The organism is Salegentibacter agarivorans (genome assembly GCF_900113135.1).
Classification (GTDB): Bacteria; Bacteroidota; Bacteroidia; order Flavobacteriales; family Flavobacteriaceae; genus Salegentibacter; species Salegentibacter agarivorans.
Window position 1 is genome coordinate 1 of sequence record NZ_FOOH01000025.1, and the last position, 57,671, is coordinate 57,671.

The 57,671-nt window shown below is 36.0% G+C and carries 56 protein-coding genes (1 of these 56 running past the window's edge); 29 read left to right on the plus strand and 27 right to left on the minus strand.

Annotation, left to right across the window (positions count from 1 at the left end; genetic code table 11):
• The coding region (locus BM084_RS15355; RefSeq protein WP_143083673.1) for a transposase at nucleotides 1-268 on the minus strand (268 nt) is incomplete at its 3' end.
• Nucleotides 269-416: 148 nt separating this feature from the next.
• Here BM084_RS15355 and BM084_RS15360 point away from each other — a divergent pair.
• Nucleotides 417-1,085: a M48 family metalloprotease gene (locus tag BM084_RS15360; protein WP_394333653.1), complete on the plus strand. Its 669-nt coding sequence runs from the start codon at nucleotides 417-419 to the stop codon at nucleotides 1,083-1,085.
• On the opposite strand, the gene BM084_RS15365 is transcribed toward BM084_RS15360, so the two are convergent.
• Complete coding sequence (locus tag BM084_RS15365; protein ID WP_093305863.1) at nucleotides 1,082-2,608, minus strand: GH3 family acyl-acid amido synthetase; 1,527 nt, start codon at nucleotides 2,606-2,608, stop codon at nucleotides 1,082-1,084. The two genes, BM084_RS15360 and BM084_RS15365, sit on opposite strands and share 4 nt — an antisense overlap.
• A 107-nt stretch (nucleotides 2,609-2,715) precedes the next feature.
• Nucleotides 2,716-4,275, minus strand: coding sequence for an NAD(P)/FAD-dependent oxidoreductase (locus BM084_RS15370; RefSeq protein ID WP_093305866.1), 1,560 nt, complete (start codon nucleotides 4,273-4,275; stop codon nucleotides 2,716-2,718).
• A gap of 170 nt (nucleotides 4,276-4,445) precedes the next feature.
• Between BM084_RS15370 and BM084_RS15375 the strand changes: the two genes are divergently transcribed.
• The 6 genes from BM084_RS15375 to yidC all read left to right on the plus strand — a co-directional run bounded on the left by BM084_RS15375 (nucleotide 4,446) and on the right by yidC (nucleotide 10,218).
• Entirely contained in the window at nucleotides 4,446-5,018 is a 573-nt protein-coding gene (locus BM084_RS15375) for a carboxymuconolactone decarboxylase family protein (RefSeq protein WP_093305868.1), read from the plus strand.
• 11 nt (nucleotides 5,019-5,029) lie between these two features.
• Nucleotides 5,030-5,896 carry a histidine kinase gene (locus BM084_RS15380; RefSeq protein WP_093305870.1) on the plus strand — a complete coding sequence of 289 codons (867 nt, stop codon included), beginning with the start codon at nucleotides 5,030-5,032 and terminating at the stop codon, nucleotides 5,894-5,896.
• Nucleotides 5,893-6,261: a response regulator gene (locus tag BM084_RS15385; protein ID WP_093305872.1), complete on the plus strand. Its 369-nt coding sequence runs from the start codon at nucleotides 5,893-5,895 to the stop codon at nucleotides 6,259-6,261. Before BM084_RS15380 ends, BM084_RS15385 begins: the two co-directional genes overlap by 4 nt.
• A 45-nt stretch (nucleotides 6,262-6,306) precedes the next feature.
• Nucleotides 6,307-6,543, plus strand: a complete 237-nt coding sequence (locus tag BM084_RS15390) for a DUF3820 family protein (RefSeq protein ID WP_093305874.1) — start codon at nucleotides 6,307-6,309, stop codon at nucleotides 6,541-6,543.
• A 122-nt stretch (nucleotides 6,544-6,665) separates the two neighbouring features.
• Nucleotides 6,666-8,306, plus strand: coding sequence for a CTP synthase (locus tag BM084_RS15395; protein ID WP_093305876.1), 1,641 nt, complete (start codon nucleotides 6,666-6,668; stop codon nucleotides 8,304-8,306).
• 46 nt (nucleotides 8,307-8,352) lie between these two features.
• The gene (yidC, locus tag BM084_RS15400; RefSeq protein WP_093305878.1) at nucleotides 8,353-10,218 is read left to right on the plus strand and encodes a membrane protein insertase YidC; all 1,866 of its coding nucleotides are present in this window, start codon (nucleotides 8,353-8,355) and stop codon (nucleotides 10,216-10,218) included.
• A 174-nt stretch (nucleotides 10,219-10,392) separates the two neighbouring features.
• Here yidC and BM084_RS15405 read toward each other — a convergent pair whose 3' ends face one another.
• A complete protein-coding gene (locus BM084_RS15405) occupies nucleotides 10,393-11,034 on the minus strand; it encodes a protein-L-isoaspartate(D-aspartate) O-methyltransferase (protein ID WP_075327996.1) in 642 nt (213 codons plus the stop codon).
• A 135-nt stretch (nucleotides 11,035-11,169) separates the two neighbouring features.
• On the opposite strand from BM084_RS15405, the gene BM084_RS15410 reads away from it, so the two are divergent.
• From BM084_RS15410 to miaA, 7 genes are all read left to right on the plus strand, one after another.
• A complete protein-coding gene (locus tag BM084_RS15410) occupies nucleotides 11,170-12,135 on the plus strand; it encodes a Gfo/Idh/MocA family protein (RefSeq protein ID WP_093305952.1) in 966 nt (321 codons plus the stop codon).
• A gap of 56 nt (nucleotides 12,136-12,191) precedes the next feature.
• Complete coding sequence (locus tag BM084_RS15415) at nucleotides 12,192-13,079, plus strand: 3-hydroxyacyl-CoA dehydrogenase family protein (protein ID WP_093305881.1); 888 nt, start codon at nucleotides 12,192-12,194, stop codon at nucleotides 13,077-13,079.
• An 18-nt stretch (nucleotides 13,080-13,097) separates the two neighbouring features.
• The gene (locus tag BM084_RS15420) at nucleotides 13,098-14,342 is read left to right on the plus strand and encodes a DUF1015 domain-containing protein (RefSeq protein ID WP_093305883.1); all 1,245 of its coding nucleotides are present in this window, start codon (nucleotides 13,098-13,100) and stop codon (nucleotides 14,340-14,342) included.
• 11 nt (nucleotides 14,343-14,353) lie between these two features.
• Nucleotides 14,354-15,010, plus strand: coding sequence for a YggS family pyridoxal phosphate-dependent enzyme (locus tag BM084_RS15425; RefSeq protein ID WP_093305886.1), 657 nt, complete (start codon nucleotides 14,354-14,356; stop codon nucleotides 15,008-15,010).
• Between the two features lie 17 nt (nucleotides 15,011-15,027).
• The gene (locus tag BM084_RS15430) at nucleotides 15,028-16,398 is read left to right on the plus strand and encodes an exonuclease domain-containing protein (RefSeq protein WP_093305889.1); all 1,371 of its coding nucleotides are present in this window, start codon (nucleotides 15,028-15,030) and stop codon (nucleotides 16,396-16,398) included.
• Between the two features lie 69 nt (nucleotides 16,399-16,467).
• Nucleotides 16,468-17,301, plus strand: a complete 834-nt coding sequence (locus BM084_RS15435) for an ion transporter (protein ID WP_093305891.1) — start codon at nucleotides 16,468-16,470, stop codon at nucleotides 17,299-17,301.
• A complete protein-coding gene (gene miaA, locus BM084_RS15440) occupies nucleotides 17,291-18,211 on the plus strand; it encodes a tRNA (adenosine(37)-N6)-dimethylallyltransferase MiaA (RefSeq protein WP_093305893.1) in 921 nt (306 codons plus the stop codon). The genes BM084_RS15435 and miaA overlap by 11 nt, the downstream gene beginning before the upstream one ends.
• A gap of 81 nt (nucleotides 18,212-18,292) precedes the next feature.
• Here miaA and BM084_RS15445 read toward each other — a convergent pair whose 3' ends face one another.
• The gene (locus BM084_RS15445; protein WP_093305895.1) at nucleotides 18,293-18,868 is read right to left on the minus strand and encodes a DJ-1/PfpI family protein; all 576 of its coding nucleotides are present in this window, start codon (nucleotides 18,866-18,868) and stop codon (nucleotides 18,293-18,295) included.
• 149 nt (nucleotides 18,869-19,017) lie between these two features.
• On the opposite strand from BM084_RS15445, the gene BM084_RS15450 reads away from it, so the two are divergent.
• Nucleotides 19,018-20,100: a Gfo/Idh/MocA family protein gene (locus BM084_RS15450; protein ID WP_093305897.1), complete on the plus strand. Its 1,083-nt coding sequence runs from the start codon at nucleotides 19,018-19,020 to the stop codon at nucleotides 20,098-20,100.
• Here the strand turns inward: BM084_RS15450 and BM084_RS15455 are convergent, their stop codons facing one another.
• From BM084_RS15455 to BM084_RS15465, 3 genes are all read right to left on the minus strand, one after another.
• Nucleotides 20,101-21,207: a sensor histidine kinase gene (locus BM084_RS15455; RefSeq protein ID WP_093305899.1), complete on the minus strand. Its 1,107-nt coding sequence runs from the start codon at nucleotides 21,205-21,207 to the stop codon at nucleotides 20,101-20,103.
• 11 nt (nucleotides 21,208-21,218) lie between these two features.
• Nucleotides 21,219-21,983, minus strand: coding sequence for a LytR/AlgR family response regulator transcription factor (locus BM084_RS15460; protein WP_093305902.1), 765 nt, complete (start codon nucleotides 21,981-21,983; stop codon nucleotides 21,219-21,221).
• Nucleotides 21,984-22,236: 253 nt separating this feature from the next.
• Nucleotides 22,237-22,791, minus strand: coding sequence for a hypothetical protein (locus tag BM084_RS15465; RefSeq protein ID WP_093305904.1), 555 nt, complete (start codon nucleotides 22,789-22,791; stop codon nucleotides 22,237-22,239).
• Between the two features lie 310 nt (nucleotides 22,792-23,101).
• On the opposite strand from BM084_RS15465, the gene BM084_RS15470 reads away from it, so the two are divergent.
• Entirely contained in the window at nucleotides 23,102-24,220 is a 1,119-nt protein-coding gene (locus tag BM084_RS15470; protein WP_218152256.1) for a GAF domain-containing sensor histidine kinase, read from the plus strand.
• A gap of 610 nt (nucleotides 24,221-24,830) precedes the next feature.
• On the opposite strand, the gene BM084_RS15475 is transcribed toward BM084_RS15470, so the two are convergent.
• Nucleotides 24,831-25,034 carry a dodecin family protein gene (locus BM084_RS15475; protein ID WP_075327335.1) on the minus strand — a complete coding sequence of 68 codons (204 nt, stop codon included), beginning with the start codon at nucleotides 25,032-25,034 and terminating at the stop codon, nucleotides 24,831-24,833.
• A gap of 269 nt (nucleotides 25,035-25,303) precedes the next feature.
• Nucleotides 25,304-25,744 carry a universal stress protein gene (locus tag BM084_RS15480; protein WP_075327336.1) on the minus strand — a complete coding sequence of 147 codons (441 nt, stop codon included), beginning with the start codon at nucleotides 25,742-25,744 and terminating at the stop codon, nucleotides 25,304-25,306.
• Nucleotides 25,745-26,165: 421 nt separating this feature from the next.
• On the opposite strand from BM084_RS15480, the gene BM084_RS15485 reads away from it, so the two are divergent.
• Complete coding sequence (locus BM084_RS15485; protein WP_093305909.1) at nucleotides 26,166-28,238, plus strand: amino acid carrier protein; 2,073 nt, start codon at nucleotides 26,166-26,168, stop codon at nucleotides 28,236-28,238.
• Between the two features lie 100 nt (nucleotides 28,239-28,338).
• Here the strand turns inward: BM084_RS15485 and BM084_RS15490 are convergent, their stop codons facing one another.
• The 6 genes from BM084_RS15490 to BM084_RS15515 all read right to left on the minus strand — a co-directional run bounded on the left by BM084_RS15490 (nucleotide 28,339) and on the right by BM084_RS15515 (nucleotide 33,837).
• Nucleotides 28,339-30,024 (minus strand): formate--tetrahydrofolate ligase, encoded by a 1,686-nt coding sequence (locus tag BM084_RS15490; RefSeq protein WP_245764392.1) that lies wholly within the window; start codon nucleotides 30,022-30,024, stop codon nucleotides 28,339-28,341.
• Nucleotides 30,025-30,194: 170 nt separating this feature from the next.
• On the minus strand, nucleotides 30,195-31,028 hold the full coding sequence (gene ygiD, locus BM084_RS15495) for a 4,5-DOPA-extradiol-dioxygenase (protein ID WP_093305913.1): 834 nt from the start codon (nucleotides 31,026-31,028) through the stop codon (nucleotides 30,195-30,197).
• A gap of 67 nt (nucleotides 31,029-31,095) precedes the next feature.
• Nucleotides 31,096-31,668: a YceI family protein gene (locus BM084_RS15500; protein ID WP_075327340.1), complete on the minus strand. Its 573-nt coding sequence runs from the start codon at nucleotides 31,666-31,668 to the stop codon at nucleotides 31,096-31,098.
• 37 nt (nucleotides 31,669-31,705) lie between these two features.
• Complete coding sequence (locus BM084_RS15505) at nucleotides 31,706-32,356, minus strand: NAD(P)-dependent oxidoreductase (RefSeq protein WP_075327341.1); 651 nt, start codon at nucleotides 32,354-32,356, stop codon at nucleotides 31,706-31,708.
• A gap of 11 nt (nucleotides 32,357-32,367) precedes the next feature.
• Nucleotides 32,368-33,069 (minus strand): DsbA family oxidoreductase, encoded by a 702-nt coding sequence (locus tag BM084_RS15510; protein ID WP_075327342.1) that lies wholly within the window; start codon nucleotides 33,067-33,069, stop codon nucleotides 32,368-32,370.
• Between the two features lie 189 nt (nucleotides 33,070-33,258).
• On the minus strand, nucleotides 33,259-33,837 hold the full coding sequence (locus BM084_RS15515) for a Crp/Fnr family transcriptional regulator (RefSeq protein WP_075327343.1): 579 nt from the start codon (nucleotides 33,835-33,837) through the stop codon (nucleotides 33,259-33,261).
• Nucleotides 33,838-34,303: 466 nt separating this feature from the next.
• Between BM084_RS15515 and BM084_RS19560 the strand changes: the two genes are divergently transcribed.
• Together BM084_RS19560 and BM084_RS15520 are read left to right on the plus strand one after the other, a co-directional pair.
• Complete coding sequence (locus BM084_RS19560) at nucleotides 34,304-34,426, plus strand: hypothetical protein (protein WP_262506683.1); 123 nt, start codon at nucleotides 34,304-34,306, stop codon at nucleotides 34,424-34,426.
• Nucleotides 34,427-34,554: 128 nt separating this feature from the next.
• The gene (locus BM084_RS15520) at nucleotides 34,555-35,037 is read left to right on the plus strand and encodes a PAS domain-containing protein (RefSeq protein ID WP_093305915.1); all 483 of its coding nucleotides are present in this window, start codon (nucleotides 34,555-34,557) and stop codon (nucleotides 35,035-35,037) included.
• 33 nt (nucleotides 35,038-35,070) lie between these two features.
• Here the strand turns inward: BM084_RS15520 and BM084_RS15525 are convergent, their stop codons facing one another.
• Nucleotides 35,071-35,862, minus strand: a complete 792-nt coding sequence (locus BM084_RS15525) for a universal stress protein (RefSeq protein WP_075327345.1) — start codon at nucleotides 35,860-35,862, stop codon at nucleotides 35,071-35,073.
• A gap of 190 nt (nucleotides 35,863-36,052) precedes the next feature.
• On the minus strand, nucleotides 36,053-36,658 hold the full coding sequence (locus BM084_RS15530) for a phosphatase PAP2 family protein (protein ID WP_245764393.1): 606 nt from the start codon (nucleotides 36,656-36,658) through the stop codon (nucleotides 36,053-36,055).
• A gap of 626 nt (nucleotides 36,659-37,284) precedes the next feature.
• Between BM084_RS15530 and BM084_RS15535 the strand changes: the two genes are divergently transcribed.
• Nucleotides 37,285-38,739 (plus strand): peroxidase family protein, encoded by a 1,455-nt coding sequence (locus BM084_RS15535; protein ID WP_083634196.1) that lies wholly within the window; start codon nucleotides 37,285-37,287, stop codon nucleotides 38,737-38,739.
• Nucleotides 38,740-38,909: 170 nt separating this feature from the next.
• On the opposite strand, the gene BM084_RS15540 is transcribed toward BM084_RS15535, so the two are convergent.
• Together BM084_RS15540 and BM084_RS15545 are read right to left on the minus strand one after the other, a co-directional pair.
• Complete coding sequence (locus tag BM084_RS15540) at nucleotides 38,910-41,009, minus strand: tetratricopeptide repeat protein (RefSeq protein WP_093305917.1); 2,100 nt, start codon at nucleotides 41,007-41,009, stop codon at nucleotides 38,910-38,912.
• A gap of 14 nt (nucleotides 41,010-41,023) precedes the next feature.
• On the minus strand, nucleotides 41,024-41,788 hold the full coding sequence (locus BM084_RS15545; RefSeq protein ID WP_093305920.1) for a LytR/AlgR family response regulator transcription factor: 765 nt from the start codon (nucleotides 41,786-41,788) through the stop codon (nucleotides 41,024-41,026).
• Between the two features lie 312 nt (nucleotides 41,789-42,100).
• Here BM084_RS15545 and BM084_RS15550 point away from each other — a divergent pair, with 312 nt between their 5' ends.
• From BM084_RS15550 to BM084_RS15560, 3 genes are read left to right on the plus strand one after another with little or no spacing between them, the layout of a single operon-like run.
• Nucleotides 42,101-42,601 carry an outer membrane protein gene (locus tag BM084_RS15550; protein WP_093305922.1) on the plus strand — a complete coding sequence of 167 codons (501 nt, stop codon included), beginning with the start codon at nucleotides 42,101-42,103 and terminating at the stop codon, nucleotides 42,599-42,601.
• Between the two features lie 23 nt (nucleotides 42,602-42,624).
• Nucleotides 42,625-42,975 carry a DUF4870 domain-containing protein gene (locus tag BM084_RS15555; RefSeq protein ID WP_075327349.1) on the plus strand — a complete coding sequence of 117 codons (351 nt, stop codon included), beginning with the start codon at nucleotides 42,625-42,627 and terminating at the stop codon, nucleotides 42,973-42,975.
• A 31-nt stretch (nucleotides 42,976-43,006) separates the two neighbouring features.
• Complete coding sequence (locus BM084_RS15560) at nucleotides 43,007-43,336, plus strand: hypothetical protein (RefSeq protein ID WP_075327350.1); 330 nt, start codon at nucleotides 43,007-43,009, stop codon at nucleotides 43,334-43,336.
• A 1,437-nt stretch (nucleotides 43,337-44,773) separates the two neighbouring features.
• Here BM084_RS15560 and BM084_RS15570 read toward each other — a convergent pair.
• Nucleotides 44,774-45,391, minus strand: coding sequence for a hypothetical protein (locus BM084_RS15570; protein ID WP_093305924.1), 618 nt, complete (start codon nucleotides 45,389-45,391; stop codon nucleotides 44,774-44,776).
• Nucleotides 45,392-45,740: 349 nt separating this feature from the next.
• Between BM084_RS15570 and BM084_RS19215 the strand changes: the two genes are divergently transcribed.
• From BM084_RS19215 to tnpC, 5 genes are all read left to right on the plus strand, one after another.
• Nucleotides 45,741-46,367, plus strand: coding sequence for a putative quinol monooxygenase (locus BM084_RS19215; protein WP_177195722.1), 627 nt, complete (start codon nucleotides 45,741-45,743; stop codon nucleotides 46,365-46,367).
• A gap of 74 nt (nucleotides 46,368-46,441) precedes the next feature.
• Nucleotides 46,442-47,305, plus strand: coding sequence for a helix-turn-helix domain-containing protein (locus BM084_RS15580; RefSeq protein ID WP_093305926.1), 864 nt, complete (start codon nucleotides 46,442-46,444; stop codon nucleotides 47,303-47,305).
• Between the two features lie 706 nt (nucleotides 47,306-48,011).
• Nucleotides 48,012-48,176: an IS66 family insertion sequence element accessory protein TnpA gene (gene tnpA, locus BM084_RS19705; RefSeq protein WP_394333654.1), complete on the plus strand. Its 165-nt coding sequence runs from the start codon at nucleotides 48,012-48,014 to the stop codon at nucleotides 48,174-48,176.
• A gap of 125 nt (nucleotides 48,177-48,301) precedes the next feature.
• Nucleotides 48,302-48,676: an IS66 family insertion sequence element accessory protein TnpB gene (gene tnpB, locus BM084_RS15590; RefSeq protein ID WP_093305928.1), complete on the plus strand. Its 375-nt coding sequence runs from the start codon at nucleotides 48,302-48,304 to the stop codon at nucleotides 48,674-48,676.
• A gap of 38 nt (nucleotides 48,677-48,714) precedes the next feature.
• Nucleotides 48,715-50,364, plus strand: a complete 1,650-nt coding sequence (gene tnpC, locus BM084_RS15595; RefSeq protein WP_093305930.1) for an IS66 family transposase — start codon at nucleotides 48,715-48,717, stop codon at nucleotides 50,362-50,364.
• 387 nt (nucleotides 50,365-50,751) lie between these two features.
• Here the strand turns inward: tnpC and BM084_RS15600 are convergent, their stop codons facing one another.
• The 5 genes from BM084_RS15600 to BM084_RS15620 all read right to left on the minus strand — a co-directional run bounded on the left by BM084_RS15600 (nucleotide 50,752) and on the right by BM084_RS15620 (nucleotide 54,956).
• A complete protein-coding gene (locus BM084_RS15600) occupies nucleotides 50,752-51,180 on the minus strand; it encodes a DUF3995 domain-containing protein (protein ID WP_093305934.1) in 429 nt (142 codons plus the stop codon).
• Nucleotides 51,177-52,310, minus strand: coding sequence for an FAD-dependent monooxygenase (locus BM084_RS15605; RefSeq protein WP_093305936.1), 1,134 nt, complete (start codon nucleotides 52,308-52,310; stop codon nucleotides 51,177-51,179). Before BM084_RS15605 ends, BM084_RS15600 begins: the two co-directional genes overlap by 4 nt.
• Nucleotides 52,311-52,454: 144 nt before the next feature.
• On the minus strand, nucleotides 52,455-53,225 hold the full coding sequence (locus BM084_RS15610) for a transglutaminase-like domain-containing protein (RefSeq protein ID WP_245764394.1): 771 nt from the start codon (nucleotides 53,223-53,225) through the stop codon (nucleotides 52,455-52,457).
• Between the two features lie 60 nt (nucleotides 53,226-53,285).
• Nucleotides 53,286-54,017 (minus strand): helix-turn-helix domain-containing protein, encoded by a 732-nt coding sequence (locus BM084_RS15615; protein ID WP_093305940.1) that lies wholly within the window; start codon nucleotides 54,015-54,017, stop codon nucleotides 53,286-53,288.
• A gap of 147 nt (nucleotides 54,018-54,164) precedes the next feature.
• Complete coding sequence (locus tag BM084_RS15620; protein ID WP_037320346.1) at nucleotides 54,165-54,956, minus strand: class I SAM-dependent methyltransferase; 792 nt, start codon at nucleotides 54,954-54,956, stop codon at nucleotides 54,165-54,167.
• Nucleotides 54,957-56,188: 1,232 nt separating this feature from the next.
• On the opposite strand from BM084_RS15620, the gene ltrA reads away from it, so the two are divergent.
• A complete protein-coding gene (gene ltrA / locus BM084_RS15630; protein WP_093305944.1) occupies nucleotides 56,189-57,451 on the plus strand; it encodes a group II intron reverse transcriptase/maturase in 1,263 nt (420 codons plus the stop codon).
• 219 nt (nucleotides 57,452-57,670) lie between these two features.
• On the opposite strand, the gene BM084_RS15635 is transcribed toward ltrA, so the two are convergent.
• A protein-coding gene (locus BM084_RS15635; RefSeq protein WP_085766191.1) for a GDCCVxC domain-containing (seleno)protein crosses the window boundary here: on the minus strand, nucleotide 57,671 shows a 1-nt sliver of it. It continues 206 nt past the right edge of the window; just 1 of its 207 coding nucleotides falls inside the window; its start codon lies off the right edge, out of view; the stop codon is cut by the window's right edge — 1 of its three bases falls inside, at nucleotide 57,671.

Below are 57,671 nucleotides of genomic sequence, written 5' to 3' on the forward strand. Positions count from 1 at the left end.
TGTTCTCCAGAAGAGCCTGTTCTATCTTACGAGAGGAATACATATTGCGCAGGTACGCATAGATGATCACCTTAAGAAGCATCCGGGGATGGTAACTGGAAGTACCACCTCCTTTGTAACTTCGCTCCAGGTCAGCGATGTCGATTTGATCAATAATCGTATTGACGATTCTAACGGGATGATTTACAGGAACCAAATCATCATAACTGGGAGGTAAAAGACTTAACTGCGACTGGTTATAGGTCTTAAATACAACTTTAGCTTTCATTACATGAAAATAATAAAAACCTCAAAATAATCCAACAAGAAAGGCTGCCTTTTCAGACAGCCTCATTTTTATGTTTATTTTATAAGAACTTTCTTGGCGAAACCAGCAGGTTTACTATATTTTTAGCTCTATACAGAAACAGTCCAAATTGAATTCTATACTTAAAACATATTTTTTATTAATCACAGCAATTCTATTTTGCCAATGGAATTGGAGTGCGATTTATGCCCAGGAACAAATGAAACAAAAAGATACTTTAAAGTTTGAAAATAAAATTGTACCCGATGAAATTTGGAGGGAAACTTATGTAGCACTTTCTCACTACCCCGAGCTAAGAGATACCCCAATTGAATTCAAATTTAAAAAGAAGATTCAGAAATCTTTTATGCAAGCGCAGCCCAAAGTTTCGGGATTATTAAAGAATAAAAAGAATCGATCTTACTTTGTAATGATAAGCGAACACATTAAAATTGAAGATGAAGTCTTTGATGTAAAAAATGTTCCGTCAGAAGTTCTTATTGGCTGGATTGGCCACGAGCTGGGGCACATTATGGATTATCGTGAACGTAGTGCAGCGAATATGGTATGGTTTGGAATTAAATACCTTACTTCAAAAAGATATATTCAGGAAGCTGAAAGAGCCGCAGATACCTATGCAGTAAACCACGGACTTGGAAAATATATTATAGCCACTAAAGATTTTATTTTAAACCACACCCACCTTGCTGATGCCTATAAGGCAAGAATCAAAAAACTTTACCTCTCACAGGAAGAAATTATGGCTTTAATTGATGAAATTGACGAAGACGACGATTAGGCTTTTTGTTCTTTTACAAACTTTTCCCACTTTGCAAATTTCTCCTCGTCCATAACTTTTTCCATTTTCACCTGCCCGCCTTTTTTCTTATTAGCGGCATTCCATTCAGGGAACATATCGGGATGTACTTTAGTTACTTTCACGCCTTTTAAAGCTTTAGAACGCGCAACTTTATAATTCTTATTAGCATTTTTCAGCGATTCATCTAAAGCCTCTTTAAGTTTTTCTTCTGGAGTATCGCCTTCGGTTCCCAAATACCAGTGGTGATGAAACTCACCATCAATTCTTACCGCAGACAGGGTGAACTCAGGAATTTTAATATCAAATTTATCTTCGAGTTCCTGTACGGCATCATTCATTTTATTTACTGAAAGTTGAGAACCAACCACATTTAAAAAGAATTTTGTTCTCCCGGTGATGCGAATTTCTTTACGTTTAACATCGGTAAATTTAATAGTATCCCCAATTAAATATCTCCAGGCACCAGAAACGGTACTGATAAGCAGTACGTAATCTTTTTCTTCTTCAACTTCATCTAAAGAAATTACCGGGGCATCTCCAACAATAGAACCATCCTGGTTAATATATTCAGCCTTAAAAGGAACAAATTCAAAATAAATTCCGTTATCCAGAATAAGTTTCATAGCATTGGTATCAGGTCTTGCCTGTACTGCCAAAAATCCTTCGGAAGCCAAATATGTATCAATAACCGTAATTGGGTGGCCCAATAAAGCATTAAAACTCTTTTCGTAAGGCTCAAATGCAACTCCGCCAGAAGCGTAAACTCTTAGGTTTGGCCAGATATCATGAATGTTATCAAGATTATTATATTCAATAACCTTTTTCATCATAAGTTCTAACCAGGAGGGGATTCCACTTAGGGCTCCAATATCCCAGTTCTTAGCGTTTTCGGCAATACGTTGAACTCGCTCATCCCATTCTTCGATTTTTGAAATTTCTTCCCCGGGTTTATAATAACCGCGAAACCAAAAAGGAATATTACTTGCGCTAATTCCGCTAATTTCACCTTCTTTATGGTCTCCTTCTTTCTCCAAATCGGTAGAGCTTCCCAGCATCATAATCTCCTTTTCAAAGAAATCTGGCGGAAGATCAAAATTACTTAGCGCACTAACCTGTTTGATTCCTGCTTTTCTAATAGACTCCAGCATTTCATCGGTAACCGGGATTCGCTTACTGCTTGTTCCGGTAGTACCCGAACTCACTGCAAAATATGGAGGTCTTCCCGGCCAGGTTACGTCTTTTTCACCATCGTGTAATTTATGCCACCATTCCTTCTCCAATTTGTTATAATCAAAATAAGGCACCTTTTCAGCAAAGGTTTTTTGAATATCATCAGATTTTAAAATTGATTCAAAATCGTAATGTTTTCCAAACTGGGTGTCTTTAGCTTTTTTAAGCAGTTTTGTAAGTACCTCTTTTTGGGCTTCTTCTGCTTCCGGTTCAGAAACAATAGTATCACGAAGATCTATAAGACTTTTTATTAAGGAACCTACTATGGGCATAATCTTGATTTTTAATGGTGGTTGTTTTCAAAAAATGAAGATAAAAAAAACCAAAATCAACACTATTAATGTCTTGACAATTATCAATAATTTAACCTTTCAAAATACTAAGAATTCTGTAAACTCTCCACGCATTTTTCGGCACATCTCTCCCCGTCTATTGCTGCAGAAATTATTCCGCCGGCGTAACCGGCGCCTTCCCCGCAGGGGTAAAGCCCCCTTATTTGTACATGCTCAAAACTATAAGGATCTCTCGGGATTCTTACCGGGGAGGAAGTCCTGGATTCTGGCGCGTGAACTACGGCTTCATTGGTTAAAAAACCTCGCATACTTTTGTTGAATTCTTTAAAACCTTCCTGTAAAGTTTTATGAATAAAATCTGGGAAAACTTCACTTAAATCGGTTGAAGTAATGCCGGGTTTATAAGAAGTCACCGGCAAATTTGTAGAAATTTTCCCTTGAGTAAAATCTACTAAGCGTTGAGCCGGCACTTTTTGGGTGCTTCCGCCTTCTAACCAGGCTTTTTGTTCTATTTGCTTCTGGAATTCCATTGCTGCCAGGGGATTCTTTTCGGCATTTTTAAAATCTGATAATCTCAATTCTATAACAATACCCGAATTTGCGGTTGGTTGATCGCGTTTACTGGGAGACCAACCGTTGGTAACTACTTCACCGGGTGCGGTAGCGCAGGGAGCTATAATTCCGCCGGGGCACATACAAAAGGAGTACATTCCTCTACCTCCTATTTGTTTTACGATGCTATATGGTGAAGGTGGAAGAAATTCTCCCCTGGAATCACATTTATACTGAATTTTATCTATTAATTCCTGTGGGTGTTCTACCCTAACGCCAAGCGCAAAGGCTTTGGCTTCAATTTTTATATTTTTTCTATGTAAAAGTTCAAAAATATCCCTGGCCGAATGTCCTGTGGCAAGGATAACTTTTTTAGAATTAATTGTTTCACCTTTTAAGGTTTTAATTCCGGTAACTTTATTATTCGCTACCAGAATATCGGTCACCCGGGTTTCAAAAAGAACTTCTCCGCCACAATTAATAATTAGTTCCCTAATATCTGCTATTATCGCCGGAAGTTTATTCGTGCCAATATGCGGGTGTGCCTCTACCATAATCTCTGGGGTAGCGCCAAAACCTACAAGTAATTTCAAAATTCTATCTACATCACCCCGTTTTTTAGATCGGGTGTATAATTTGCCATCGCTATAAGTACCGGCACCACCTTCACCAAAACAGTAATTAGAATCTTCATTTACAATATGCTCAATATTTAAAGCTTTTAGATCGCGCCTACGGGTTCTAACATCCTTTCCACGTTCAATAATAATAGGTTTAAATCCTAATTCAATACATCGCAAGGCCGCAAACAGGCCTGCGGGACCAGCACCAACAATTATAATTTCCTCTTTGTTTGCTACATTCTGGTAATCTGGGAGATAAATTTTATCTTCTGTAAATGCTTCTTTTACATAAACATCAACTTTTAAATTGATCTTTATGGCCTTTTGCCGGGCATCTATAGATCGCTTTAAGATATTTACAAAAGTAATGTCTTTTAGAGCTATGCCTCCGTGGCGGGAAACCGCTTGCGTAAGTTTATGCTGATTTGCAGCCTCTTCTGGGCTTACTCTTATTTGGTACTGGTACTTCATTTTTTAAAATCTATCACAAAAATATACTTTTCAAATTTGTTGATTTAAAATTATAAAACCAGCCTGTTGTTAAAAGCCCATTACCACCAAATTAATTTAGGACGTTTTAAAATATTGACTTATTTTGGACAACCTTAAAAAACCCTAATCTATTATAAACAATTACCAGAATGAATTCTACAGCACGCTACCCTATGGTTTCCTATGATGAAGCCTCTCCTGAAGTTCAGGAAATTTATGATGATACCAAGAAAACTCTTCAACTTCCCTTTGTTTTAAACTGGTTTAAATGCCAGGGCACCAATGCTACTTTATTAAAAGGTAACTGGAGTAAATTAAAGAATACTTTAATGGAAGGAGAAGTTCCAAATGTGCTTAAACAACTTATTATCTACAATGTATCTAAAGAACGGGGTTGCAATTATTGCTCGCATGCTCACGGGATTTTCGCTGATAGTATGAGCGCTATGATCTCTGAAGATGAAGGTTTTAAAGCTACAGAAAATATAGATTCTCCTTCTATGCCGGCCAGTTTTAAAACTGCCGTTAAAATTGTAACTAATGCGGCGCTAAATCATAGCGAAGTTTCAGATGAAGATTTTGAGGAACTGGAAAAAGCAGGTTTTTCTCAAAAGGAAATCCAGGAATTAATGGCCCAGGCCGATTTAGTAAATATGTTGAATACTATTGCTGATGTATCAGGGATTAAAATAGACAACGAATTGCTGGAAACTCCGGAATAAGTCCGAAGATTATGGAATCCCTACAAGACAGAACTTCCCGGGTTTATAGAATTACCTATGAAACTTTTTCTAAATTCAGCAACAATTTAAATCGTTGTAAGAGTTTGGAGGAAGTTTCGCAGGTTTCAGTGCGTTTTTTAAAATATCTGCTTAATTTTCATCTTTTTAGAATTAGTATAAACCAGGCGGGGTCTTACCTGGTCTATTGCCAGTGTAATTCGCAAGGTGAATTTGAACTTATTTCAAAAGAAAATTTACTTTCGCACGAATTGCAGATTCTAGAAAATAATATTCCGGTTAAAACTGAAGAAATTCCGTCTCAATTGAGTGAAAAAATTGATTCTACTGCTTTAGAGTCTCCATCTTTATGGTGTTGGAGCTTTAAAAAAATGGATGTAGATTTTACTGTTTCATTAATATCAGATAAGAATAAAGCTTTTGATGTTGGCGATATTGAAATGCTGAAATTAATAAGTGATAGTTTCCAGGCTAAGTTTCAGGAAATTTATTTGAAAGAAGAGCTTTATCATAAAAATCAGTCTCTATTACAGGCATTAGACGTCATTAAAAATCAGAATAAAAAGATCAATCAAATTGTAGAAAATCAAAAACAAACTATTGCCGAACGAACTAAAGAAGTGGTTGAAAAAAATGAGAAATTATTGCATATTTCAGCTTTAAATGCTCATAATGTGAGAGAACCTTTATCGAGAATTCAGGGTATAGTACAACTTTTTGAAGTTTTTGATGATAAAACCTGCAGGGAAGAACTCGTACCAAAACTTAAACAATCATCAGAAGAAATGGATAAGGTTTTAAGAGAAGTTATTGAAATGGCATCTTCGGAATTAACCCAGCTAAAAGCAAAAAAGTTATGAGCACCATTATCCTGGTAGACGACCAGCCCATAGCCAATTTTATTACCCGAAAACTCCTGGAAATAGAAGGTTACGATAAAGATGTTGTGGATTTCACCAATCCCGAAGAAGCCTTGGTTTACCTGGAAGAACGGCAAAACACGCTTATATTTTTAGACCTAAATATGCCCGAAATGAATGGTTGGGAGTTTCTTGATTTATTAAAATCTAAAGGCCATGAACATAGAATAATTATTCTTACCTCCAGCACCAGTGCTGTAGACCGTAATAAAGCGAAAGAATACCCTGCGGTTATAGAATTTATAGAAAAGCCTTTAAACAAAAATAAGTTTGCCCGTCTCCAACCGATTTTGAAACAATCGTGAACTGAAGAGGCATTCATTTCCTAAACCATCCCGATTATTGAGTAAATGAGTTTAAAACCAAACCACAAAGCACTTTTAGAACTTGCACACGCTAAAATGCATTTTGGAAAATACAAAGGCTATTATTTAAGCGACATTCCCGAATATTATTTGGTTTGGTATCGCCAAAAAGGTTTCCCAGAAGGCAAACTTGGCCAGCAAATGAGTGAGGTGTTTGAACTTAAACTCAATGGGATGGAACAATTACTTAGAGATATAAGAAGAAAGTTTCCAAAACCCTGAGTATTCTTCAGTCTAAAACAGAGTTTTAACTTTAAAAATATTAGGTTTAAAATTAACGGCTTTTCTATTCTTCTTTGTAATTTAGCGCCCTGAATCAAACAACGCAACAAACACTTCTTAAGATGGCCGAAACCAAGTATATTTTTGTCACCGGCGGCGTTTCTTCTTCCCTGGGAAAAGGAATTATAGCAGCTTCTCTGGCAAAATTACTGCAAGCGCGTGGATTTAGAACCACTATTCAGAAACTCGACCCCTACATTAACGTAGATCCCGGAACCTTAAATCCTTACGAACATGGCGAATGCTATGTAACTGAAGATGGTGCCGAAACCGATCTTGACCTTGGCCATTACGAACGCTTTTTAAACGTTAATACTTCCCAGGCAAATAATGTAACTACCGGCCGTATTTACCAAAGTGTAATTGAAAAAGAACGCCGTGGGGAATTTTTAGGAAAAACCGTACAGGTGGTTCCACATATTACCAACGAAATTAAAGATCGCATCCAGATACTTGGTCAAAATGGCGATTACGATATTGTAATTACTGAAATTGGAGGAACTGTAGGCGATATTGAATCTTTACCTTATATTGAAGCAGTTCGCCAGTTAAAATGGGAATTAGGCGATGAAAACGCTTTAATTATTCATCTTACCCTTGTTCCCTATCTTGCCGCTGCAGGAGAGCTAAAAACCAAACCAACCCAGCACAGTGTAAAAACTTTGATGGAAAGCGGACTTAAAGCCGATATTTTGGTTTGTAGAACCGAGCACGAACTTTCAGACGATATTCGCCGTAAACTGGCTATTTTCTGTAACGTGAGGCAGGAAGCGGTAATCCAGAGTATTGATGCAGCTACTATTTACGATGTTCCAAATTTAATGCTGAAAGAAGGCCTGGACACCGTAACCTTAAAGAAATTACACTTACCCGATGAAACAACGCCAAATTTAGATCGCTGGAACCAGTTTTTAGATCGACATAAAAATCCTAAAGCCGAAATTACTATTGGCCTAATTGGGAAATATGTTGAGCTTCAGGATTCTTATAAATCTATTTTAGAAGCTTTTATTCACGCAGGAGCAGAAAATGAGGTGAAGGTGAATGTAGAAAGCATTCATTCAGAATTTATAAATGAAAATACTATAGACCATAAATTCGCCAATTTAGACGGAATTTTGGTAGCGCCGGGATTTGGCGAACGTGGTGTAGAGGGTAAAATAGACGCAGTAAAATATGCCCGGGAACGAAATTTACCGTTTTTAGGTATTTGTTTAGGAATGCAAATGGCAGTTATTGAATTTGCCAGAAACGTATTAAAGTTAAAAACTGCCAATTCTACCGAAATGGATCCTAAAACCAAACACCCGGTTATAGATCTTATGGAAGAGCAAAAAGAGGTTACTCATAAAGGCGGAACTATGCGACTTGGTGCCTGGGATTGTAAACTCACCGAAGGTTCTAAAATACAAAAAGCTTACGGCAAAACCGAGATTAAAGAAAGACATCGCCACCGTTACGAATACAATAACAAATACAAGGAAGAACTGGAAAAAGCAGGAATGCTAAGTACGGGGATAAATCCTGAAACCGGCCTGGTAGAAGTTATAGAATTAAAAGAGCATCCCTGGTTTGTGGGAGTTCAATATCACCCGGAATATAAAAGTACCGTTGCGACTCCGCATCCGGTTTTTATCGCCTTTATTAAGGCTGCCTACGATTTTTCGAAAAAAAGAAAAAATGCCAGTCTGGCACAAAAATAAAAGTGGCCGACTTATTGACCAAAAGCAAGTTATAGTTTAGAAAAGCATGGAAGAAAAGAAATTTGATGTTCAGTCCTTAATTGGATTTATACTTATTGGTGGAATTTTACTTTGGATGTTGTATACCAACAGCCCCTCTGAAGCAGAAGTAGAACCACAGCAAGAAACCGAACAGGTTGAAGTACCCGGCAATACCGATGCTAACCAACCTCCACCACAACAAAATCAAACTCCTGGAGCCGATTCTACTGCGCTTGCCCAGGCTCGCGAACGTTTGGGCGCTTTTGGCTATTCGGCAAGTCTTCCATCGGCTACAGAAAATACGACCACCATTTCCAATGATGTTTTAGAACTTAAAATTGACAATAAAGGTGGATATATTTCAGAAGCAAGATTAACCAATTATAAAACCTTCGATTCTATTCCGGTTTATTTAATTAAAGACGGAAATGCTTCTTTCAACATTAATTTTACCACCACAGACGGCAGAACTTTAGACACTGAAAATCTTTATTTTGAACCCGAAGTAACCCAAAATGGAGATAACCAGATTATCTCAATGAAGTTGAAAGTTTCAGAAAACGAATTCCTTGAATATCGTTATGTACTGAAACCAGGTGAATATATGCTGGATTTTAGTATTAGATCTCAGGGCCTAAATAATGTATTTAACAGCTCCAGAGATATTAATATGAACTGGCAGCTAAAAGGTTACCGCCACGCGAAAAGTATTTCTTATGAAAATAGGTACACCGACCTTATTTATGAATACGATGAGGGTGATGATGATTACTTAGGAAGCGGTGATTTTGAAGAACAGGAAGACGAGAATATTACTTATGTTGCTTATAAACAGCATTTCTTTACCTCTATATTATTGACCGACACTCCTTTTAGCCGAGGTAAATTCACTTCTCGAAACCTTGTTGAAGACGAAGAAATAGATACGGTTTATACTAAAGATTTTGCTGCACAGTTGCCTTTAGAATTAAATGGTGGCGAGCTTAATTATAATATGAACTGGTACTACGGACCAACAGACTATAAGATTTTAAACGATTACGACCGTAACCTTGATGAAGTTGTACCATTAGGTTGGGGTATTTTTGGGTGGATCAATAAATATGTATTTATCCCGTTCTTCGCATTTTTAAGCGGAGTACTACCAAGCTACGGTATCGCGATTATTGTAATGACCATTGTAGTGAGAATTGTTCTTTCTCCGGTTACTTACAAATCTTATCTATCCCAAGCTAAAATGAAGGTTTTAAGACCTGAAATTAACGAGCTTAATGAGAAGTATAAGGATAATGCAATGAAAAAGCAGCAGGAAACTATGAAGCTGTATAGCAAAGCAGGAGCCAGCCCAATGAGTGGTTGTTTACCCGCTTTAATGCAAATTCCGGTTTTCTATGCCCTATTCCAGTTCTTCCCAAGTGCTTTCCAGTTAAGACAGAAAGGATTTTTATGGGCAGACGATTTATCAAGTTATGATACTATAGCCGAGTTACCTTTCAACATTCCATTTTATGGAGATCACGTGAGTTTATTCCCAATTTTAGCATCTATCGCAATCTTTATTTATATGATGATGACGACGGGACAAAGTATGCAGCAAGCCCAGCAACCGGGAATGCCTAATATGAAATTTATTATGTACCTGTCTCCGCTAATGATGTTGTTCTTCTTTAACAACTATGCGAGTGGACTTTCATTATACTACTTCACTTCTAACCTAATTACCATTGGTATTATGTTGGTGATTAAATATGTGATTATTGATGAAGATAAAATTCACGCGAAGATCCAGGAGAACAAGAAAAAGCCTAAAAAGCAGAATAAGTTCACCAGGAAAATGCAGGAAATGATGGAGCAGGCAGAACAGCAAAAAAATCAACAGAAGAAAAAATAACCGAATAAAAGCTTATACATAAAAAAGCCGGTTTAAAATATCTTAAACCGGCTTTTTTCTTACGTCATCCTGAACTTGTTTCAGTATCTATTAGGTTGGAAAAAATTAAATCATTTTAGATCCTGAAATGAATTCAGGATGACGATAAATTGAAAAGCTTTTTAAAAACTGCTATTAATTCTTATCCCCTAGTAGAGGCACGAACCTGAATTGTCCAAATTCGGTTTTATCGAATTCTGTTGGAGATTTTCTTATAAAAAGGGTCATAGTTTGCACATCGTCGCCCACGGGAATTACCATCCTGCCTCCAACTTTTAACTGTCCCAAAAGATCTTTAGGAACAAAAGGAGCACCGGCAGTTACAATTATTTTATCAAAAGGTGCATAATCTGGCATTCCTTTGTATCCATCTCCAAAACTAAGATGCTTAGGCCGATAACCTATTTTATTCAAAAACATTTTTGTTTTTCTATAAAGCTCCCGCTGGCGTTCTATGCTGTAAACTTTTGCCCCAAGTTCACATAAAACCGCAGTTTGATAACCGCTACCGGTACCAATTTCTAAAACTTTATCTCCTTTTTCAATCTCCAGTTTTTCGGTTTGAAAAGCTACGGTATAAGGTTGGGAAATAGTTTGATCTGCAGCAATAGGAAAAGCTTTGTCCTGGTAGGCGTGATCTTCAAAACTACTATCCATAAAGAGGTGCCTGGGAATTTTCCCAATTGCACCTAAAACGGCTTTATCGGTAATTCCCTTTTTCTTTACGGTTTTTACCAACTGCTGTCTTTTTCCCTTATGTCTATAGTTATCTTCAATCACTTTTTTACCCTTTAAACTGCAAAAATACTCATTAGAAGTCAAAGATGCCAAGCGAAAACGGGGGAGATTCTCCTCTTTATTGCTAAACTATTTGCAATCAAAATACTATTTTTGTGAAAAATGCTAAATAATATGCTGAAAGTAGGCGTGCTTGGTGCAGGACACTTAGGAAAGATACATTTAAAATTACTCAACCAATCTGAAAAATATGAGCTTGTAGGTTTCTACGATGCCAACTCAGAAAATGCGGAAAAGATTTCTGCGGAATTCGGTTATAAAAAATTCGATACTATAGAAGAACTCATCGGGGCAGTAGACGTGGTAGATGTAGTAACTCCTACCCTTTCGCATTTTGAAGTAGCAAAAAAAACAATTACGGCAGGCAAACATCTTTTTATAGAAAAACCCATTACCAACACATTTGCTGAAGCCGAAGAACTTATCGCTTTAGCAAAAAAACACGGCGTAAAAGGCCAGGTAGGCCACGTAGAGCGCTTTAATCCCGCATTTAGAGCTGTGGCTTCCAGGATTGAGAATCCTATGTTTATAGAAGCGCATCGCCTTGCAGAGTTCAATCCGCGCGGAACAGATGTTCCCGTGGTTCTGGATTTAATGATTCACGATATTGATGCTGTTCTAAGCGTAGTAAAGTCGAAAGTGAAAAACATTAATGCCAGTGGAGTTTCAGTAATTAGTGATACTCCAGATATTGCCAACGCCAGGATTGAATTTGAAAACGGATGCGTGGCCAACTTAACAGCCAGCCGAATTTCAATGAAAAATATGCGTAAATCCAGGTTTTTTCAGCGAGACGCTTATATCTCTGTAGATTTTCTGGAGAAAAAATGCGAGGTGGTAAAAATGAAAGATGCCCCCGAAAAAGAAGATGATTACGCAATGATCTTGCAAAATGCAGAAGGAGTAAAAAAACAAATCTATTTTGATAATCCTAATGTTTCTCCAAACAACGCCATTTTAGACGAGTTAGAAACTTTTGCCGACGCGATAAATAATAATACCACACCAATAGTAACGCTAGAACAGGGCGCTGAAGCCTTGCGTGTTGCCAACGGAGTTATTGAAAGTTTTAGTAAGTAATATAAATACTATTTCAGTCGATTTTAAAGCTGAAATTCATTTAAAAACCACACAAAATGAAAAATATAGCAGTTATAGGAGCAGGAACTATGGGTAACGGAATCGCCCACACTTTTGCTCAATTTGGATACAAAGTAAATCTTATAGACATTTCTGAGGAAAGTCTGGATAAGGGGATGAAAACTATTTCGGGGAATTTAGACCGAATGGTTTCTAAAGAAAAAATAAGTGCGGCAGATAAAGAAGCAACGCTTAACAACATCACCACGTATACCGATATTCCTAAAGGTGTTAAAGAAATTGACCTTGTAGTTGAAGCTGCTACAGAAAATGAGGATTTAAAACTGAATATCTTTAAGCAACTGGACGAAAATTGTTCAGCCGAAACCATTTTGGCGAGTAATACTTCTTCAATTTCTATTACAAAAATCGCTTCAGTAGTTTCCAATCCAGAGCGTGTTATTGGAATGCATTTTATGAACCCGGTGCCAATTATGAAACTGGTAGAAATTATTCGTGGTTACAGCACCAGCAACGAAGTTACCTCGTCTATTATGGAACTTTCAGAAAAACTAAATAAAGTTCCGGTTGAAGCGAATGACTATCCCGGTTTTGTGGCTAACCGAATTTTAATGCCAATGATTAACGAGGCGATTGAAACCTATTATAATGGCGTTGCGGGAGTAAAAGAGATAGATACAGTAATGAAACTCGGAATGGCGCATCCAATGGGTCCGCTTCAATTAGCCGACTTTATTGGTTTAGATGTTTGTCACTCTATCCTTGAGGTGATGTACGACGGTTTTAAAAATCCGAAATACGCACCCTGCCCTCTATTGACTAATATGGTGATGGCCGGGAAACTGGGAATAAAATCTGGAGAAGGTTTTTACGACTATTCTGAAAGTAAAAAAGCCGAAAAGGTTTCAGCACAATTCAGCTAAATAAATGTATAATTAGATTTGACAAAAATACTTCCATTTAGAGCTGTAAGGCCGCAACGGGCCAAAGCCGGACTTGTAGCTACAAAATCTTTTGAAGATTATACTGAAGCTGAAATAAGAGCGATTTTGCAGTATAACCCGTATTCATTTTTACATATTCTGAATCCGGGTTATAAATTTCAGCACGAGATAACTGGTGGGCAGCGCTTCCAGATGGTAAAAAATCGCTACCTGGAATTCAGGGAAGAAAATTCATTTATAAAAGATGAAAAACCGGCCTATTATCTTTATAAAATAGTAAGCAGGGAAACTACTTGTTGTGGTATTATTGCTGCTGCCAGTGCCGAAGATTATGAGAATAACCTCATTAAAAAACATGAAGATACAATTGCAAGCCGTGAAACTTTGTTTAAGGATTATCTTAAAGTAGTGGGCTTTAATACCGAGCCGGTTCTGCTCACCTATCCCGATAATTCTAAGATAAATGAGGTTATTGACCAGGTTATGCAAACTCGCGCCGAATATGAATTTGCCACTGTAAACCGGGAAATTCATTATCTCTGGAAAATAGATCAGGTTGATTTATTAAAGCAAATTCAGGAAGAATTTGAGCAAATGCCTCATTTGTATATCGCAGACGGTCACCATCGAAGTGCTTCCTCCTATTTGTTGGCGCAGGAATCCAGGAAGGCTAACCCAAATCATACCGGGAAAGAACCTTATAACTTTTTTATGAGTTACCTTATTTCAGAAAGTAACCTTAATATTCACGAATACAGCAGACTCATTACCGATTTAAACGGGAATACCAAAGAAGAATTTCTTATCCATCTGGATGAATATTTCAGAATTGAAAACCACGGGATGGAAGTTTATAAACCCCAGCAAAAGCATCATTTTAATATGTATTTAGACGGGGAATTTTATTCGCTTTATTTACGAAAAACAAACTATGAATTTGGAGATTCTTTGACTAAATTAGACCCATATATTCTGTATAAGAAAGTGCTACAGCCAATTTTGGGCATTAAAGACCTTAGAAATGATAAGCGTATTTCTTATATTCACGGTAAAAATGATTTAATTGAGCTTAAAACCCGTATAGATAAAGGTGAATTTGCAGTCGGTTTTGGAATGCTCCCCTTAAGTATTGAAGAAATAAAAGAAACTGCCGACGAAGGTTTAACCATGCCTCCCAAAAGCACCTATATTGAACCCAAACTTTTAAACGGCCTTACCATCTACGAGTTTGAAACCAACTAAAAATTGATTGCATGAGTATTTCTGAAAATATAAAAAAATATAAAACTGAACTGCCTGAAGATGTCACTTTAGTGGCTATTTCTAAAACCAAACCTACAGAAGATCTTTTAGAAGCCTACGAGGCCGGCCAAAGACACTTTGGAGAGAATAAAATTCAGGAAATGACTGATAAATGGGAAGAACTTCCAAAAGATATTAAATGGCATATGGTGGGCCACGTACAGCGAAACAAGGTAAAATATATGGCGCCTTATGTTTTCCTTATTCACGCGGTAGATAGTTTAAAATTATTGAAAGAAATTAATAAAGAAGCCGACAAAAATGACCGGTCTATAGATTGTCTTTTGCAAATTAAAATTGCCGAAGAGGATAGTAAGTATGGTATTTCAGCAGAAGAAGCTAAAGAAATATTAGATTCAGAAAAGTTTAAAAGTTTTGATCGGGTAAAAGTAAAAGGACTTATGGGAATGGCCACTTTTACTGATGATGAAACTCAGGTTAAAAAAGAATTTGAACATCTTAAATCGGTTTTTAACGATTTTAAAGCGACATATTCAAATATGAATATCCTTTCTATGGGAATGAGCGGAGATTATAAAATCGCTTTAGATTGCGGTAGTAATATGGTACGCATAGGAAGTGATATTTTTGGTGAAAGGAATTATTAAGAGATAGAAAATATTTTTTGTACGCAGTAGTAGACATAGAAACCACCGGTGGTAAATATAACGAAGAAGGAATTACAGAAATAGCAATTTATAAATTTGATGGTTTAAAAGTAGTAGACCAGTTTATAAGCCTTGTAAATCCCGAAAAGCCAATTCAACCCTTTGTGGTAAACCTCACGGGAATTAATAACGATATGCTTCGTAATGCTCCCAAATTTTACGAGGTAGCCAGGCGCATTGTAGAAATTACAGAAGATTGTGTACTGGTAGCCCACAATGCTAAATTTGATTATAGAATTCTTAGAACCGAATTTAAAAGACTTGGTTTTGATTTTGAAAGAAGATCGCTATGTACCGTAGAACTTTCTAAAAAACTTATTCCCGGCCAGGCCTCTTATAGTTTAGGAAAACTGGTTAGAGCTCTGGGAATTCCTTTAAGTGACAGGCATCGTGCCAGTGGAGATGCCCAGGCAACTGTAAAGCTTTTTAAAATGCTACTCGCAAAAGATATTGAAAAGAATATTCTAAAAGATGCGGTAAAATTAGAGCCAAAACGCCAAATAGATACACGTCTTGTTTATATCCTTGAAGATTTACCGGGAATTACGGGCGTTTATTACTTTCATAATGAAGAAGGTGAGATTATTTACATTGGAAAAAGCAGGAATATTAAAAAACGGGTTACCCAGCATTTTACCAATGAGCAGCGTAAAGCTCGTGAAATGCAAAAAGAAGTTAGCTCGGTTAGTTTTGAAGCCACAGGAAACGAACTGGCAGCACTTTTAAAAGAAAATCAGGAGATAAAACATAATAAGCCTAAATTCAATAAGGTTTTAGAAAAGAATATATTTAGCCACGCCCTCTATCACTCTACCGATGAAGATGGTTATATTAATTTAAAAATTGGTCGTGCCGGTAAGAAAAATAGTATCACTACTTTTTCTTCTTTAAAGCGAGCTCGCAACGTTTTAGAGATGTGGATAACAAAATATGAACTCTGCCCCAGGCTCTGTAATCTTGAAAAAGGCAATGGAAACTGCTTTAATTATACCATAGAAAAATGCAACGGAGCCTGTATAAAAGAAGAATCGGCTGAAGCTTACAATGAGAAAGTGAGAGCATTAATCAATCAGCATTCTTATAAAACCCAGCATATGCTGGTTATAGATCGTGGTCGTGATATAGACGAAAAAAGTGCATTGCTGGTGGAAGATGGTGAATTTAAGGGGATTGGATATTTCAATTTAAACCACCAGATTAATAATATAGATATTATTAGGTCTATAATTACCCCTATGAAAAACGATCGCGATGCCCAACATATTATTCAAAGCTATTTACGCCGAAATTCGCGGTTAAAAATTATACCATTAGCGCCAGCTACTTAAATAAATTTTAATTTACTTAGATGCTTCAGCAATTTACTTAAATTTGAATAATTCCTAAAAATTCTATTTTTGAGCAGAACGCAACCCAAACCAGGCTGGAAATCTAAAATCCACGAAATAATTTACGAAGCCGATACCCCGGCGGGTAAATTTTTTGACGTTGCTCTACTTGTTGTTATCGCCATAAGTATTATCCTGGTAATGCTGGAAAGCGTAAGCAGCCTTAACTTAAAGTATTACTGGCATTTTTATATTGCTGAATGGATCATTACCATAATTTTCACGATAGAATATATTTTAAGGATTATTGCTATTAAAAAACCTAAAAATTATATTTTTAGTTTCTATGGTATTGTAGATTTACTCTCCACCCTTCCCACCTATCTGGCTTTTCTATTTGGTGGTCATAATTTACTTTTTGCTGTAAGAGCCTTAAGATTGCTTAGAGTATTTAGAATTTTAAAGATTACACGTTATATAGGCGAATCTAACCGACTTTTATTAGCCTTACGTAACAGCCGTCCAAAAATTATTGTTTTCCTCTTTGCCGTGCTTATTATTTGTGTAATTATGGGAACGGTAATGCATTTGGTTGAAGGAGAAGAAGGAGGTTTTGATAATATTCCGCTTAGTATTTATTGGGCTATTGTTACCCTTACTACCGTGGGATTTGGAGATATTCACCCCATCACTCCGCTTGGTAGGTTTATCGCATCATTTATTATGATTGTAGGTTACGGAATTATTGCCGTACCAACCGGTATTGTGACTTCTGAAATTACCCGGGCTCAAAAAAATAAGATTCCTACCAATACCCAGGTTTGCCCGCATTGCAACGAAACCAAACATATGGATGATGCTGAATTTTGCCATAACTGCGGAAAACCACTTCATGAACACTAATTACCTTATTAACATCCTGGGGCCTACCGCCATTGGCAAGACTTCATTAGCCATTAATCTCGCTAAAAAGTTTAATACTGAAATAATTTCAGCAGATTCCCGGCAATTTTATAAAGAAATGCGAATTGGCACCGCCGTCCCTTCAACCGAAGAACTGGAGGCTGCTAAACATCATTTTATTCAACATATTTCTATTGAAGATGCTTATAATGTGGGCGATTTTGAAGCTGAGGCGATTCAGAAATTAGAAGAAATTTTCCAGGATCACGATGTTGTGATAATGGTAGGCGGCAGTGGTTTATACACCAAAAGCGTTCTGCAAGGCCTGGATTATTTTCCCGAAGTTCCTGCAGAAATTAGGAAAAATTTAAACTTAAAGTTTGAGGAAAATGGATTGGTTCCTTTACAAAAGAAACTCCAAAAATACGACCCTGAATATTATAACATAGCCGATGTTGAAAATCCGCAGCGAGTTATAAGAGCGCTTGAAGTTTGCATAACTTCAGGCAAACCATATTCCTCTTTTTTAAATCAGCCTAAAACACAGCGGGATTTTATCCCGATAAGCATAGGTCTTACTGCCGATCGTGAAATAATTTATGAACGTATAAACCGGCGTGTAGATTTAATGATAAATGAAGGATTACTGGAAGAAGCAGAAAAACTTTTTGCTCACAAACATTTAAATGCTTTAAACACCGTAGGCTATAAAGAACTTTTCAGTTACTTGGAAGGAAAAATTTCCCTTGAAACGGCAGTTTCAGAAATTAAGAAAAACACCCGAAGATTCGCAAAAAGACAGCTTACCTGGTTTAGAAAAGACCACGATATACAATGGTTCGATTTTAAAACCCCTCCGGAAGAAATTCAGGAATTTATTGAGGGAAAAATCACTGAATTTGCAAAGTGATAGATAAAAAAACCTCCCCTCCTTTTCAAGGAGGGGAATGAATTCAGCGCAACTGAAGAAAGGGGTGGTTAAGCCCCAATCTTAAATCTCAATTTTTGCCCCGAGTAATTTTACAAATTCTCTAATAAATGCGGCGTGACCCGGCCAGGCTGGTGATGTTACCAGGTTGCCATCTACCACTGCTTCAGTAGGCTTAACTTCTTTATAATTCCCTCCTACCAGTTCTATTTCTGGACCAATTGTGGGGTATGCGGTGAGTGTTCTGCCTTTTAAAACTTTTGCTACGGTAAGAATTTGGATAGCGTGGCAAATAGAAGCCACCGGTTTATCTTTTTCAAAGAAATGCTTAGTGATTTCAATTACTTTTTTATTCAGCCTAAGATATTCTGGTGCCCGGCCGCCGGCCATTACAAATCCGTTATAATCGTCTGCAAATACCTCATCAAAAGAATAATTGAGTTCAAACAAATGACCTGGTTTTTCAGTGTAGGTTTGGTCTCCTTCAAAATCGTGAATTGCAGTTTTTATCTTGTCGCCTTTCTTTTTTCCCGGGCATACCGTATGCACGGTGTAGCCCAACATTTCTAACATCTGGAAAGGAACCATAGTTTCATAATCTTCAGCGAAATCACCGGTTAAAAAAAGTATTTTTTTCATAATTAATCAGGTTTTGATTTGACTTTTAAGTTAAGAAAATTCATACTTAGCACTGGTAATCAGTTTTTAAAAAATAGTTAAATATAATTTTTGACTGCAAATTTTAAAAAAGCTTGAGTAACTTTTGGGTTCAGGCAAAAAACATAATTATGCAAGATCGCAGGACATTTATTAAAAAATCAGGGCTATTTGTGGCCGCTACTACACTTCCAATTCCCAATTTTCTACTTCATAAAAATAAAGAAAAATTAGGCGTAGCTCTGTTAGGCCTTGGAAACTACAGTACCGGGCAACTTGCACCGGCGCTTCAGGAAACCGATTATTGCGAGTTACGAGGTATTGTAACCGGAAGTCCTGAGAAAATACCGGTATGGCAAAAGAAATACGGGATTAAAGATCAAAATGTGTATAATTATGATAATATGGATGAAATTGCCAATAACGATGATATAGATGTGATCTATGTTGTTGTACCCACGGGGCTTCACGCAAAGTATGCAATTAAGGCCGCTAATGCAGGGAAACACGTTTGGTGTGAAAAGCCTATGGCAAAAACCTCGGAAGAATGCCGACAAATAATTGAGGCCTGTAACAAAAATGGGGTAAAACTTTCCATTGGTTATAGAATGCAGCACGAAAAAAATACGCAAACCTTAATGAAATGGGCTGAAACCAAACCTTTTGGTAGTATGAAAAACCTAAAAGCCGAAGCCGGTTATTATGGAAACCCTATGAATCCCTGGAAACTGGAAAAAGAAATGGGTGGCGGTGCTATGTATGATATGGGCGTTTACCCGTTAAATGCAGCGCGCTATACCACTGGCTTAGAACCAATCTCGGTTAGTGCAAAACATATAATTAACAGACCAGAAATTTTTGACGAAGTTGATGAAACTACGGTTTTTGATCTTGAATTTCCTAACGGAATTACTGCCAATTGCAGAACCAGTTTTGGAGAAAGTATGAATAATCTTGAAGTAGATTGCAAAGATGGCTGGTATTATTTAAGACCTTTCCAATCATACTCCGGAGTGAAAGGAAAAGCCAGCGATGGGACTGTTTTAGCTCCATTCGGGAAAAATCAGCAAGCTGTACAAATGGATGATGATGCCCTGGCAATTATCAATGATAAAAAAGTAATGGTTCCCGGGGAAGATGGATTAAAGGATATTATAATCCTGGAAAAAATATATGAATCTGCCAGTAAAAACGGGGAACGTTTAAGCTTATAATCAGGTTTTGGAAAAGGGAATTTTTATTATGGTTTCTACTCCAGCCTCTTTATTGCGTATTTTAAAACTGGCCCCTTTTCCGTAAAGCGTAAGTAAACGATCCCTGATATTAGAAATCCCCACTCCTTTTTCTAATAAAGTTTCTTGTTCTTCGGTAAGTGGTTTTCCATTATTGTATACACTAAGCACCAGGAACCCTCTGGATTTAAAAATATTGATCACAATTTTTAAATGTATATTATGGTAAGAATAACCGTGTTTAACCGAATTTTCTATAATGGGTTGTAATAGCAGTGATGGCACTAAATGATCTAACAGGCTTTCGTCTATATTCTTCTCGATTATCAAATGATCTGAAAACCTAAGAGTGAGAATATTTAAATAATAGTCCAGCATTCGTAATTCCTTTCTCAGGGTAACTTTATAGTTCTCGCTACTGTATAAAATTTCACGAAGCAGGTCGCTTAGATCTGCAATGGTATCCTGGGCTTTTTTAGCATCTATTTCAACTAAAACCGAAATAGAGTTTAAGGTATTGAATAAAAAATGCGGCTGTAGCTGAGAAGATAACATCTTCATACGCGTATTGGTAAGTTGAGATTCCAGTAGCGTCTTTTGCTTCTCGGTCTCTTTTACCTGTTTTAAATAATAATAGGTGTAGATGATAAAAATCATCGCAAAGTAGATCAAAAAATTAAGATCTATTACGAATATCATTCGGTCTATACTGGCTTTTAAACTATAGTCGGCAAAAGTCATGAGCCCGAGTAAAATTCCGTAGAGATCAAAGAAAAAACGAATTACAAACCCTATTAATATTGAAAATAAGGTATGCAGTAAAAAAATTTTTATCCACGAATAGTTTTTATCTAAAAGGCGCTTAGTACTTATCGCAATCAGGCTCATATAAACCACTACAATAATCCAGTCTATAAGCAAGTTATGGATAATAATGTCGTGCCAGGATTCTACGGTTTCCCGGGAAATGAATGCGCGCATATAAGCCAGTTTGCCTAAATATACCAGGTTGAATAACGTGTAGAAGGCCGCCAAAAGCAAAATAAGCTTTACGTCTATATATTTATTTTTTAAGGCTGAAAAGCTCATCTTGAGGTTCTTTAAATTCCGAGTTTATCAAATAATTCCTTTTTATTGGATTTGCTGATGCGTAATAATTTATTATCTCTCATTTTTACATCTACTTCAGAGAAATCTGAATGCACAATTTCTTTAATGTGATTAAGATTAATAATGGCCGATCTATGAATTCTGAAAAAGGCATGGTTTTTAAAAAACTCTTCAAGGTTATTTAAAGATTCCCGCAGTAAATATTTACTATTTTCAGTATAAATTTCAGCATAATAGCCAGAAGCACAGATATAACTAATCTCGTTGGGTGTTAGTAAAACGGTTTTATTACCCTGCCTAACCGGAAGTTTTAAAGGAATTTTGGAGGTTTTCCTGTCTTTGCTATAAACCTCAAACAAAGTTTGCAGGCGCTTTTCAAAATTTTCCTGAACTTCATTATTTGAGATATTAAGTACTTTTTTTATAGTTTTAAAAAACCGCTCGTCGCGAAAGGGTTTCAGCAGAAAATCGAAGGCATCTACATCAAAAGCTTTCGTGGCATAATTATCATAAGCAGTTACAAATACAACTACTGGTTTTGGGTTCACATGAAGCTTCTGCAGCACTTCAAATCCACTCATATCTTTCATACTAATATCAAGAAAAACAAGTCCCGGCTTAAGCTTATTAATTTGAGTAATCGCCGATTTCCCATTGGAACATTCACCCAAAACTTCAATTTCCTTTACTTCAGCAAGCAGGTTAAGCACTCTTCTTCTTGCCAGTTCTTCATCATCTACAACAAGTGCTTTCATAATTTTACATTTGAGATATACCCATGTAATTTAAAACTATTTTTTCTTGTTAAATATTTTTTTTGAATCTAAGTAATTGATATAAAATAATTTAGTGAATGAATAAACCTAATTCTGCTACCAGGGATATATTTTATGATGTGAATAGTCTCCTATTTGATATAAAGCATAAAAAAGCCTGTAAAGTTTTTTAAAAGCTTCATTTAGACTGAAGTTTATACTTTACAGGCATTAGTTAAAGGTTCTGAAGAGATTACATACCGGCCACACGCTCTTCATTTATATTTTTAGGATCAATTTTAATAATTTTTGATTTATCATTTTTTACAACTTTAATTCGATAAAGTTCTTTATCCAGAAGCTTCCCCTGCCCCCTGGCTTTATAATTATTCTTTACCATACTCCAGCCTTCGGTTTGTCTCCATAATTCATTTCTTACTGCAAGAGGCAAAGCAATATCTTTAAATAGTTGCCTGGTTCGGTTTAATACTCCTTCTTTTGAATAATTTGCTTCAAGAAATCCTTTACTGGATTGAAAACGTACTAAATAACTATCATAATCTTTATATTTCACTTCTTCAATAAATTTAGAAATATCAAAATAAGACTCCATAAATGCCATCGGATTTTTAGTGAATTCAGCAGCAAAACTATCGCTCACATTATAGCGGTATTCATCGGGATTATCGGTTTCCTCCAGAACAAAGGGAGAATAAGCAATTCTAGTTTCTTCCAGTTGAGTAATTCTCTGGGCGTAGCTACTAAAGCTAAAGCTCACAAGCATCAAAATAACGACTGATTTTTTCATAACAATTAATTTTTAAGATTTATAAACGGTTTAGGTACAAGCTTGTATTTAATTATATCCTAAAGTTAATTAGCAAAACAGGTGAAATAATAAGGAATGATCCAGACTATATTTTTTTGGTAATGAACAGGTAGAAAATTGATATAAAGCGCGTAAACTGAATTGGACCTATTTTAGAAATCGAAAATTTTTACTAATTTTATAAACTTTTTATACTCAAAAAATTATTCTTATTAAGACTTCCACTACGCATAAAAATTATAAAGCAGACGTTGCAAATATTAATAAAATTCCCATCGTTACTCAGTTATTGGATATTATTTGTCTTACAACCGGGATGGGTTTTACCGCAATTGCGCGGGTCACAGAAGATAAATGGATTACCTGCGCTGTTAACGATAAAATTAAATTCGGATTAAAACCCGGAGATGAATTAAAAGTAGAAACAACTATTTGTAACGAGGTACGTCAGCACGAACAGGCTGTTTTTATAGATAATGTAGCCACAAGCGAAACTTATGCCAAGCATCCTACTCCCGCGATGTATGGTTTTTCAAGTTATATTTCGGTTCCATTATATAAAAAAGATGGAAGTTTTTTTGGTACTATTTGCGCTATAGATAAAAAGATAGCTAAAATTGATACCGAAGAAATTAGAGGGATGTTTCAACTCTATGCTGAATTAATTAGCTTTCACCTGGAAGCAATTGAAGAAAAGGAGAATGCCGTTGCCGAATTAAACGAAGAACACCAAATAGCTGAATTGCGGGAACAATTTATTGCAATTTTAGGTCACGATCTAAAAAACCCCATCGCCACTACGCGGATGAGTGCTGAAATCTTAATGAAATTGAGTAAGGAAGATATTGTAAAGCGCAATGCTTCCCTTATTAAATCTACCAGCATCAGGATGGAAGGTTTAATCGATAATCTTCTAGATTTTGCCCGCGGCCGCCTGGGAGAAGGTATAAAGCTTAATAAAACTACCGATTCCAAAAAACTGGAAGATGTATTGAAACAGGTGATTAACGAATTAAAGATTATTTCTCCCCAACAGAAAATTTCTTCTAAAATTCAATTAGAAAATCCGGTAAATTGTGATCCAGACCGTATTGCACAATTATGTTCTAACCTTTTAGGAAATGCAGTAACTCATGGTACTTCAGATGAATCTATAGAACTTGAAGTGGTATGTTTAAATGGAGAGTTTAAATTAGAAATTACCAACAATGGGACGAAAATCCCTAAAGAAGTAAGGGAAAAATTATTTGAACCATTTTATCGTCTTGAAGGAGAAGAGCCCAAAAAAGGTTTAGGCCTGGGGCTTTATATTGCATCTGAAATTGCAGCAGCACACAATGGAGAGATAAAAGTAAGCTCTTCAGACAAAGAAACTGTTTTCAGTTTTGTGATGCCGGCGCAAAGCTAACCCGGGACAGCCAAAAAGCTATCTTAGTTACTTTATAAAATAGCAGCCTAAAATATTAGGTTAAGAGTTCCTAATACTGCAAAAATAGCCGCAACCACTATCCAGGCCAGAATTAATAAAATAAATAGTTTAGCCAGAAAATGAAACCCTGATGTGGCTGTTTTGTAATTCTCCAAAAAAATGTAAAAAGGATTCATAGCACAAATATTAAGGTTAGACATAGAACCTATATAGAAATTCGCTATAAAAAAGTAGTGGTAAAAACTTATTTTACTGAAAAGATATTATTGAAGCTTTTAGCCCTCAAAATAATTTGTCCAGAATTTTTAAAGGTAATTTTCCACCATATTCTAAAGTTATTATCCAAAAAAGTTCACCTTTAATTTAAAACTATTAATACATTTTTGAAACGGGGGAAATCCTGTATTAATCAACTTTGTAATAAAATAGAGATTTATTTTTAGGAAAATTCTGTATAATTTTCCAGAAGAAAACAAATTCGAATAATATAGAAATTTAGGATTTTAGGGGCTTTGAATGGGAAGTAAACATAAAAATGGGGAAGCGTTTAATTAATAAACTACTTCCCCAAAACTCAAACGAACTAAATTTAGCTCTCTTTTTTAAATGATATCTTCGCGTTCACTGCGTACGAAGCAATTTTATTATTAATCACATTCGCGTGCATCTCTTTCACGTAAACCGATTCTATATTTTTTACACTTTTAGAAGCCTCTGCAAGGGCATTTCTGGTTGCATCATCAAAACTCTCTGTTGAACTTGCAATTACTTCAATAACTTTTACGATACTCATAATTTTTTGTTTTTATGGTTATATCTTAAAGTTAATGAACAAGTTAGCCTATAAAAAAGGTTTAACAATTTATAACATGGACTTAAATCTTTATTCCTAAAAAAATTAAAAGAATATTTTTTTAAAAAAATTCCTCTACAGATTCAAAGTGTGTTTAGAATTACGATAAGAATCGCACAATGCAACTTTTTGAATTAAAACAAAGCGATCTTGCACTTAACTTTTAATTTAAGAGCTAAATCGCATTATTATCTCAGAAAATGAGAAATCTATCCTAGCGGGACCGCTAATAAAGGAATTTGAAGTTCGTCTATAAGATCTTTTTTCTTGTTTGAGGTAAACAGGCCATACACCAGGTTTTTTTTCTTGTGGCCGGCAACTACCAAATCAATATTACACTCATCTACCAACTTTTTAATAGACTTTATTACAGAACCTTCAATTATACGGCCCTCTACTTCTACATTATGATCTTTTGCAACATCTTCGGCCCACTTTTCTATGGTAGCTTTTTCTTTTTTTCGGTCCTCAGCTCTCTTTTCATAAACATATTGAGGTCCGGCCTCCCGGGCAAGAAAATCATCAGGATCGGCTACAGTTACGTGAATTATCCAGATTTTGGCGTTTGTTAATTTAGCAATATTAACCGCGTGTGAAATAAGTAAATCAGCATCATTTTTACGGTCTACGGCTACTAAAATGTTCTTCATGTTATGGCAGGTTTAAGAAACTAAAAATAGGAAAAAATTATGCGCTTCTAAAATATTTGAGAAGCAACCTTAATCTTTTCCAATTTAAATGTGTGTTTTTCAATTTTTCTAACTAAGGATTATACATTATATTTACAGCTAATTTTTCAAATTTCATAAAAAATAAAACCAGGCTAAAAATCATTTTATTTTTCTTCTCGGCGGTCACGGGAACTTATGCTTTTCTTATTTATAATTTTATCTACCTGATGAAAATAAGGTGACCTAAGAGTTTCTTCTAATTTGAATGATTTTCCCTTTTTTTATCACTTCGTTTTCATCCAAAGATTAAATTAAAATACATAAAAGCAAACCCAATGATTTCTTTAGGAAGAAACGCTGCTTTTTAGCGGTGTGGAGTTTCAAATTTAGAAATTAAACTATGAAAAAATATTTTCTTTTAATCCTTTTACTTCCGCTTTCAATGTTAAATGCCCAGCAACTTAAGATAGATGCTAAAGCTGGAAATATTTCTAATTTAATTAATGACGGATTTATTGATTTGGAGGTTTCAGGTGGGCAACCTCCCTATACCTATAAATGGTCTGATAAAAATACTGGGCTTGAATCAAAATCGGCTTACGGTCTTACCGAAGGAATTCCTTATAAAGTCAAAATCACAGATAGTAAAGGTGCCACTCTTACCCGGGAGTTTAAAATAAAACCTAAAGCAATTACCGAACATTTTAATGGTGCTGCTGTTCCGCTGGTAGAAAGCCTGGGGAATTTCTTATTCTGGGACCCGTTTACCACATTTGGAATTTATGATCCTGTAGTGTATGCTGAAGTTGCTAAAGTGCCCATCCCGGGTTGGAGTCCTTCGGTAAATGATCGCTATTTACTTAAGGAATGGAAAATTAATGAAGGGAAGAATGTGAATGAAGGAGATCTTATTGCCATAGTAAATTCCGAAAATAAAGGTGATTTAAATATTTATGCCACTACAAGCGGAAATCTAAAACACTTAACCAAAGCCGGAGATGTAATTTACGATTCCAATAACAGCGATCATCTTATTAAAACAGGCGCTCATAATTTAGCCGAAATTAAATACCCTACTCCCCTGCCAGTTACTCACCCAAATGGAGACCCCAAAACCCATAATATTCCTCTTATAGTTATTTGGTTAATATTTGGTGCTGCATTTTTTACCGTTAAAATGGGTTTTATCAATTTTAAAGGGGTAAAACATTCTATAGACCTCGCACGCGGAAAATATGATGACCCTACCGCCCCGGGTAAGATCACTCATTTTCAAACCATGGCAACCGCAGTTTCTGCTACCGTAGGACTGGGAAATATCGCCGGTGTGGCTATCGCTATATCTTTGGGAGGAGCCGGAGCAACTTTTTGGATGATTATCGCCGGACTTTTAGGTATGGCTTCAAAATTTGTGGAATGTACCCTTGGAATTAAATATAGGGTTATTAATAAAGAAGGAAAGATTTTTGGTGGCCCTATGAATTATTTACAACACGGGCTGGAGCGAAGAAATATGAAAGGTTTTGGTAAAGTTCTGGCTGTTTTCTTTGCAGTGCTTTGTATTGGAGCAACCCTGGGTGGAGGGAATATGTTTCAGGCCAATCAATCTTTCGAGATTCTTGCCAGTCAGTTTGAATTTATGGAAGGAAATGGTTTTTATTTTGGCCTCGCCCTTTCAGGCCTTGTAGGCTTGGTAATTCTTGGTGGTATTGAGAGTATAGGCAAAGTAACCGGAAAGATTGTTCCCTTAATGGCTCTTATATATGTTGTTTCTGCGCTTGTGGTTATTGGTGTAAATTTTGAAAATATAGGTTCAGCATTTTCTGCGATTTATAATGGTGCTTTTAATGCAACAGCCTTAAAAGGCGGAGTAATAGGCGTACTTATTGTAGGATTTCAAAGGGCTGCATTCTCCAGCGAATCTGGAGTTGGTTCGGCGGCAATAGCTCACAGCGCCGGAAAAACCAGGCATCCAGCTTCTGAAGGCTATGTAGCGTTAATTGAACCTTTTATAGACACAGTAATCATCTGTACTTTAACTGCACTTGTTCTTATTTTTACCGGCATGCACGAGGTAGAGGGCGTTGGCGGGGTTCAACTTACCTCTGGAGCCTTTGCTACCGTGATGCCATGGTTTCCTTATGTGTTGAGTATTGTGGTTTTTCTCTTTGCATTTTCTACTATGATCTCCTGGTCTTATTACGGGCTACGCGCGTGGACTTATATATTCGGAAAAACCAACAGGAGCGAATTGGTTTTCAAATCTATGTTCCTGGTTTTTGTAGTGATTGGTGCTTCAGTAGGGCTGGGAGCTGTGCTTGATTTCTCTGATATGATGATTTTAACTATGTCTTTCCCTAATATTATTGGCCTATATATAATGTCCGGTGAAGTTAGAAATGACCTAAAGGAATACAACCGAAGACTGAAAGCAGGCGAATTATTTACAAAAACTGTAGAAAAAACTGTTTAAGCGCATTTTTATCCCGTTATAGAGTAAACATTTTAGAAAGTTAAAAACCTTCCGGCGAATACCGGAAGGTTTTTTTATTTGAAAAAAATAGATCTTGCCCTTAAACCAGCCCCGAAATATTTCCTTCCAAATCTACTGTTATAATTTCTGAAGCGGGATGTACTGGTAATCCCGGCATTCGCATCATATCACCGGTTATAGGAATAAGAAAGCCTGCACCGGCAGCAATTTCAATCTCCCTAACAGTGAGTGTAAATCCTGTTGGTCTTCCTAATAGCGCCGGATTATCTGATAATGATTTTTGAGTTTTTGCAATACAAACTGGCAATTCTTCCAGTCCCAGATCTAAAATAGTCTTCAGGTTTTTCTTTGCTTTAGGTGAAAATTCTACCCTATTAGCCCCATATATTTTTTTCGCAATAGTTTCAATTTTAGTCACCACATCCTGCTCCCATTTGTACAGGGGTTTAAAATCAGAACTATTTTCTTCTATAGCTTCTATTACTTTGGCCGCCAGGTCTAACGCTCCTGCTCCACCTTTTGCCCAACCATCAGAAAGAGCAACCTTAATATTTAATTTTTGGGCCAAATCAAAAATAACCTGTATTTCTTCATCGCTATCACTATAAAACCTGTTAATGGCAATAACGGGGGTTATATTATACAATTTTGCATTCTCCAGGTGTTTCTCAAGGTTGGGAAGCCCATTAATTAAAGCCTCAACATTAGGAATTGTAAGTGTTTTTAAATCCGCTCCACCGTGATACTTAAGAGCCCTAATAGTAGTGGTCATTACCACCACTTTAGGCGCCAAACCAGCGCTTTGGCATTTAATATCAAGAAATTTTTCTGCACCAAGATCAAAGCCAAAACCAGCCTCGGTCACCGTATAATCTGAAAGGCTCATCCCCATTCGCGTGGCAATAACTGAGTTGGTTCCCTGGGCAATATTTGCAAAAGGACCTAAATGAATAATTGCGGGATTACCTTCAATAGTTTGTACCAGGTTTGGTTTAAGCGCGTCTTTGAGTAAGGTCGCCATTGCACCTTCAGCATTAAGATCTCGTGCAAAAATTGGCTTTTTTCCATAAGTATAACCAATAAAAATATTTCCTAAACGTCCTTTTAAATCGTCTAGGTTTTCGGCAAGGCACATTATGGCCATAATTTCTGAAGCCGAAGTAATGTCAAATCCACTCTCCCGCGGAATTCCAGATCCTGTTCCTCCAAGTCCAATTACAATATTTCTAAGTGCACGATCGTTGACATCCATCACTCTTTTAAGCGAAATAGTACGAGGGTCGAGTCCCAGATTATTTATTTTTGACTGAATATTATTATCTACCAGGGCAGCAAGAAGATTATGAGCTTTTTCTATCGCTGAAAAATCTCCCGTAAAATGAAGGTTTATATCTTCCATAGGAAGAACCTGGGAGAAACCTCCTCCTGTGGCACCACCTTTAATACCAAAAACAGGACCTAAAGAAGGTTCACGCAAAACTACTGTAGTTTTTTTGCCAAGTTGGTTTAAAGCTTCAGACAGTCCTATAGAAACCGTTGTTTTCCCTTCACCAGCAGGAGTTGGCGAAATTGCAGAAACCAGGATAAGGTTGTTATTTTTTATCTTTTCTTTATTAATTCTATTTAGCGGAAGTTTGGCTTTGTACTTTCCGTACATTTCAATTTCTTCAGCATCAAGGGCTAATTTTTTGGCAATTTCAGTAATAGGTTTTAACTCAATCTTTTGAGCAATTTCAAGATCGGTAAGTGGTGTTGTGGTCATCATCTTTACTGCTTTTATAACCACAAAATTATATGCAAAGGAAGTGTTGAAAAATGACGGGCATCAGTATAAAGGAAAATATTCAAACGTTTTCGGAGATTTAATATTCAGAAATTCTTTTTAGAATATTTCTGCTAAGAATTTAAAGACATTTATTTTAGAAAGAAACAGCATCAGCCAATTTTAACTGAAGTCATTGTTAAAGAACCCGCTACGGCTTTATCATTAAAAAAGGAAAGTTTTTCATTTTTAGCTTCGAGCCCAAGGGTGTAAAGCAAGGGAATATAATGTTCTGGAGTAGGAATGGCCAGTTTCGCCTCAGCTCCAAGGTTTTTATAATTAATAAGCCTACTAAAATCACCTTCAGAAATATACTTTTTGAATTTATCATTCATCTCCAAAGCCCAATCGTAACCATAACCCGGTTCTTCTATTTTATCCCAGGCCAACATTCTTAGATTATGAACCATATTACCGCTACCAATAATTAAAACTCCTTTATTTCTAAGTTCCATTAGTTCTTTAGCAAGCTCAAAATGATAGTTTTCGTCTTTACTATGGTCTATACTAAGTTGCAAAATAGGAATATTTGCTTCGGGATACATATGCCTAACTACGGTCCAGGCGCCATGATCTAAACCCCAATCATGATCTTCTACAATCGCTGTAGATTTTACCAGGTTTTTAGTTTCCCGAGCTATTGCAGGACTTCCCGGCGCAGGATACTGAACCTGAAATAATTCCTGAGGAAAACCTCCAAAATCATGAACGGTTTTAGGAAATTCCATACTGGTAATTCTGGTTCCTTTCGTGAGCCAATGGGCCGAAACTACCAAAACAGCTTTTGGAGTAGGCATGTCTTTAGCCATTTTCTTCCAACCGGAACTAAATTCGTTATCCTGAATGCCATTCATAGGTGAACCATGACCAATAAACAAAACGGGCATTGGTTGCTCCTGCCTGGGCAGGTTGGCTGTGAATTTATTAAAATCTGAAAGGGTCGACATTTTATTTACTTTAAAAAGAGGAGGCTGCTAAATTTTTTAAATATAACTTATAGCCTCCTCCAGATATTTATTGTTTAATGAATTCTCCGTCTACTTCAATATTTACTTCGTCACTAAGCATTGGCTCAGGGAAATCGGCTCCTAAATTAAAGTCAGATCGTTTTATGGTTCCTGTTATTGCAAAACCGGAAGTTAAATTTTTACTCTGCGGATTTTCTACTGTACCACGATGCCAAACCTCTAAAGTAACAGGTTTTGTAACGCCGTGAAAAGTAAGATCTCCGGTTACTTTATATTTATTATCACCAATTTTTTCTGAAGAATTACTTTTAAAACTCATCTTAGGATGGTTTTCTACATCAAAGAAATCAGCACTTTTAAGGTGACCGTCCCTTCTGTCCACACCCGTGTTAATAGAGGCTACATCTATTTCCATTTCGTATTCAGCATTACTAAAATCGTCTTCAGATGCTGTAATACTGCCTTCAAATTCTCCAAATTGACCTTCTATTTCGGCAATTCCAAGGTGTACAATGTCAAAAGAAACCTGGGTATGAGCCGGATCGGCTTTCCAGGTTGTTTGTGCGAAAATGCTTGTGCTTAAAAAAGCGACAAACAAAAAAGAAAATACTTGTTTCATAATATTTAGTTTAGATTAATTAATAAAGTTTCATTGTTTAATATGCGGCTGTAAAGCGTTGTTTTATATGTGCTCCATTCTCGGCTTCATCTACCAGGACCACGGCAGTATCCTGCACAGATAACTCGCTTTTCCCGTCTTCATCAAATACGGGTTTTTCAAAGCCTTTTCTATAAGTATTTCTACGTTTTTTAGGTTTCCCGGGAGCCATACCAATTGCAGGGCTAAAGAAAGTCCAATCCAGTTCTTTTTCTCTTTTAAGAATTTCAAAATATTCGCTGGCCGCCGTTGCTCCGGGTTTAATTTCTTCCGGAAAATTTGGAGAATCAATCACCCTTGTTCTTTCATTTAAAAACAGGCTACCAGCACCGCCAACAACTATTAATCGCTTTACACCAGCTTCTTTTACGGCCTGTTGTATAGCTTTGGCTCCTTCCAAATATTCATTATAAATATTAGGATTAGACCAACCCGGATTAAATGCACTTATCACAACTTCACTATCCTTAACTGCGTTAGCCAGTTTTTCTATATTTTTCACATCTACTTCTACTTTTTTAAGCAAATGGGCTTCAGCAATATTTTTTGTATTACGCGCAATGGCGGTTACTTCATGGCCTCTATCTAATGCCTCTTTTAAAACTTCAGATCCCACAAAACCTGTGGCGCCTATTAGTGCTATTTTCATAATTCTATTTTTTAATCACAATTTCCATCAGTTGAACACGAATCTCCTTTAGAAATTTCCAACTGATTTTTTTTCGGTTTAAATTCTTCCCAGGCTTTCTTCAGGGTTTGTAAAAAAGCATCGGATGGCTGAGCTCCTGAGATAGCATATTTATCATCTATTACAAAAAACGGAACACCTCTTACCCCAATATTACGGGCTTCCATTTCGTCCTGTTTCACATCATAAGCAAAAGCATCAGATTGTAAGGTGCTTTTTACTTCTTCCGCTTTTAGCCCTATAGAAGTACCTATTTCCTGTAAAACTTCAGCATCATCTATATTTTTTGCTTTTTCAAAATGAGCTTTAAACAGAGCTTCTTCAATTTCGTTTCCCAGGCCTTTAGATTTAGCTAATTGAATAAGCCTGTGCGCCATAAACGAGTTGGCGGTAACCGAAGTTTCCAGGTTGAACTTAAGACCTACTTCAGCAGCCATATTGGTTGCGCCGCTAAACATTTCTCTTGCCTGTGCTTCGCTTACACCTTTTGTTTTAACAAAATACTCCAGGGTGCTAAGATTAGGATCTGTTTGTAGATTAGGGTCTAATTGATAACTTTTCCATTCAACCTCCACTTTATTCTCCTGCGGAAATTTTGCCAGCGCAGCTTCAAATTTCTTCTTTCCGATGTAGCAAAAAGGACATCTTACATCTGACCATATTTTAACTTTCATATTTATTTTTTATAATATTGAATAAAAACTTTACCCGATAATCGAGATAAAAATCCTAAAAACTTACCAAGCCTATTTTGCTATGAGGCATTAGTAAAATTCTACTTCTTAAGTTACTTAAAAAATAGATATACAAAGATGGCTAAGAAACTTATTAAATTAATTCACCTATGTTAATAAACCGGGAGTTTAATAGAGATTCTTACGAATCCTGCTTAAAGATTGGGGTTTAATTCCCAGGTAAGATGCGATAAGATATTGGGGAATGCGTTTAATAAAATGCGGATAGCGTTTTGAAAAACTTTTATATCTATGATCTGCATCTTCACTAATGGTTTTGGCAATTCTTGTATGTAAGGAAGCTAAGGAATTTTGGAGTAAAATTCTAAAAAACCTATCGAATAACGGGTGCATACGGCAGAGTTTTTCGAAGTTTTCTTTATTAATAAGCAATGCCCTGGTGGGTTCCAGCGCCTCAATAGTTGAAACAGCTTCGGTACCTCTAAAATAACTGGAAGCATCTGTTATCCAGTATTCTTCAATAGCCAGTTGTATAACATTTTTATCGCCTCTTTCACTAAGATAATAAGAAAAACAAGCTCCTTCAAGAATAAAAAACTGGTAATTACAGGTGCTACCGGCCTCAACTAAATATTCCTTTTTCTCGTAGGTTTTTTCAAAAGATAGTTTATTTAAATCGGTAAGCATTTCTGAAGAAATTTCTTCACCCAGGGTCCTTTCTATAGTTTTCTTAATAAGACTTTCCATAAATACTGCTATTTCTCACTCCCGATTAATAATTTAAAAATACCAATTCTAAAGGTACAAAAAGAAGATTTTTAAACTTAAAACTCCACCTCTGGGATTTAAAGATTCCCCCCTGCCCCATTCCAAATCTTCTTTCTTGCCTTTATTTTTTTCTTTTTGGTTTATATGAAAGAAGGTTGTAAATTGCGGGTTAATATTTTAATTTTTAGTGATTTAGCTATGAACAAGGCTTTTTCTAAACTTAAGATCATCTTTCCGACTTATTAAGCACTCGCGAGTGTGCTTACGTAATCTGTATCCTTTATTTCAATTATAACTTACTCGATAATCGAGATTTAAAAATTTTTGAGGCTTGCCTCAAGGTATTTATTATTTCCCTTAACGGGAAACCCAACTCGCTATATAAAGGTTTTACTACAGGCATGTGTTTAATTAAAATTTTTGTTCACATTAAAATTATAATAAAATGGCAAAGCGAGGTACAAAATTAAAACCTTCAAAAGTCGATTTAAAAGCACGAAAACAAGAAAAAGCTGCACGTAAACTTGAAGAAAAGAAAATGAAAGGCAGAAGGAAAGTCGGGGGTTAATTTAAACTAAGGCTAAACAAGATTTAGCCAGCCACAATTACCCGTGCATTTTTATAATGAGAATTCGGTTTGTCAGAATTCTGGCACTCCGAATTCTCTAATTTGTTTTATTCAATAATCGTAACATCATGATCTCTACTCATAAAATTCAGGAAGATACTATGCGCAATAGTTCTATCCAGAATAATTTTTTAAAGCAGTATTTTGAAAATTCTATTGTTCCTCAACTTTTTATTGATGCTGAATTATATTTAAAAGATTTTACCCCGGCCGCTGGAAAACTTTTTGAGCTGAAAAAAGAACATTTAGAAAGGAATATTTGCGGGATTAAAGAAAAAATGAAACACAGCTCTTTTATTGAAAATATTAGAGGTGTTTTAATTACTGAAACCGTGCTCAAAAAAGAAATTAAAATAAATGATGAACGCAGATTCTTAAAGTGCATTCAACCTTGTTTTTCTGAAAATGAAGAAGTAATTAACGGATTTATAGTAACTTTTATTGAACTGGAAGTGCAGTCTTCCTTACTAGAAGAAAACAGTAGATTAGAATTGGAAAACCAGGAGCTGAAAGAATTTCTTTACCGGGAGCTTACAAGGGCAGGTAAATAATAAAGAGATTTGGAAAATAGATTGTTTCAAAAATTAATGTAACACCAGAATGGGAAGTGAATTTGATACTTTAGAATAAATACCGCGCTTGGTATGAAGAAAACTATCGCATAAGCCCAGGTTTTTCCCCATCATAACGATCATATCAAAACGATCCTGGATTTTTTGTAGGTTATCATCAGAAAAAATGTTTTTATCTTTAAATGGTATCACTTTCACTATCCTGTTCTTAATTTGAGAGAAAATTTCTCTTCCGGCTTCCACGTCTACTCCCTTCGCGGGATCTCCTACTTCTACCACGGTTAAAGCTGTACCTTCAGCTATTTGTGGTTTATTAAAGATGGCAAAAACATCTTTGTTTAGGGAAGTGGAATAAGCTATTGGGAATATCATTTTCTCTATAGGTTTATACTGGCAATGCTCAGCTACCGCTAAAATATTATATCTTATTTTTTTTATGACTTCATAAGTGTGGTTACCAATAATTGTGAAGGGAGAATGGCCTTTATGAGCCGCTCCCATAACAATAAGGTCTACATTTTTCTCATCGGCATATTTACGAGTGGCTGTTAGGAGATCACTTTCTGAATATAAAGCGAAAAAATTGTGATCTTTATTCTGGCTTATTTCCTGAAGTTCGTCCATTCTTTGGTGCAACTTTCTTAGGGCAAGTTCCTTCTTTTCCTCTTCCAGGCCGGCTTCAGGATTAAATTCCCTTATATTAAGCATATAAAAATTCACCGGAATATCGCCCAGAAACTGTACTGCATAACTTCCGGCGTTTCTTGCTACCTCAGAGAGATCTGTCAAAATAAGTACATTCATACCACTGTAAATTAGTTCAGTAAGTATGCAAACCTATAGCAAGAATAATTTTATAAAAATGATGAAAATCACATTATCCTAATTTTTTGCCGGGAAGGAAAAAGCTAATACATTCATTTTCAGCCTTGAAATTAGTGATAAACCTACGCCCGGTATTCCCAAACAGCTAAATAAATAAAAAAATCACTGTTTAAAACGTGTATCTGAAACCCAGGAGATAAGCATCATCTCCACTGGAAAAAGTGACTTCCATTTGTTGATCTTCATAGGGAGTGGTGAAAAAGAAGGTGCTACCTATTCCTATTGCTGCACCTGCCAGCACATCCCATCCATCGTGCCGTTTCGCATTTAATCTACTATATCCCGTAAAACCGGCAAGAATATAGGCAGGAATACTATATTTAAAACCATATCTACGATGAAAAAATGAAGCTCCCTGGAAAGCAACCGAGGTATGTCCCGAAGGGAAAGCATAACCTCCACCCTGCAGCGGCCGTTCTTTATTTATTAAATACTTTCCTGCGCCGGTTACTGCCAAATTGAGTAAAAACCCTTTTGTAAATTGCCAGGACCCGGTTTTATCTTTTAAAATTAAAGAAGTAGCAAAGGCCGAAACCGGAAGCAAGATAACCGAAGCATCTCCAGATTTTTCAATAAATGAATCTTCTTTTTCAAAAAACTGGCCGTAGGTATTATTGGTGGTTAATAAAAAAATACAACAGAAAATGACAAAAAACATTTTCTTTATTACATAACTTGGCCCATTTTGCTGAAGGTTAGAGTTTTGAAAAATCATTAGTTAGTTTTAAAAAATTATTTTAATAGCGTGAATTCGTAAAAATAAGTGCCGGTTCTAACTATAGAAAATAAGGTTTTTTAAATTTTTCATAAACATTGCTCAAAAAGGTTAAACTATTATTAAGTAGATACCCCTTTAGAAGTAAAGTGATAAAAATTATGATTTATTAAAAAATAGTAGCATAAAATAGAAGCTGAAAAATATTTTTCTTTTAAGAAGAATAGTTAAAATTTTTTATTACATTGCTTCAAAGTTGATTTAAAGCGCTAATTTTCAGTAGTTTTTGATATTTATATTTGAATGAAACTCTTTCTAAATTAAGTGTAATTTCAAGTTTTTTTATTAGAATCAAAGAAAATAAACCCTAATCCCAACACAGGTTTATTTTAAGATTATACCCTCAACATATCCCCTACAATCTTTTATAATCCCGGGTTATTTATATCCCGATTTTAGCTCTATTCACCCTAGACGGTCATTTTTTATGATCAATTAGAAGGTGATAGATAAACTATTATACCCGGCTTAGCGTATTTCAAATTGCACCCGCAAGATGAAATATCTATAGGCTCCAGGGATATACCGTATTAAAAATTTTATTAATAATTAAAAACCAGTTTATCATGTCAGATTCAAATCACCATGGAATGCACAGTTTTGAGGGTAAAAACGTGCTTTGTTCGCATCATTCTTTTGAAAAAGAAAGTTTTGGCCGTTTTGGCAGAATGTTTAGAGAATTGCCTCCACTTTATAATCCGCCATCGCAGTTAGCTGGGTTGGGGAAAATAGATGGACCAATGAATGGAGGTAATTCTCCTAAATTTACTGATTCAGTTCCGTTAGGAATGGTATTTTTTGGTCAGTTTATAGACCATGATATTACTTTTGATACCTCTACAAGTTTTAGTAGTATTAATAATCCAAATGAAATTGAAAACTCACGTTCTGCTAATTTAGATCTGGATAGTGTTTTTGGAGGTGGCCCCGAGGATGATCCTTTTTTATACCGACCAAGAGAGGAAGGTTTTTATCTGTTAACCGCATTGAGTAACAATAATATGGATCAAAATAAAGCTACGGAAAAGCATGATCTGCAACGGAATGGAAAGGGAACTGCTGTAATTGGAGATCCCAGAAATGATGAAAACAGGGTGATTTCTCAAATGCAGCTAGCTTTAATTAGATTTTATAATGCCAATTATAAAATGCTTAAAGACGCTAATTCAGATTATAGTCCTGAGCATTTATACGAAGAAGCAAGAAAAATAACCACATGGCATTATCAATGGGTTGTTGTTAATGAATTTCTACCAATAATGTGCGGGAAATATTTAGTGGCTGATATTTTAGGTAATGGCCGTAAATTTTATAAACCTATCTATAGTGCTTTTATTCCGGTAGAATTTTCTGTAGCAGCATTTAGATTCGGTCATACTATGATTGCGCAGAATTTAAAACTACAACAAGACGGCGATATGAAAAGTATCTTTTCTAGTGAATTTGGAAAAGGTTTTTCAAGAATTACCAGTAGCGACCAGGCTATTGAGTGGGACGCTTTTTTCGATTTTGGTACAGATTTCCAAAAGGCCGAAAAACTGGATACCACCCTGGCCCCTATTTTACTGGAATTACCTTTTGTGCCCTCTGATGATCCCAATGATAAATCTTTAGCAACAAGGAATTTTAGAAGAGGCCAAAGCTTTCTTCTACCTTCTGGAGAAAATGTTGCGAGACATATGCAACGGGAAGAAAGCGAAATTGAGCAAGTGGTAGACTTTGTGAACAACAAGGTGAAAATGGAGGATGTTGATTTGTCTGCAGGCATACCGCTTTGGTATTATATTTTGGCAGAAGCAGAAGTAATAGGTAGACAGGATGATGACACACAGTTCTCATCAGGAGAAGGCTTGGGTCCGGTGGGCGGCAGAATAGTTGCAGAAGTGCTTATAGGTCTTTTAGAACTTGATAGAGAGTCGTTTTTAGGCAACAATCGAGATTGGGTACCAACGCATGGTGAAGATGGAGTTTTTACAATGAAAGATCTCATGGAAGAAGCCGAGAAAGCTTACAATCTTTAATAAAACTATGCTTGAAGTAATTGGAGATTACAAAAAGAAAAAGCCCCAAATATACTGTTTGGGGCTTTTTCAAATTTTAAAGGAGAACTCACCCTATCAATTAAGGTTAATGTCTAATCCCTCTAAATTCCAGTATGATTAAAAAGAGAAAAACCTATAATCGTACTCATTTAAGAAATCTCCGCTTCGGAAGGGAGGGCTTCAAATTTATTGAAGTTATCACCTGGTTTTTTCCCTTCTATTCTTTGGAGTGTTAACACCACCCTTGTACCTTCAGGTTTACAATTTTCATCTTTTTTATCGATAATTTCATAGGTAATCTTTCCTGAGTAGCTTTTGTTATACAGGCTTATACGCTCCTGAATAATTTGCATTCCCATACTTTTATGTTTTTTACCAGAGGTTGTTTTTCTCCCGGCATTTTTTCGGCCTACCCCATTATCGTCTATAATTATAGTGATTTCCTTTTCATTGGGAATAATATTTATAAAGAGTTGTTTTTTATCGCGTTTGCTTGGCAACAAGCCGTGCCAAATCGCATTTTCAATAAACGGCTGCAGTAAAAGCGGGGGAATACTAATGCCTTTTACTGCCGATTCTTCTACCTTAATCTTGTAAGTGAAATCTTTTTCAAAACGATTTTCTTCCAGGGTTAGGTAGTAACGGGTGAGTTTTATTTCTTCACTAAGCGGAATAATATGTTTTTGAGAGGTTTCCAAAACCATTCGGGTATAACGACTAAAAACTACCAGGTATTTCATAGCCTTTTCGTTTTCCTTGGTTTGGATGAGGTATGTAATTGCATTAAGACTATTAAATAAAAAATGCGGATTTATTTGCAGGCGGGTTACCAAAATTTCAGCACGGGCAAGGTTACGCTCGTAAATCGCTTTCATTTTTTCCTTCTCTTCCTTTAAAATACGTGCGTTGGTTTTCTTTTTTGTTTGGGCATTGCGGTATTGCAAAAAGAAAATTATTAAAATGAGCAATAATCCAATTCCCATCAATAGCATTAAAATTCGGCGTTCTTCCAGCAATTGTTCCTGGGTATCCAGCCGGGCTTCCTGTAGTGCCCGGTCTTTTTGAAGCAATTCAATTCGACTTTCCTTCTTTTCCAGGTCGTATTTTCGTACCAGGGCTGCTATTTCTACATTCTGTTCACTTAGTTTTATGCTGTCTTCATAAGCTTTTCCCTGCTTGAAATAAGATAAAGCTTCAACGGGTTCACCGGTCTCTTCCTTTAGATGCGCCATTCGCAGGTAGTTTTGCATCAGCAAACCGTGTAAGTTTAAGCCTGAAGCTAGGTCAAGTGAATTCTGGTAATATTCTTCTGCACTTATAGGCCGGCCTTGTTTTTGCTCAATATCGCCCAGACTGGATAAAATTTCAGCTTGTTTTTGCCTATCTCCAATTTGTTGAAAACCTTCAAGAGAAATAGTAAAGAATTCTTTAGCCCGGTTCAAATTTCGGCCTTCTACCAAATAAGATTTTCCTAAAAATTCGTTGGTAATCGCCAAACCATATTGGTCTTCTCTCTCGCGGTTAATTTCCAGAAGCTCGTTTAAATACTCCCTGGCTTTGGTAAAATTACTTTTATCGATATAATAATCTCCAATAGAAAGGTAATTCATTGCCACACCAAGACTGTTATTACGTTCTTTTTCGGCTTCCAGGGATCGTTCAAAATAGTCTAAAGCCTGGTCGGCACGGCCTGGAATGGAAGTTAAAGCGTTGCCAATACCATTGCTGGCAATAGCAATATTTTTAAGATCATTTTCCCTTTCAGCAATTTTAAGCGCTTCCATATAATAGGAAACCGCCGTATCATAATTATGATTATAACGCCCCGCTACTCCAGCATTGTTGGCAAATATCATCTTGTTAAGCGGATTGATGTCTTTGTCTTTTACCAGGTTGTAGGCTTTTGTATGCAGCGGTAAAGATTCGTCGTAATTTTGGTGGTAACGAAATAATAGTCCTAAATTATCTAAAGCAAGGGCGTACAGCAAGGTATCGTTTAACTGCAGCGCTTTTTGCACCGCTCCTTGTGCATACTGTAATTCTTTCTCCTCATTATGTGCCTCACGATGAATTTGCCTGCTTAATTGAATTTGTGTGACTACTTTAAGCGAATCACTTTCGGCCTGCTGAAATTGAGTGCTTAGACTGTCTATTTTAGACTGGGCTGATAAACCGGCAGAGAGGAAAAAAATTGCAGGAAAAATCACCAAAATTAATATTCTGAAATTTCTAAACTGAAGCAGTGCCATAGATTTTATCAGGTTTAGGAAGTTTTAGTGATGGCATCAAAAAGACTGGTGATTAAATCTTTTTTGGTTTTGCTCACAGGAATGGCTTTCCCATCCTGCATGACCAAATAGCCACCATCATTTTTGTAATATTTTTTCATATAGTTTGGATTGATGAGGTAAGACTTGTGAATGCGAATAAAGAAATACTTGTCCAGTAGCTTTTCAAATTCTTTCAGAGTTTTACTAAGCACCAGTTTTCGCTTATCAGAGAGAAAAAGCTGCGTGTAGTTATTCTGACTTTGTGCATAGAGAATTTCATTAGTTTCAATAAACTCATACCCATCGGCCACCGGGAGCGCAATTTTATTTTTTAAAATACCTTCCCGCCGCATATAAGTAAGCAAGTCGCTTATTTTTTCAGAAGAAAGATTGTTTTTCTTCTTGCGCTCCTCCTGCCAGTCTAAAATTGCCTCCCTAAATTCGGTTTCATCTATGGGTTTCAGCAAATAGTTTACAGCCTTAGCTTTAAAAGCCTGGGCGGCATATTGACTGTAGGCTGTAGTAAAAATAACATCAAAATTAGTTTCCGGTAATTGATCTAACAGTTCAAAGCCATTCATTCCCGGCATTTCCACATCAAGAAAGATTAAATCTACTTTTGTGTTTGGCAAGACTTCTAGAGCAGATTCCGGCCGGGTACCCTTATAGATGATTTCAGCATCAGGAAAATTTTTACGCAGATGGAGCACCAGGCCTTCTACGCAGTGTACTTCATCGTCTATTATAGCTACTTTCATCTTTTCGAAAATTTATTCTTCTAAAGGGTGGAATTAAATGTTAAGGAGCGGCTTTTAAATTTATTGCTTACCTAATTTAATTGTTATTAGTCAATTAATAAAAAATTAAGGATAAAATACGCTTTTATATTAGGGAAACAGGGTTTTGACTTAGAGAAACTGATTTTTTAGCTGAAACAACCCAATTATTACAATTCTTCATTTAACTAATTCATAAGGTGCTTATACTCATTAAGTCTTGAAAACCGAAGATAATGCTTGCATCTTCACACTCAGAAATCAAAACGAAAACCGACTAATTAAACCTTCATTATGAAAACTAAATTACTAGCAGCTATTTTTTTCTTTTTTACAGGAATTTATGTGAGTTCAGCTCAACAAGACACTCGAATTGGCGTAATGCTAAATTATGGAACCGAAGTAGAAGCTATTGGTGCTGGAGCTAATGCTGAATTTCCCATTCTTGAAAACCTGAGCATTTCACCGGCCTTTATTTATTATTTCCCGGGTGATCAATATGGTGGAAGTCTAAACTGGTGGGAGATTAATGGAAATGCAAACTATTATTTTGTGAATAATGAAAACCTGGGTTTTTATGGACTTGGCGGACTTAATTATACCCATGTAAGTTTTGACTGGGGAGATGAAAGTTTTGGAGGTGTTGAATCCAGCGATGGCCGGTTTGGACTAAACCTGGGAGCAGGTGCCAATTTTAATATAGATAGTAATATCACTCCTTTTGCTGAAGTGAAATATGTGATTATAGACGGCGGCCAATTAGTATTAGGTGCAGGTGTAAAATTTAGTCTATAAAAACACGTCTTATAAATTCAACTATGGAAAACCAAGAAAGTTTAGCCGGAAATATTGAGAAAACCGAAGACAAATCTATAGGAATTATAGCTTATCTAACCCTAATAGGCCTGGTAGCAGCTTTTATAATGAATAAAGATAAAAACAACGAGTTTGCTACTTATCATATAAAACAATCTCTGGGATTGTGCCTTGTTGGCTTTGCCATTTTTATAGTAGGACTTATTCCAGTCTTAGGATGGGTTGCAAGCTTTGCAGGTTCGCTTTGCCTGCTTGTTTTATGGATTATGGGCCTCCTAAATGCTGTAAACGGAAAACAGGAACCTGTGCCGGTACTGGGGAGTAAATTTGAAACCTGGTTTAAGAATATGTAATAAGTAATTTATTAACCAATAAATCAATATTATGAATCAAAGAATAAAATTTTTATCACTGTTAACATTCTTTTCACTTGTATTTCTCACTGCATGTTCCGAAGATGATGACAGTATTGAGGAGACGGACGATATAAGTGCAGGCTGTACCGATTTTGAAAACTCTTATGAAGATGTGATGACCGTAGCCAATACTTACATTAATAATCCAACAGAAGAAAATTGTGAAGATTATAGACAGGCCGTTATCAACTTTTATGAAAGTTACAAGGATTGTAGTTTATGGACAGAGGAATATGAAGAAGATGATTGGGACGATATGGAGAACTGGAGTTGTTCTGATACAGAAGGAGCCAATTAATTAAAAACAAACGTGTTGGGGACACTTTATGGGCAAGAGGGGCCATCCTTTAAATTTTGAAAGATGGTTGTCCTAAAGTGACTGAAAAAGCCGAATTTATTTCGGCTTTTTTGTTTTTAAATATCCTGAAGAATAAAAGAAATATATTCTTGTAACCTGGTAAACCTATATGGAGAAAAATACTCAACCTTTATCCTTATATATTAAAATGCATTCTGGTTATTCCCTTTTTTAAAGCCATACATCTTAATCAAAAAATTACATGGCTTCGCCGCCGTCAATTACATTGATACACTTGCTTTTAGCGATGAATCTGCTATTTTTAATTTCCTAATTAAATATAATCAGGGCTTACTTTAAGTTTAAAAACTCGAAAAGTATATAGAAGTCGCATCTATTTATGATAACCGACTTCATTTTATCTATGCGAGTAAACTTTGAATTATAATTAGTGTAGGGAATCCAAATCTATAAATTATCCACACAAGTATAAAGCGTTTTTCTTATAGTTATTAACAAAATATTAAGAATAAAATCATGAATTACGTATTTTCTGGAGGTAAAAGATCGATCAAATATTCCACTCAGCACATTCCCATTTCGTGCTTCCAGGAAAAAGAGTTTCATTAAACAACCAGCGGACACCAATCCCTTCTACTTTTAAAGTGTAACAGAATATGAACATCAGAAATGAAGGTGTAACCGAATAGTTTGATGTTCTATAGTACTTTTGAAATACTCAAAAACAAAAAAGCCCCAAAACGGTGAGTTTTGGGGCTTTTTAAGCTATTCTGTAAGTTAAGTGGCGGAGGAAGAGGAACAATCCGAAAATGCGAATATCTCGTCAATACTGGCGATTCAGAAGGGGTCCATTTTAAGTGTAACCGAATTTGACACCTTTAACCAAACTTTAACTCTAAGATGCTTTTAAATCTACTGTAAATTTGATTTATATCTATCCACTCTCATTGAGGTTAGCCTTTAAAAAGTTTCAGGTATAAATGTGTACATTCTTTTATAAAGGCCTCCTACCCTATCGTGTCCCAACGCGGATCGCCATCGTTTATAATATTCCATCCTCACTACAACCATTATTTTCTGTCTCAAGAAATTCATATTTGTAAGATTCCATTATTAAGTTATTCCCATAAACTACAATCACGGAATCTCCTTAAAGAAAATCCTGAATTCCATAAAGCTTATCCATATTGGAGGAAAATCTTTACTAACAAAGTCTGAATTTAGGATATTAATGATTTTGACGAAATCATTAATATCACTTTCAAAAAATTTCCAGAGGGATATCATAACCTGAATCATTCTCAATAGCAAAACGCTAGATCCTTTTTTCATTACTTCTGTCGCAGCCATTAATTAAAAATATTGAAAGGACTATTTTTTTAACCTTGAAATTTCATCTATTACCAATTATTTATTTTACTTTTTTGTTTTAATTGGTTCATTCCCATTTACGTACAATGTTTTGCAGTCTTTGCAGGATAATTCAATGTCATATTTTACTAAATGAAAATCTTTGTCATTTGTAATGTCATACAAAATGAGATACCACGAAGATTGACGACCATCTGACCTCACGGAATTTTGATTAAAAGCAATATTACCTTTCCAATCTTTTCGGCTATAATTCTTTAGCGTATCGTTAGCGACTGGAAATTTGCCAACATATTTAAATTGAACAGATTTAGGTAAAAATTTATCGTTTCCTTTATCATCTTTAAAATAGTATGCAGTAGATTCTCCGGTTGAAGTTGTGTCAGCAAGGGATTTACTATAATAAATTAAAAAGTCATTTGGTTTTTTACTTCGCATATGAAGAATGTTCATACCCGAATTTAATCGAATAAAGTAATCTTTAATTTTGGGTATATTGCTCAAAGTTAAATCACAATCAAAAGTTCCTTCTTTAATTGAGATTTCGACTTTTCCTTTTAGAAATGGTGTATTTTCCTGTGCAATACTATTCGTTAAAGGTAAAAAAATAAGAAAATTATCTTGATTAAATTCCCTCTCATAATTTATGCGATGATTTTTCAACTTGCTGCCAACGTGTTTGTGTATGATTTCGTTGCGTGTTTCAGCAACTAAATTAGTAAACTAAAACGAACCAGAGGAAATTCCGCAGGAATTTCCAAGTAGGCTAGAACTAGCAATGAATTATACACGTTGTTATGTGCATACTGGATTCAATAGTAATGCTTTTCAGAAAATCGTCCATGCCATAGTAATAAATATCCATTCCACAGTCCTTTGTTTCACCCCAAATTTGCATTGTAACAAAAAAACAAGAAAAAATGAAAACTACAGTTCCATTAAAATTAGTGCTCCTAGTTTTTTACTAGGATTTACAACTCAAACATTTTCAAAAACTAAAAACACAAACATTATGAACAGTACCAAAAATGAAACAATCGGATTATTAGTAATTATGAAAGCAAAGCCAGGAAAAGAGCAAGACGTTAAAAACTTTTTACTTGGTGGATTAGCACTAGTGAATCAAGAACCCCAAACAGTATCTTGGTTTGCCTTTCAGATAGACAGTAAAACTTTTGGTATCTATGATACCTTTGAAGTAGAAGAAGGTAGGCAAGCTCATTTAACAGGCGAAGTTGCAAAGGCATTATTAGCAAATGCAGGTGATTTGTTAGAAGATTTTGATCCTAGTACAGATATTCAACCAACAGATGTATTGGCATCTAATCATAAGTCCGGATTGCAAAACAATGGCTTACTTGTTATTATGAAATCTAAAGAAGCAAAGACAGCAGATGTCGAAAATTTTCTTAATGTTGGAAAACAATTAGTAAGTGATGAGCCAAAGACTTTATCTTGGTATGCTATAAAAATAGATGCAACTACTTATGCAATCTTTGATACCTTTGCAGATGATTCAGGTAGAGATGCTCATTTAACAGGTAAAGTTGCTGCAGCACTTATGGAAAATGCTCCTGTTCTTTTAGAAGGTTTCCAAGCAACTGCAATTCAAAAAATAGATATTATAGCTTCCAAATAATTTATATCTTTAGAAAGGAGTGTAAAACACTCCTTTCTTTTTATATGTAATATTAAATAAAGAAATATATTCTTATGGCTCAAATTATTATAGATAAACAAAATGGTGAATTAGCCTTTAGACTAGAAAGGTTTGAAAATCTTAATCAATTTGATCATTTACAAAGAAAAAATTATTATTCTATTATTTTACTTAACGCAAGCAACTATAAGTTAAGTGTAGACCTTTCTAATTATGAACTGCAAGGTTATCAAATGATTTGCTTGTCGCCTTATCAACCATTTATGATTTCTTCTGAAGAACGTTGTCAAGGCTGGTTATTAAATTTTCACCCTGACTTTTTTTGTACATATCGTCATCAAAATGAAATTGAAACAGAAGGCGTTCTTTTTAACAACTTTCATGGATTACCACATTTTCAAATTTCTGAAGAAGGGCTGCTTTTTAATCTCATAGACCAAATTTCTAAAGAGATGGATAGAGATTCTATTGCTCAACATGAAGTTCTTGTGGCTTTTTTAAAGGTATTTTTGATAGAAGCAGTGAGACAGAAAAAACAATTCGATAAAGAGATAGTTCCAAAATTTTCTGATGGTCAATCAGAAATCCTACAAAATTTAGTAGATTCTATTGAGAAAAATTATTGTGAATTACATTCTCCGAAAGATTATGCAGATGTTTTGTGTATTAGTACAAAAACATTGGCAGGGATTGTAAAAAAATATTTACAGCAAACACCTAGCGATTTAATTTCTAATAGAATTGTTATAGCGGCTAAACGAGAGCTATATTTAACATCAAAACCTTTGAAACAGATTGCAGCTGGACTTGGTTATTATGATGAATTTTATTTTAGTCGATTTTTTAAGAAAAAAGTAGGTGTTTCTCCAGATAATTACAGAAAGACAGTAGGTTTCGCCAAACTAGAAAGGCTATAATTATCAGGTGGTCTTAAGTTGCACATAACGGTTTTGTATATGAAAAGTAGCGGATTTTAAGCACTAACTTTTCGGATTATAACTGACCTCTAATTTATTAATTTTCTTTTGTTTAAGCACTTAAACCGCTATTTTTTATATACGTTGTTGAACTAAACCTAAAGGTAGCTTCAAGAGATCGCTAAATCACTATTCACTACCTTTAAGTATCTCTAATTATAATACTGAAAGTTATGAAAAAAAAGTAGTACCCTCATTGACAGGGCTTGTATTTCTGTACCCGAGTTCGGCGAACTCTACCGCAAGTTAAAACGTTCCGTAGAACTCGCCGGTAAAAGTCAAAGTACCCTTACCAACTACTCCCGCTGCCTTGCGCATATGTCCATCCATTTTAAATGTAGTCCCCTTGATCTCGATGAAGAACAGGTTTTGGATTACCTGCACCTTCTAAAATCCCAGCACAAAACACCATCCGACAGTTTCTTCAAGCATACGGTCTATGGTCTTCGCTATGCCTATCGAATCTCCGGGATGAAGGAGATGCGGGTAATGCTTCCCTCTATTGAACGTCCCCACAAACTTCCAGTGGTATTAAGCCGTAGTGAGGTAAAGCAATTGCTTAAAACTCCCAAACTGCTCGTATCCGGTTGGCCAAGTACATCTGGTGTAAACTTAAGATAAATTCTAGCTTGCCTCCAAAAAAGAGATGGATAAGCAAGCCTATATGTTTGAGTTAATTCAGGAATGGAAAGCTAGTGGTTTAAGTAAAAAAGATTTTTGCCACAACCATGGGATCCTTCGAAGTAATTTTTATTACTGGTTCAAAAAAAATGGAAGAACAGCAAATCGGAAGCTCCGGATGGATTTGTAGAGATCACTCCAGGTAAAACGGATGCCTTCCACGCTCAGTATCGACTGAAATATCCTAATGGAGTGCAGTTAGAAGTTTCCGGGATTGGTTTGACCCAGTTAGCAGCCCTGGTAAACCTTTAACCCATGTTTAGTTTAAGTTCCTCCAATCGGTACTACCTCTTTAGCCAGCCTTGCGATATGAGAAAGGGTTTCCATGGCCTATCGGGATTGGTTACCGCTCAGATGGGAAAGGATCCCATCAGTGGCGATGTTTTTATATTCATCAACCGCCGGGCTACTCATATCAAACTTCTGCACTGGGAGTCCGGGGGTTTTGTAATTTATTATAAACGTCTTGAGAAAGGAACGTTCTCGCTTCCTAAAGTGCTTGAGTCAGGCAATGTTAGTTGGAGTCAGCTGGTGCTGATGATCGAGGGAATCAAGGCAGAAAAGCTGCGTCACCTTAGTCGGTATAATCCTCCCGAATCCCTTGATTTTACTGATAAAAACACAAAATAATTATTGTAAAAAAGCAGGGAAATCCGTACTTTTATACTATGGAAAAATCCCTGAAAACCCTTTCAAAACAACAGCTGTTGGACCTTTTAAAAGAGCAATCAGCACAGGCGACATTCCATAAAAAAGAGCTTCAAAAATCTCAGCAGGAATTAGAGCTTCAAAAAGAGAATTTAAAACAAAAAGATAAAGAATTAAAGCAAAAAGATAAGGAACTTGCCCGGGCTGAGGAGCATCTTCGCAGCTATTTGAGTAAATCCGGAGTTCTGGAGGAAAAAATAGCTTACCTGGAAAGCCAGCTGCAGATGTTCCGAAGGATGCAGTTCGGTCAGAAACGCGAGCGTTTTGAAGATAAGGATCAGCTAGCTTTGCCTTTTGAGGTTACTGCCCAGGATCTTGAAAAACGAGAAGAAACCTTTACAGAAAAGATTACCTACCAGCGTAAGAAGAAAAATGCTACTCATAAAGGGCGTCAGCCGCTTCCGGATCATCTTCCGGTAGAGGAAGTGAAGATCTATCCCGAGGGAGATATCTCCCAGATGAAATGTATCGGCCAGGAAGAGACCGATGAACTGGAATACGAGCCTGCACGCTTTTTTATCCGCAGATATATCCGGTATAAATACGCTCACAAATCCGGAGAAGGTGTGATCATAGGAGAACTTCCCGAGCGGGTGATCGATAAAGGTATTCCCGGATCAGGACTGATAACGTCTCTATTAGTTGATAAATACTGTGACCATATGCCGCTTCACCGACAGCTTGAGCGCTTTAAAAGAGAAAAGGTACCCATTGCTCCTTCCTCTATGAATGGCTGGTGTGCCAGGGGGATTGATCGGATTGTGCCACTCTTTGAAGAACTCATAGCTGATGTAAAATCTCAAGGCTACTTGCAGGTTGATGAAACGACGATAAAGGTGCAGGATGAGGGGAAAAAAGGAAAAACTCATCTGGGGTTTTATTGGGTATATCACAGTCCCATCGATGGAAATATAGTCTTTGACTACCAGCTTGGCCGTGGGCAAAAGGCACCTCAGGCCATGCTTACAGATTTTAAAGGCTACCTTCAGACCGATGGGTATGCAGTCTATGATCATTATGCTAAAAAAGAAGGGGTCATCCATCTGGGATGCTGGGCCCATGCCCGGCGTTATTATGAAAAATCGCTGGATAATGACCCGGAAAGGGCAACCCGTGCCTTAAAGGAGATCCAAAAATTATATGCAATTGAAAGAAGAATCAAAGAGGCGAATCTTAGTCCGGATCAAATCAAAGAAGTACGGCTTAAAGAAGCACTTCCGATAATCAACGAGTTGGGGAAATGGATGACTGGGCAGCTTAAGGCTACCTTACCAAAGAGCCTGATAGGAAAAGCCCTTGCCTATAGTGTATCCAGGTGGGATGCCCTGTGTGCTTACCTGTATGACGGGAATTTATTAATCGATAATAATCAAATTGAAGGAAAAATTCGCCCGGTTGCTGTGGGAAGAAAAAATTACCTATTTGCCGGATCTCATAAAGCTGCCCAGAGAGCTGCGGCAATCTATTCCTTCTTTGCTATTTGTAAAAAGCACGAGGTGAATCCCTATGAGTGGTTAAAATATACCTTGGAAAATATCATGACCATCAAGTACAAGGATATTAAGAATCTCTATCCCCAGAATTACAAGAAATTACAGCTAAATAAATAAGCAAAGAAACTGCTTACAAAATTATACCCAATTTACCGCGGGGTACTTAGCCGACTGCATACGGAAAAACTAAGAAAACAATCAAATAAATGAGTATAAAAAAACGATCCTTCCGGACGTAACCGGAAATCTATGGCCTAAAACGATCAAAATGGCATTAAATCCTGTAAGTACCAGTAAAAGAACAAAGTAAAAAGCAGCTTGACTTAGGTCAATAGCCAAAAGCCGACATCTTGCATAGAGATTTAGATGGCCTACCTATCAAATCTTACCTCCTAAAAACAAACTAATCCCCATATATGGCTGACCGGCAAAGAACCGGTTTAGTCAACAGTGCGTTCATGTTGGGCCGTACCGGCCACACGAACGCTTAGTTATTACCACCAGTTATTTATTCATAAGTTGTATCAATATTCCTAATATTCCAATTGTCAAACACAAAGGGATAAACCATTTTGAATCAGCTTTCGAAAATTCAGTATTCTTTATTTTCTTAAACAAACCAACATAATTAAAATCACCAATTGCTCGTAAAATAAAAATGCAAGGAATTGTCCAACTTCCATAGGTAACTATCCAATTCGGAATTTGAAAATTAATTAGACCTGTTTTTATCAAATAGATTAAACCAAATGAAATTAAACCTATACCAACAATTACAGTAGCAGTTTTTGGTGGTTCCATTGCTTTTTGTCCAGCTTCTTTTGTAGGTAAAGCTTTTTCAAGACCCCATTTTCCACCCAAAAGCCAGTAAAAATGGATAAAACCTAGCGAAGAAAAAATCACAAATAAAATTATGGATAATACTGTTATCATATTTTCGCCAATTGAAAAATTTGTTCATTCTGTTTTCTGTTAACAGACGAAGGTGTTAATCTCAACATTTGATTACGCAGACCAATTAATATTGGATTTGAAAGATGTGCCATTTTTCCAACAAGCCAACTTCCATTTACTACTTGATGTGCTTTAGGTAATCTTAAATTTTGATATTCGGAAAATGCTTTAGTAGTTCCATATTTGCTCAAACATTCTGAAAGCACATAAGCATCTTCTATGGCTTGACAAGCACCTTGTCCCATATTTGGGGTTGTTGCGTGTGCAGAATCTCCGATTAAGCATACATTTTCTTTATACCAAATATTTGTTGGTTTTAAATCAGAAATTTCGGCAGTATTTATTTGTCCTTTTCTGGTTGATTTTATAATGTCTTTAATTACTGAATTGTAATCGCTGAAATACTGTTCTAAATCGTGGATAGAAAACTCATTTTTATTTTTTTTGAACGATTTTAAAGCATACCAATAAACTTTATTTTGGGCAATTTGAACAAACCCAAAACGTTCTAATTTTCCCCAAGCCTCATTCAGTTCGTTTCTGAATTTTATCGGTAATTCGTATTCAGTAATTCCTCTCCAACATATTTGATTAGCATTTCTTATGCTATTGTTTGGGAATAAGTTTTGACGAACAATAGAGTTTAGACCATCTGCTCCTAAAACCGTTGAAGATTTAATTTGATTTCCATTTTCAAAGTTCAAATCGTATGCATTTTCGTTTTTAACGATTGAAGTAAGTTTATGGTCGAGATTAATTTCGGTTGATATTAATTTGTTTATCAATATCTGTTGTAGTTTCCCTCGATGTATTGCTACGTTTTTTGTGTTGTGTTTTTGCTCAAAATGGGATAAGTCAATTTTTGAAAGAGGTTTTAGATTTGATTTAGTAATATTCATTGAAGAGATTGGATTTCCATTTTCCTCAATTATTTTTCGCAAGCCTAACTTTTCATAAACTTGCATTGCATTATTGGCTAAAATTATTCCCGCACCAACTTCTTTTATCTGTTCGGCTTGTTCAAAAATCCTAGTTTTAATTCCTTTTTGCTCAAGTGCAATAGCGGTAGATAATCCTCCTATTCCTGCCCCAATAATATCTATGTTCATAATTTTTTTCTAATTGGTGGTAACGTTTACGTATAAGAATAGTAGCGGATTTACAGGCACAAACTTTTCGGTTTATAACTGAACCTTAAAGGTAAGAAACTAACTTTGATTAAGCACTAAGCCCGCTATTATTTTTATACATTGTTACCTGCCGTTTCTTATCTTTTTTACATTTTTGTTCATTCTGTGTCTAACTATTTTTCTGTAAATAAACCTTTTAAATGCTCCTAATTTTTGTTGGTGTTTAGCATAGAATTCGTCTGGTGTGTCAAAAAGTCCAAAATCTTGATTTATTCCTTTGTCTTGAATATAGGTATTGTTTAAATTCCATTCAATTGGTGGATTTTCAAAATTATCTGTGTATGCACCATAACCACAAAATGTAGTTTTACAATCTTTGTTTTTCTCTTGTAATTTGGTTAAATACACTTTGTCTAAAATTACTCCTTCCAAAAAATACCAAGTTTCATTAACATAAATTTCTACCCAACTATGTAAAATGTTTTTTGGCGATAATTTATACCAAATACCACTAATTGCTCCTTTTTGTAATGCTTTATCTATTGTGAAACCGTGAATTCTGTTTGGAATGCCAGTTGCTCTTAAAAGTGCCATTAGCAATGTCGCTTTTGTATTACATTGCCCATAACCATCTTCCAAAACCTGTGTTGCAGTTATATTGTCAGAAACATTATAGCCGAATTTGATATCGTCTCTTACATAATTGTAAATTGATTTCACTCTTTCAATTGTATCTAATTCCATCCATTTCTTCTCTTTAACTAAAGATTGAATGGAAGGCTTTGAATAGTTTAAAATAGGTGTTTCTTTTAAATAATTTTTCATTGTTTTTAAGTTTGTTTGTGAAAATGCGTTTAACTGTGTTAATAGCATTATTAATAATATCGTTCTCATTTTGTTTCTATTGAAATACAAAGATGAGAAGTTAAACAGACTTAAAATTGTATAAACTGGCTATGTTTTTGATATTAAAAATTTTGGTGTTACTCCAAAGGTTTCTTTAAAAGTTCTTGTATAATGTGAACTGTCTGAAAAGCCAAAAGTGTATGCTGTTTCTGTAATAGAATTTTTGACTAAAAACGGAAGTGATTTTATTAACTTATTCCATAATTGGTATCTTCTAAAAGTTAAATTTGTTTTTTCTTTAAATAAATGCAAAAAACGTGTTGGCGATAAAAAGCATTTTTCTGCAACTTCTTCAAGGCTTAATACTTTTTCAAAATTAGCGTCCATATATTTTATGGTATTTATAATTCTTTGTTCGTCCAAGTGGTTTTCGGATTCACAAGTGCATTGATATTCCGATAAAACTTGACGTATTAATTCACATAATTTTTCAAAATCAATTTCTGAAGTTTCAAACTTATTTAAAGTTTCGATTAACCTATTAGACAAGTTTTCATTAAGTAATTTAAAGTTCGACTTTCTAGATTGCAAATGAAGTTGGTGTCCAATAGAACTTAATGGATTTATAAGAACAGTCAGTTGATTTGAATTGCTAATTAATTTATGTTCAACTTTAGAATTTATAAAAAATGATTTTCCAATTATCTCTTTTTCGTTTTTTACAGAAAGTTCCATTTTAGACTTTGCGGAAACGCTTATTTGTAATGCATAGTGTTTATGATAAATATTCTCTTTTAGTTTACCAATAAATAATCCAAAATTTTTTTCAAAATGAAACATATTTTCTTTTTATGCAGAGAGTTTTTCAAATGGCAGGTAACGTCTCGTATAAAAACTGTGCGAGCGGGCGAGCTTGATTGTCCGCAGGGCAATCAGGCGTTGCAAGCGAGCACGGAGTTTCGATTCCAAACAAATTAAGCATTGTTTTTATATGTTGTTAGCAAACGTTTCTTGTTTTATTGCGATTATTCTAATCCTTTTATAGTCAGCAAACCATTTCCCGTCAATTAAACATTTTTCTTTTATATTTTCTTGTACTTCATTTTTAATTTCCTCAATATGATTATTGGTGACTCCGAAGAAAAAACTCCCTGCAAACATTGAAATCCAATCCTTTATTCCAGAATTCTCGTCTGCAAGTTCTGTCGGTCGATCATAATGCTCTGCGAAAAGCACCCTGAAACCAGCCGATTCAAGTTCAGTTGAATATTCACCTATTGATGGGAAATACCATAAATCCAAATTAGATTGTTTTATATAACCTCTGTTTCGCAAAGAATCTCTCAATTGCTGCACTATAGTTTGCACATTTCCTTTTCCTCCAAATTCAACCACAACTTTTCCAGTCGGCTTCAGATTTTCATACATACATTTTACTGCACTCTTATAGTCTTTTACCCAATGAAGTGCTGCGTTTGAAAAAATCGAGTCAAATTTTTTATCGAAACTAAAATTTCCGGCATCTGCAACCTGAAATTTAACATCAGGGAATTTTAATTTGGCATCTGCAATCATCTCATCAGATTTATCAATGCCCACTGCTTCTTTTGCTAGTTCGTTTATTTTAAAAGTCAATTGTCCAGATCCACACCCTAAATCCAAAATCCGTTCATTATTTTTTGGATCGAGCAATTTTATCAGATTTTCTCCGTAATGATAAACGAATGAATGTTTATCATTATACAGTTCGGGTTTCCATTTTGATATTGTATCGTTCATTTTTATTAATGTTTGCTAACGTCCCGTATAAAAACAGTGCGAGCTGGCGAGCTTGATTGGCCGCAGGACAATCAGGCGTTACAAGCGAGCACCGGCGTTTCGATTCAGGACTAAATTAAGCATTGTTTTTATACATTGTTACATACTTTGCCGACGCACCCGAATAAGCACATTCGCTGAGCCGCTTTTATATCTGCGACCGAGTAAAGTCCGCTGCGTTTTAAGAATCATGTCAAAAGCCGCACGGGTGATCAAATCCGCTTTTGCCCGTTTTGCTTTTCTGTCCGCATTAAAATAATTAATCACTATATTAGCAAAAACTCACAACACTATGGATCAAGCAAATATTCTTTATATCGTTTTCTTTTTTAGTTTGATCTTGATGTTTTATGTTCTTCATAAAATTTGGAACAAATCCAATTATAAAACAAGTAAAAGGTGGATTTATACTTATGTCACACTTTTATTCCCTATTATCGGTTTTTTTATTATCAACCTCGATAGGAATAAATTAAAGACTTAAAGTAATTCAGTCCGCTATAACTCGGCTTTTCAGTCCATTTTTATCTCCAGTATTTTTAAACCGCTAACTTATTTTTGGAGGCATTGTATGTAACGGTCTTGTATATGAAAAGTAGCAGATTTTACACACTAACTTTTCGGTTTGGTACTGACGTTAAATTTATAAAAATCACTTTAGATTAAGCACTTAAACCGCTATTTTTTATATACGTTGTGTGTGCCCAGCATGGGCATCTTTATCATATCGAAGATATGATATTAATCTAGAGGGTGCAAGTCCCTTATGGGCAGGGGTAACGCCTTGAACCATTAGTAAGCTGCAAGCTTGTCTGTCGTGAGACAGGAAGTGAAGGAAGCAGGACTACAAACCTTGGTACTGACGAACAGAAACCAGATATGAGGCTGTGAGGTTGGATGAGCAAGCACATCATTGTGACGTCCTAAACGCTTTTAAAGTGAATACCGAAGCAGTAGATCTGGCAGGAATCGAGGGAAAGAAGATGTTCTTACCTGGGGAGGTCTCTAAAGTTACGTGTAACTATATGGAGAAATCAGCCGAGGCCGTAGTAGCCAGCCACCTGATAGGTTGGTGAAGGACTGAACGATAATGGTCCTCAATAAACGAGGGAGCAATCTTACGCTTGCGGATAGTGTTCCAGTAAGATAGTAGCCCTTGATTAAGCGGGACAGCGAATCGATTGTAATGATTTATGATTAAACAATTAACAAGTAAAAAGAACCTAAACGCTGCCTATCGGCAGGTGTACCGCAATAAAGGAGCAGCAGGAGTAGATGAAGTTCAAGTAATAGAACTAAAATCCATTCTGCAAACTCACGGCAAACAATACACCGATCAGATAGAAAGGGAGTCCTATCAGGTATCTCCAATACTGGGTGTTGAAATACCAAAAAGCAATGGGAAGAAGCGATTACTCGGTATTCCCACCGTTGTGGACAGGGTATTTCAACAAGCACTGCAACAAGCTTTGCAACCAGTATTTGAGCCAAGCTTTCAGAAGCATAGTTATGGGTTCAGGCCAAACCGCAACGCCCATCAGGCCGTGTCACAGAGCCTTGAAAATATTAACTCCGGTTATCAGTACATAGTGGATATCGACTTAAAGAGTTTCTTTGACGAAGTGAAACACTCTGTTCTTTTGGAGTTGATTTATAAAAAGGTAAAATGCAAGCCAACGATGAAACTGTTGCGTTCATTTCTTAGAGCGCCAATACTGATTGACGGTAAACTACATAAACGCAGAAAAGGGGTGCCACAAGGCTCTCCTTTAAGTCCGCTGCTTTCCAATATCCTGCTCAACGAGCTGGATAAAGAACTGGAAAAACGTGGACATCGTTATGTAAGATATGCAGATGATTTCAGTATTTACGTCAAGAGTAAGAAAGCTGCAAAACGAGTAGGCAACAGTATCTACAAATTCTTGCGGGACAAGCTCCAGCTTCCCATAAACAGGGAGAAGAGTGGCATACGTAAACCTTTAGATTTTCAAGTATTGGGGTTTGGTTTTGTACCAACCTACAAGAAAGGGGAAAAAGGCAAATATCAACTGGTGGCAGGATTGTCAAAATGGAAAGAGTTTAAAGCAAAGCTTAAATACCTGACCAAAAAGACGGTACCCGCGAGTTTTGAAGAACGTATCCAACGCATCAACTTGCTACTTCGAGGCTGGATAAATTACTTCAGACCAGCATCCATTCAAGAAAAGCTTAAAAAGCTTGAAGAATGGCTAAGAAACCGTTTACGGTATTGCATTTGGCATCATTGGAAGAAACCCGAACGAAAGCGGAAAAACCTGATTCGCTTGGGGATTGACTTTGACCAAGCCTATGCTTGGAGCCGTACCAGAATGGGCGGTTGGGCAGTAGCCCAGAGTCCTATTTTGCGTACCACCATTACCGTAGAACGCTTAAAAATGAAAGGTTATGTTAGTTTAATCGAATACTACAAACGATAAGTTTCATTATTGAACCGCCGTATACGAGACCCGTACGTGCGGTGGTGTGAGAGGCGCAGTGGCGGCCATAAGGTCGTCACCCGTCTACTCGATTACCCACTGGCTTTATTCCGTTCAGCTTGGTTTTCAGCGTTGGCAAAGACATACTCTTTTGCAATTTTGGGCTTGAGTGTTGGTTGGTGCGAATTGCAAATGTGTATGGCTTTTAGCGTTGGCTTTT

Excerpts from the sequence above, each read along its gene's own strand:
- BM084_RS15365 (WP_093305863.1), bottom strand. The coding sequence starts at position 2,608 with ATGCCCATAGTAGGTTCCTTAATAAAAAGTCTTATAGATCTTCGTGAT.
- BM084_RS15370 (WP_093305866.1), bottom strand. The coding sequence starts at position 4,275 with ATGAAGTACCAGTACCAAATAAGAGTAAGCCCAGAAGAGGCTGCAAAT.
- BM084_RS15375 (WP_093305868.1), top strand. The coding sequence starts at position 4,446 with ATGAATTCTACAGCACGCTACCCTATGGTTTCCTATGATGAAGCCTCT.
- BM084_RS15380 (WP_093305870.1), top strand. The coding sequence starts at position 5,030 with ATGGAATCCCTACAAGACAGAACTTCCCGGGTTTATAGAATTACCTAT.
- BM084_RS15385 (WP_093305872.1), top strand. The coding sequence starts at position 5,893 with ATGAGCACCATTATCCTGGTAGACGACCAGCCCATAGCCAATTTTATT.
- BM084_RS15390 (WP_093305874.1), top strand. The coding sequence starts at position 6,307 with ATGAGTTTAAAACCAAACCACAAAGCACTTTTAGAACTTGCACACGCT.
- BM084_RS15395 (WP_093305876.1), top strand. The coding sequence starts at position 6,666 with ATGGCCGAAACCAAGTATATTTTTGTCACCGGCGGCGTTTCTTCTTCC.
- yidC (WP_093305878.1), top strand. The coding sequence starts at position 8,353 with ATGGAAGAAAAGAAATTTGATGTTCAGTCCTTAATTGGATTTATACTT.
- BM084_RS15410 (WP_093305952.1), top strand. The coding sequence starts at position 11,170 with ATGCTGAAAGTAGGCGTGCTTGGTGCAGGACACTTAGGAAAGATACAT.
- BM084_RS15415 (WP_093305881.1), top strand. The coding sequence starts at position 12,192 with ATGAAAAATATAGCAGTTATAGGAGCAGGAACTATGGGTAACGGAATC.
- BM084_RS15425 (WP_093305886.1), top strand. The coding sequence starts at position 14,354 with ATGAGTATTTCTGAAAATATAAAAAAATATAAAACTGAACTGCCTGAA.
- miaA (WP_093305893.1), top strand. The coding sequence starts at position 17,291 with ATGAACACTAATTACCTTATTAACATCCTGGGGCCTACCGCCATTGGC.
- BM084_RS15445 (WP_093305895.1), bottom strand. The coding sequence starts at position 18,868 with ATGAAAAAAATACTTTTTTTAACCGGTGATTTCGCTGAAGATTATGAA.
- BM084_RS15450 (WP_093305897.1), top strand. The coding sequence starts at position 19,018 with ATGCAAGATCGCAGGACATTTATTAAAAAATCAGGGCTATTTGTGGCC.
- BM084_RS15455 (WP_093305899.1), bottom strand. The coding sequence starts at position 21,207 with ATGAGCTTTTCAGCCTTAAAAAATAAATATATAGACGTAAAGCTTATT.
- BM084_RS15460 (WP_093305902.1), bottom strand. The coding sequence starts at position 21,983 with ATGAAAGCACTTGTTGTAGATGATGAAGAACTGGCAAGAAGAAGAGTG.
- BM084_RS15465 (WP_093305904.1), bottom strand. The coding sequence starts at position 22,791 with ATGAAAAAATCAGTCGTTATTTTGATGCTTGTGAGCTTTAGCTTTAGT.
- BM084_RS15475 (WP_075327335.1), bottom strand. The coding sequence starts at position 25,034 with ATGAGTATCGTAAAAGTTATTGAAGTAATTGCAAGTTCAACAGAGAGT.
- BM084_RS15480 (WP_075327336.1), bottom strand. The coding sequence starts at position 25,744 with ATGAAGAACATTTTAGTAGCCGTAGACCGTAAAAATGATGCTGATTTA.
- BM084_RS15485 (WP_093305909.1), top strand. The coding sequence starts at position 26,166 with ATGAAAAAATATTTTCTTTTAATCCTTTTACTTCCGCTTTCAATGTTA.
- BM084_RS15490 (WP_245764392.1), bottom strand. The coding sequence starts at position 30,024 with ATGATGACCACAACACCACTTACCGATCTTGAAATTGCTCAAAAGATT.
- ygiD (WP_093305913.1), bottom strand. The coding sequence starts at position 31,028 with ATGTCGACCCTTTCAGATTTTAATAAATTCACAGCCAACCTGCCCAGG.
- BM084_RS15500 (WP_075327340.1), bottom strand. The coding sequence starts at position 31,668 with ATGAAACAAGTATTTTCTTTTTTGTTTGTCGCTTTTTTAAGCACAAGC.
- BM084_RS15505 (WP_075327341.1), bottom strand. The coding sequence starts at position 32,356 with ATGAAAATAGCACTAATAGGCGCCACAGGTTTTGTGGGATCTGAAGTT.
- BM084_RS15510 (WP_075327342.1), bottom strand. The coding sequence starts at position 33,069 with ATGAAAGTTAAAATATGGTCAGATGTAAGATGTCCTTTTTGCTACATC.
- BM084_RS15515 (WP_075327343.1), bottom strand. The coding sequence starts at position 33,837 with ATGGAAAGTCTTATTAAGAAAACTATAGAAAGGACCCTGGGTGAAGAA.
- BM084_RS19560 (WP_262506683.1), top strand. The coding sequence starts at position 34,304 with ATGGCAAAGCGAGGTACAAAATTAAAACCTTCAAAAGTCGATTTAAAA.
- BM084_RS15520 (WP_093305915.1), top strand. The coding sequence starts at position 34,555 with ATGATCTCTACTCATAAAATTCAGGAAGATACTATGCGCAATAGTTCT.
- BM084_RS15525 (WP_075327345.1), bottom strand. The coding sequence starts at position 35,862 with ATGAATGTACTTATTTTGACAGATCTCTCTGAGGTAGCAAGAAACGCC.
- BM084_RS15530 (WP_245764393.1), bottom strand. The coding sequence starts at position 36,658 with ATGATTTTTCAAAACTCTAACCTTCAGCAAAATGGGCCAAGTTATGTA.
- BM084_RS15535 (WP_083634196.1), top strand. The coding sequence starts at position 37,285 with ATGTCAGATTCAAATCACCATGGAATGCACAGTTTTGAGGGTAAAAAC.
- BM084_RS15540 (WP_093305917.1), bottom strand. The coding sequence starts at position 41,009 with ATGGCACTGCTTCAGTTTAGAAATTTCAGAATATTAATTTTGGTGATT.
- BM084_RS15545 (WP_093305920.1), bottom strand. The coding sequence starts at position 41,788 with ATGAAAGTAGCTATAATAGACGATGAAGTACACTGCGTAGAAGGCCTG.
- BM084_RS15550 (WP_093305922.1), top strand. The coding sequence starts at position 42,101 with ATGAAAACTAAATTACTAGCAGCTATTTTTTTCTTTTTTACAGGAATT.
- BM084_RS15555 (WP_075327349.1), top strand. The coding sequence starts at position 42,625 with ATGGAAAACCAAGAAAGTTTAGCCGGAAATATTGAGAAAACCGAAGAC.
- BM084_RS15560 (WP_075327350.1), top strand. The coding sequence starts at position 43,007 with ATGAATCAAAGAATAAAATTTTTATCACTGTTAACATTCTTTTCACTT.
- BM084_RS19215 (WP_177195722.1), top strand. The coding sequence starts at position 45,741 with ATGAACAGTACCAAAAATGAAACAATCGGATTATTAGTAATTATGAAA.
- BM084_RS15580 (WP_093305926.1), top strand. The coding sequence starts at position 46,442 with ATGGCTCAAATTATTATAGATAAACAAAATGGTGAATTAGCCTTTAGA.
- tnpA (WP_394333654.1), top strand. The coding sequence starts at position 48,012 with ATGGATAAGCAAGCCTATATGTTTGAGTTAATTCAGGAATGGAAAGCT.
- tnpB (WP_093305928.1), top strand. The coding sequence starts at position 48,302 with ATGTTTAGTTTAAGTTCCTCCAATCGGTACTACCTCTTTAGCCAGCCT.
- tnpC (WP_093305930.1), top strand. The coding sequence starts at position 48,715 with ATGGAAAAATCCCTGAAAACCCTTTCAAAACAACAGCTGTTGGACCTT.
- BM084_RS15600 (WP_093305934.1), bottom strand. The coding sequence starts at position 51,180 with ATGATAACAGTATTATCCATAATTTTATTTGTGATTTTTTCTTCGCTA.
- BM084_RS15605 (WP_093305936.1), bottom strand. The coding sequence starts at position 52,310 with ATGAACATAGATATTATTGGGGCAGGAATAGGAGGATTATCTACCGCT.
- BM084_RS15610 (WP_245764394.1), bottom strand. The coding sequence starts at position 53,225 with ATGAGAACGATATTATTAATAATGCTATTAACACAGTTAAACGCATTT.
- BM084_RS15615 (WP_093305940.1), bottom strand. The coding sequence starts at position 54,017 with ATGTTTCATTTTGAAAAAAATTTTGGATTATTTATTGGTAAACTAAAA.
- BM084_RS15620 (WP_037320346.1), bottom strand. The coding sequence starts at position 54,956 with ATGAACGATACAATATCAAAATGGAAACCCGAACTGTATAATGATAAA.
- ltrA (WP_093305944.1), top strand. The coding sequence starts at position 56,189 with ATGATTAAACAATTAACAAGTAAAAAGAACCTAAACGCTGCCTATCGG.